The organism is Lacrimispora sp. (assembly GCF_031982545.1).
Taxonomy (GTDB): Bacteria; Bacillota; Clostridia; order Lachnospirales; family Lachnospiraceae; genus Lacrimispora.
In genome coordinates, this window is record NZ_DALYXB010000012.1 from 115,344 (window position 1) to 159,380 (window position 44,037).

A 44,037-nucleotide genomic window follows, 5' to 3' on the forward strand; every position below is an offset into this window, starting at 1 on the left:
CATCAGGCAGAGACTCTGCTTCTTGAAGATTCTCCGATTGTACCTATTACCTACAAGAATGAATTCTATTTACAGGATCCAAAACTGAAAGGCACATGGTATTCCCCATATAGCTACTGGTTCTTCCAGTATGCTACCATGGATTAAGAACTATCTCTTATAAACCAGACACCCAGGAATGTTCCCGGGTGTCTTTTTTGACCAGATTTATGGATTTTCCGAGCCTTACAATCTGGCAGCTGGGAAACTTCCTCTTTCCAACCATCTAAAAGTATGCTATAATCTTTTAAGACAATACAAAAGTACAGGAGAGTTTAAGTTATGAATCCAAGACGTGTATTATTAAAACTCAGTGGTGAAGCTCTCGCCGGTTCCAGTAAGACAGGCTATGAAGAGGCCACTGTTAAAGAGGTTGCACGGCAGGTTAAGATATCCGTTGATGCTGGCGTTCAGTTAGGAATTGTCATAGGCGGAGGAAACTTCTGGAGAGGCAGAACCAGTAATGCAATTGACCGCACGAAAGCGGACCAGATTGGCATGCTTGCTACCATTATGAACTGCATTTATGTTTCGGAAATCTTCAGGAACGCAGGAATGGAAACCCAGATTCTGACCCCATTTGAATGTGGTTCCATGACAGAATTGTTTTCCAAAGACAGGGCAAATCAGTATTTTAAAGAGGGCAAAGTGGTATTTTTTGCTGGTGGCACCGGTCACCCATACTTTTCAACAGATACCGGAATCGCACTTCGCGCTATTGAGATGGATGCCGACTGTATTCTGCTTGCAAAGGCCATTGACGGAGTGTATGACAGCGATCCTAAGGTGAACCCTGACGCAGTGAAATTTGATGAGATTTCCATTGATGAAGTAATAGAAAAGCAGCTTGGGGTAATTGATCTGACGGCTTCCATTATGTGCATGGAAAACAAGATGCCCCTTGCAGTATTCAGTTTGAATGAAAAAGATGGCATTGCCAATGCAATGCAGGGAAAAATAAACGGTACTATAGTTACCGCATAAAACAGGAGGACGATATGCAGGAGAGTTTACAAGTATATGAAGACAAAATGAATAAGACATTAAAAGCGCTGGAGAATGATTTTATGACGATCCGCGCAGGACGTGCCAATCCCCATGTGCTGGATAAGATCAAAGTGGATTATTATGGGACTCCTACACCAATTCAGCAGGTGGGTAATATTACAATTCCGGAAGCACGCATGATCGTGATTCAGCCATGGGAGAAGAGCCTGTTAAAAGCCATTGAAAAGGCAATTCTTACATCTGAACTGGGAATTAATCCTACCAATGATGGTAACATAATTCGTCTGGTATTTCCTGAACTGACAGAAGAGCGCAGAAAAGATCTTGTAAAAGATGTAAAGAAAAAGGGAGAAGCTGCGAAGATCGCAATCCGCAACATTCGCCGTGATGCCAATGACTCCTTTAAAAAGCAGCTGAAAGCAGAAGAGATTTCTGAGGATGAGCTGACTGATGCAGAAGACAAGATTCAGAAATTAACAGATAAAATGGTTGCGCAGATTGAAAAAGCAACTGATGAGAAGTCAAAAGATCTTCTTACTGTATAAAATAAACAGGGGGGCAGGCGTTATGCCTGTCCTGTTTTGTGTTTTAAAAGGAGTGATACTTTATGGATAAAGAATTGGATAATATGGTGATTCCGGAGCACGTCGCCATCATACTTGACGGAAACGGAAGATGGGCGAAAAAACGTGGACTTCCCAGAAGCATGGGACATAAGGAAGGTTGCGTCACTGTGGAAAGAACAGTTGAAGATGCAGCAAGGCTGGGAATTAAATATTTAACAGTATATGGTTTTTCGACAGAGAACTGGAAGCGTTCCACTGAGGAAGTGGGAGCTCTCATGCAGCTGTTTCGTTATTATATGGTAAGACTTTTAAAAGTCTCAAAAGCAAATAATGTCCGGGTAAAGATGATTGGAGACAGGGAGCGCTTTGACTCTGATATTGTACAGGGAATCGGACGCCTGGTGGAAGAGACGAAGAACAATACAGGTCTGACTTTTGTAATTGCTGTGAACTATGGCGGACGGGATGAAATCGTTAGGGCTGTGAGAAAGATCATGGAAGATACCAGAGAGGGTAAGATTTTACCAGATTCCTTAACGGAAGATAAATTTGCAGATTATCTTGATACAAATGAAATTCCCGATCCGGATCTGCTGATACGTACCAGCGGAGAATTAAGACTGTCTAACTATCTCTTATGGCAGCTTGCATACACAGAGTTATATGTATCGGATTGCTATTGGCCTGATTTTAATATGGAAGAAATGAAAAAAGCCATTGCGGCGTATAATAGCAGAGAACGGAGATTTGGAGGAGTGAAGTGATCACGAGGGAGGAAGCGGGATGTTTACAACCAGGCTGATAAGCGGAATTGTTCTTGTTTTGATCGCACTGATAACAGTAGGAAGTGGTGGGCTCCTGCTGTTTGCGACAACGATTTTCATATCCATGATTGGCTTGTATGAGCTGTATCGAGTGCTTAAGATCCATGATCATCCCATGGGATATATGGGATATTTCATTGTAGTTGTTTATTACGGGCTGTTATGGTTTCAGATGCAGCAGTATGCATTGTATATGTCAATCGTTTTCATGATGCTTCTTTTATGCTTTTATGTTTTTGCTTTTCCAAAATATAAAACAGAGGAAGTGACTGGAGCGTTTTTTGGATTTTTTTATGTGGCGGTTATGCTATCCTATTTATACCAGGTTCGTACGATGAATGACGGAAAGTATCTGGTATGGCTGGTGTTCTTAAGTTCATGGGGCTGTGATACCTGCGCATATTGTGTTGGAAATCTCATTGGAAAACATAAACTTGCACCTGTGCTCAGCCCTCATAAATCCATAGAGGGAGCCATTGGTGGAATTTTAGGAGCCTCACTTCTGGGATTTATTTATGCGACAATTTTTGGTGGGTCAATGACTGTACTTGATTATCCGCAGATTACCTGTACTCTTGCATGTGCATTTGCCGCAACTATATCACCAATTGGTGATCTTGCTGCCTCCGCCATAAAACGGGATCATCAGGTTAAAGATTATGGAAAACTCATACCAGGGCACGGGGGAATACTGGATCGTTTTGACAGTATGCTTTTTACTGCCCCTGTTATTTATTTTGTGGTTACATTTATACGATAAGAGCCTGACAAAGTAATACCTTAAATCGGAAATTAGGAAAAGAAAAGGAGTATACAGCATAAGATGAAGAAAATAGCAATCCTTGGGTCAACAGGATCCATTGGGACGCAGACTTTGGAGGTGGTGGAGAACCAAGGCGATATTGAAGTGACTGCTTTGGCTGCAGGAAGCAATATCCGCCTGCTGGAGGAACAAATCAGAAAATTCCGCCCCCAAATAGCCTGTGTCTTCGAAGAAGAAAAAGCGAAGGAACTGAAAGAATCAGTAAGGGATCTTCCTGTTCGCGTTGTTTCCGGTATGGAGGGGTTAATCGAGGCTGCTGTGGAAGAAACTTCAGAGATTGTTGTCACTGCAGTAGTTGGAATGATAGGAATCCGGCCCACAATTGCGGCCATGGAAGCAGGGAAAGATATCGCTCTTGCCAATAAGGAGACTCTGGTAACTGCCGGTCACATCATTATGCCTCTCGCAAAGAAAATGGGTGTCAGGATTCTTCCCGTAGACAGCGAACACAGTGCAATATTTCAGTGTCTGAATGGAGAAAATAAGGGATCTGTCCATAAGATACTTCTGACTGCTTCCGGCGGTCCTTTCCGTGGTAAAACAAGAGAAGATTTAAAGAATGTGAAAGTGGAGGATGCACTTAACCATCCAAACTGGGCGATGGGCCGAAAGATTACCATAGATTCTTCAACCATGGTGAATAAAGGGCTTGAAGTCATGGAGGCCAAATGGTTGTTTGGTGTTCAAATGGATCAGGTGCAGGTAGTGATTCAGCCAAAGAGCATCATTCATTCTATGGTAGAATTTGAAGACGGAGCAGTTATGGCTCAGATGGGAACTCCGGACATGAAGCTTCCTATTCAATACGCACTTTATTATCCGGAGCGGAGATTTTTAAAAGGAGATCGTCTTGATTTCTGGTCCATTGGTCAAATTAATTTTGAAAAACCGGATCTTGTTAATTTTCCGGGGTTGAAATTGGCTTATGAGGCCGGATGTGCCGGTGGAACGCTCCCGACTGTTTTTAATGCTGCTAATGAAAAGGCAGTTGCCAAATTTTTGAACAGAGAAATTACATATCTTACTATCACAGATATGATAGAGGGAGCGATGAACGGGCATACTGTAAAAGAGAATCCTACCGTGGAAGAGATTCTTGAAGCAGAGGCTGCAGCTTATGAATATATAGAAAGCAGGTGGTAAATTGTCCAGTATTATCGTAGCAATTCTGGTATTCGGTTTAATTGTTTTAATTCATGAATTAGGTCATTTTTTATTTGCAAAAATGAACAAAATCGCAGTAGTGGAATTTTCCATTGGAATGGGACCCCGCCTTTTGCATTTTAAGAAGGGAGAAACAACATATTCCATTAAATTGCTTCCTTTAGGCGGATCCTGCATGATGCTGGGAGAGGATGAAGAAAATCCTGATGAGCGGGCTTTTCAAAATAGATCCATTCCTGCAAGAATGTCAGTGATTGCCGCAGGCCCCATTTTTAATTTTATTCTTGCCTTTTTACTTTCTTTGGTTCTGGTAGGTATGAGTGGATATGACATTACCTATATAAAAGAAGTAACAGAAGGTTCACCTGCTTATGAAGCAGGAATGCGCTCCGGAGATAAATTGTTAAAAATTAACGGAGAGAAAGTTTCCATGTATCAGGAGTATATTCTTTATAAGCTGATGAAACCAGATGATAAGATGAACCAGGTGGAATTTTTGAGAACAGATCCTCAGACAGGAAATCAGGAAATCCAGACTGTGTCTGTTACTCCCCAATATTCGGAGGAGAGTAAAAAATATCTGATTGGTATATTAATTGCGCCTGAAAACAAAAAGGCAGCAAATGCCGGTGATCTGGTTAAGCATGGATATATGGAGATGGAATACGATGTAAAACTGACTGTAAAGAGCCTTGGTATGCTATTTACCGGAAAGGCCAGTGTCAATGATTTAAGCGGTCCGGTAGGAATCGTTGTTATGATTGATGATTCTGTGAAAGCAGGCCTTACTGTCAGTGTAGTTGCCGCGCTTATGAATGTCGTCAGTATGTGTATTCTTTTAAGTGCCAACTTAGGTGTGATGAATCTGCTCCCCATACCAGCTCTTGATGGTGGGAGATTGCTGTTTTTAATTATAGAAGCAATACGTGGAAAACGAATGGACCCGGAAAAAGAGGGTCTGGTAAACATGATCAGTATGGCAGCTTTGATGGCGCTGATGATTTTTGTAGTATTTAATGATATCAGCAGATTCACCTGATAAAGTATGAATGGAGGAGCTTATGAACAGGGATCATACGAAAACAATTCAGATCGGAAACAAGGTCATCGGTGGAGGCAATCCGGTTCTGATCCAATCCATGTGCAATACGAAAACTCAGGATGTTGCATCAACAGTCAATCAGATTAAAAAGCTGACCGCGGCCGGATGCGATATTATCAGAGTTGCTGTTCCTGATATGGAAGCGGCGGCAGCGATTAAGGAGATTAAGAAGCAGATCAGTATCCCTCTGGTAGCCGATATTCATTTTGATTATCGGCTGGCTGTGGCTTCTATCGAGTCAGGAGCTGATAAGATCCGGATTAATCCGGGCAATATCGGCTCTCTGGACCGTGTAAGAACTGTTGTGGATAAGGCAAAGGAATATCAGATTCCCATTCGTGTGGGAGTTAACAGCGGTTCCCTTGAAAAAAATCTCATTGAAAAATATGGAGGAGTTACTGCAGAGGGAATTGTGGAAAGCGCATTAAATAAGGTACGTATGATCGAGGAAATGGATTATGGGAATCTGGTAATCAGCATCAAATCATCTGATGTACTGATGTGTGTCAAGGCCCATGAACTGATAGCAGAGCGAACGGATTATCCCCTTCATGTGGGTATTACAGAGGCTGGGACCCTGATATCTGGAACCATTAAATCTTCCGTTGGGCTGGGTATTATTCTTCATAAGGGAATTGGTGATACCATTCGTGTATCTCTTACCGGCGATCCGCTTGAGGAAGTAAAGGCAGCTAAAACCATTTTAAGATCTCTGGGTCTGAAAAGGGGAGGGGTGGAGGTAATATCCTGTCCCACCTGCGGCAGAACCAGAATTGATTTAATCTCCCTGGCCAATCAGGTAGAAGATATGGTTTCTGCTTACGACCATTTGGATATTAAGGTGGCAGTAATGGGCTGTGTGGTAAACGGACCAGGTGAAGCAAGAGAAGCAGACATTGGTATTGCCGGTGGAATCGGAGAGGGACTTCTTATTAAAAAAGGAGAAGTAATCAGAAAGGTTCCGGAAGAAGAACTTCTTAGCGCCCTTCAGGAAGAACTTATGAAAATGCAATAGGTGATAGAATGGCAAAGAAATTTTTGGAAGTTTTTCCAAACTTACATATTACTGACGAATTAAAAGAGCTTTTAAATCTGGTAGATGTGGAAAAGGTCACATCAAACAGGGATAGAAGCTCTATTCGTGTTTACTTAATCAGTCCAAGGCTGATACACAAGCAAAACATATACAGCCTGGAAAAAGGAATCAAAGAACAGCTGTTTCCTTCCAAGCAGATCACGATTAAAATTATTGAACGGTTCCGGCTATCGGGCCAGTATACGCCTCAGAAGCTGCTAAAGATCTATCGGGAAAGTCTTCTGGCGGAACTTAAAAATTACAGCATCATTGAGTATAATATGTTCCGAAAGGCTCAGTGCCAGTTTCCGGAACCGGATCTTTTAAAGATGACAGTGGAGGATACCATTGTAACCCATGAAAAAGCCGGCGAGTTAAAGCGGGTGTTGGAAAAGATTTTTCACGAAAGATGTGGCCTGCCTGTTGAAGTTCAGTATGAATTTATTGAGCCTAAGGAGAATGTCCTGGCGAAGCAAAAAGAGCTTCAGATGCAGAGGGAAGTAGAGGAAATCGTTAGCAGAACTTCTTTTGCCGGGCAGCAAAAAAGCCAGACAGACGAATATGGCGGACCTTCCATGGCAGATGGTCCCCTTGACGCATTGGCAGCCACTCATTCTGATGAAGTGCCTTTCACGCAGGAAGCCCAGCCTTCTGCAGCCACACTACGCATGGGGGGTAAAAAAGAAGGAGATAAAAAAGAATCCGGTAAAGCAGCAGAGTCCGACTCCGGAAAGAAGGAATGGAAAGATTACCGGAAGAATTCCTATAATGGGCGCCGTTCTGATAACCCGGATGTTTTGTATGGCAGAGATTTTGAAGAAGAAACCATGGAAATTGAAAAGATTGACGGGGAAATCGGAGAAGTCGTAGTTCGCGGTAAGATTATTATGACGGACAGCAGGGAGTTAAGAAGCGGTAAGACCATTATTATTTTTGATGTAACAGATTTTACGGATACGATTACAGTGAAGATGTTTGCCAGGGAAGAACAGCTGGATGATCTGAAAAATGCAGTGGTACAAGGTACCTTCATCAAAATAAAGGGAGTCACAACCATTGATAAGTTTGATGGGGAGCTGACTCTGGGATCTGTTGTGGGTATTAAAAAATCAGAAGATTTTACTGGGAAAAGATCGGACAACAGTTTGGAGAAACGGGTGGAGCTTCACTGTCATACAAAGATGAGTGACATGGATGGCGTCTCTGAAGTAAAAGATCTTGTGAAACGTGCTAAAAAATGGGGGATGCCAGCGCTGGCTATTACGGATCATGGTTGTGTACAGTCCTTTCCGGATGCAAACCATGCGCTTGATAAAGGTGATACATTTAAAGTTATTTATGGAGTGGAAGGATATCTGGTTGATGATTTAAAGCAGCTGGTTGAAAATTCCAGGAATCAGACCTTTTCTGATTCCTATGTGGTCTTTGATATTGAGACAACGGGTTTCAGTTCGTCCAGAAACCGGATTATTGAAATTGGTGCAGTGAAGGTAATAGATGGAAAAATTAAAGATAAATTCAGCGCTTTTGTAAATCCGGATGTACCAATTCCTTTTGAAATCGAACAGTTGACTGGAATCAATGACAGTATGGTGCTTCCTCATCCCAAAATCGATGTAATTCTCCCTCAGTTTCTGGAGTTTTGCAAAGATTCTGTTTTAGTCGCCCACAATGCTTCATTTGACGTAAGCTTTATCTCTTATAATGCTAAGCAGCTTCAGCTGGAATTTAACCCTACGGTAATTGATACCGTGGCTCTTTCCAGGCTCCTTCTTCCCAGATTAAACAGGTATAAACTGGACACTGTGGCCAAAGCCTTAAATATTTCCCTGGCGAACCATCACAGAGCGGTTGACGATGCAGGATGTACGGCAGAAATATTTGCCGCATTTGTAAAAATGCTCAGAGAGCGGGGGGTAGAATCGTTAGATGAGTTAAACAAACTCAGTGCCATGTCAGCGGATATGATTAAAAAGCTACCCACCTATCATGTGATCATCCTTGCAGCCAATGATGTGGGCAGGGTTAATTTATACCGCCTGATTTCCCGCTCTCATATCGATTTTTATGCCAGAAGACCGAGAATTCCCAAAAGCGTTTTAAATGAGTACAGAGAGGGATTGATAATTGGTTCTGCCTGTGAGGCGGGAGAGTTATATCAGGCTCTTTTGCGGGGGGTTCCGGATGCGGAAATAGCCAAACTTGTAAACTATTACGATTATCTGGAAATACAGCCTCTTGGTAACAATGCATTTATGTTAAGAGATGAAAAGAGTACGGTAAAGACCCAGCAGGATTTAATTGATATTAATAAGCGGATTGTGACCCTTGGGGAACAGTTTGGAAAGCCAGTCTGCGCTACCTGCGACGTTCATTTCCTTGATCCGGAGGATGAGGTTTACCGGCGGATCATTATGGCTGGACAAGGCTTTAAAGACTCCGATGACCAGGCCCCCCTATATCTTAGAACTACAGAGGAGATGCTTCAGGAGTTTGAATATTTAGGCCCTAACAAGGCGGAAGAAGTAGTGATTAAGAATACCAGAAAAATAGCGGATATGTGTGAACGGATCTCACCTGTACGGCCGGATAAATGTGCACCTGTCATTGAGAACTCAGATGAGGATTTAAGAAAAATCTGTTATGACAGAGCTCATGCCATCTATGGACAGGATCTCCCTGTGATAGTTACAGAACGTTTGGAGAGAGAGTTGAATTCCATTATATCCAATGGTTTTGCGGTTATGTATATCATTGCGCAGAAGCTGGTATGGAAATCCAACGAAGATGGTTATCTGGTTGGATCCAGAGGATCGGTTGGATCTTCTTTCGTTGCCTATATGTCGGGAATTACAGAAGTTAATTCTCTCAGTCCTCATTATTACTGCGAGAACTGTCACTACTATGATTTTGATTCAGAAGAAGTAAAGGTATTTACAGGAATGGCTGGCTGCGATATGCCAGATAAGATATGTCCGGTTTGCGGGCATCCATTATCAAAAGATGGTTTTGATATTCCATTTGAAACATTCCTTGGTTTTAAGGGAGACAAGGAGCCTGATATCGATCTGAATTTCTCTGGAGAATACCAGAGTAAGGCCCATGATTATACAGAAGTTATTTTTGGAAAGGGACAGACATTCCGTGCAGGAACCATCGGTACTCTTGCAGACAAGACGGCATTCGGCTATGTGAAAAATTATTACGAAGAACATGGAGTAAGAAAAAGAAACTGTGAAATTAACCGGATTGTTCAGGGCTGTGTGGGTGTGAGACGAACCACTGGCCAGCATCCGGGGGGAATTATCGTTCTTCCCCATGGAGAGGAGATTTACTCCTTTACACCGGTACAAAGGCCGGCTAATGATATGACCACAATGACGGTAACCACCCATTTCGATTATCACTCCATCGATCACAACCTTTTAAAGCTTGATATTCTGGGACACGACGATCCTACCATGATCCGTATGCTTCAGGACTTAATCGGCTTTGATCCGGTAAAGGACATTCCTCTGGACAGCAGAGAAGTCATGTCACTTTTTCAGGACACATCAGCCCTTGGAATTATGCCGGAAGATATCGGAGGCTGTAAGCTGGGAGCGCTGGGAGTACCAGAGTTTGGAACTGATTTTGCCATGCAGATGTTAATAGACACCCAGCCCAAATATTTCTCTGATCTTGTCCGCATTGCAGGGCTTGCTCATGGTACGGATGTGTGGCTGGGTAATGCCCAGGCCCTTATTCAGGAAGGGAAGGCTACCATTCAGACTGCCATATGTACCAGAGATGATATTATGATATATTTAATTTCCATGGGTATGGAAGAAGGCTTATCTTTTTCTATTATGGAGAGCGTACGTAAAGGAAAAGGGTTGAAACCCGAATGGGAAGAGGAGATGACATCCCATGGGGTTCCAGACTGGTATATCTGGTCCTGTAAAAAGATTAAATACATGTTTCCAAAAGCCCATGCGGCGGCTTATGTTATGATGGCATGGAGAATCGCGTACTGTAAAGTGTTTTATCCTCTGGCTTATTACGCATCGTTTTTCAGTATCCGTGCCAATGGCTTCAGTTATGAACTGATGTGCCAGGGAAGAGAAAAGCTGGAGCATTATCTGGCTGATTACAGGAAACGGATCGATATTCTTTCTAAAAAAGAGCAGGATACTCTTCGGGATATGCGAATTGTACAGGAAATGTACGCCAGGGGTTATGATTTTACTCCTATTAATATTTACCAGGCAAAAGCCAGACATTTTCAGATCATTGATGGAAAATTAATGCCGTCTTTAAGCAGTATCGATGGACTGGGAGAGAAAGCAGCAGATGCGGTTGTAGATGCCAGTAAAGATGGAAAATTCTTATCCAGAGAGGATTTCAGAAACCGGACGAAGGTCAGTAAGACTGTTTGTGATCTTATGGGGGATCTGGGACTTCTGGGGGATCTTCCCGAGTCAAATCAGCTGTCTCTGTTTGATCTGGCATAATACAGTTTCCGCTGCGGAATAACATTCTTTATTCTGCAGCGGAAGATTAAAAGAGTAACTGAAATCTGATGTTATTTTTCCAGTATTTTAAAAAAATAAAAAAATTTTGAAAATACGGTTGACATTGTCTCAAATTTATATTATACTACGTAACGTAATCGAGGCGTGGCTCAGTTTGGTAGAGCGCTGCGTTCGGGACGCAGAGGTCGCAAGTTCGAATCTTGTCGCCTCGATTTGTATGAATCATATTCGTACTGGCCTATTGGTCAAGCGGTCAAGACGCCGCCCTCTCACGGCGGAAACCCGAGTTCGATTCTCGGATAGGTCATAATAAAAACCTTCAGGAATAATCCTGAAGGTTTTTTGTGTTAAAGCGGGATCAGCAGGGTTTATCTTTATAACACCAGAACCAGTCCATGCAATTTAAGTTTTGAGCCTGTGGATTATTAATCCGCTCTATCATCTGGTCATAAGTGCGGGGGGGAGGTACCATAGCAGGACTGCCTGGCTCCCAGTTTGCCGGAGTTACAACATTACAGCGGTCTGTTGTTTCAAGTGCAGTTAAGAGCCGTATGATCTCACAAATATTTCTGCCATTTGTAAGTGGATAAACAAGTATAGCCCGGATAATCTGATCAGGATCAATGAAAAAGACATTACGGACAGTTTCCTGTTTGGAGGCATCGGGTGCTATCATGCCATACATACCCGCCACTTCGGCCATACGATCTGCAATAATAGGAAACGGAATCTGAATGCCTGTCAATAGATAGATCTGGTTTACCCAGGCAAGATGGGACGGATTGCTGTCTATGCTTAAACCGATCAATTTGGCATTTAAGGCTTCAAATTGGTCATTGGCCTGAGCAAAAGCAACAAATTCGGTAGTGCAGACCGGAGTAAAATCGCCAGGATGGGAGAAAAGTATTACCCAGTGGCCTATGTAGTCAGATAATTTTATGGGTCCAAATGTTGTCATTGCGGAAAAGTCTGGAGCTTTCATTCCGATGCTTACGTTCATAAGTATTCCTTAATAGCTTTTTGTAATAATATATGGTGGTGATGGAAGAAATAGTTCTATAAAATGATTACTTTTGATAAAGTGGAGATATCTTAAAAAATATATGTTGGTATTATATAAAATTCATGGTATAATGTAATTCGATGAAATAACCGTCTCTAACATTCTGTTTTTCTAGTTTTTATTTAGATTATTCAAACTTAATTCCCTAATTATTTTATTCACTTAAATGTTCTATGGATTTAACATTTTTATTTATTTAATCTATTCATTATTAATCTTTTATATATCTCATATTTAATTTCTTGTATCTCATTTTCTTTATTATATTCCAAATATATATATATCTATTTTTTGATTTAATGAATTAAATACAAGTCAAATTTTTTTGCAATACTATTTAATCCTGATACGGTATGAACTGAACTTAGTTCTGCTAAATAAATAATAGAAAGGAGAAATTTTAACATATTTGTACAGAAAGGAGAAGATTAGGTGGTCTGCTGAATAAAACTGGCAGATATGACTTAGATATAATAACTAAATAATATTAAATAAAAGAAGATTGGTGGTATGAATGAAAAAGAGAAAATCGCTGGCTTTATTAAGTCTGCTTTTATCATTTTTATATAATCCAATTTTAAGCTACGGAGAATGTATACAAAATGATATTAATGGGATTTATAACGAAAGCATGACAACTGGTAAGAATGGATGGCAGCTGGCAGCTGATAATTGGTATTACTTTAGTGAAAACGGATATATTGCCTCAGGTTGGAAACATATTTCTGATAAATGGTATTTTTTCAGTCCGATTTCTGATGGAACAAAAGGAAAGATGCTGACTGGATGGCAGTGGATTGATGGAAAGTGCTATTTCCTTTCTCCTTTGAATGAGGGAAGCTGGCCTCAGGGTTCTATGTATGAGAATGGTATGACTCCCGACGGATACATCGTCAATGAATCCGGTGCATGGGTTAACAAAGGAGGTGTTGTTGAAATTCCGGGGAAAGGGATACAGACGGTTGTAGAAATAACATCATCAACAGGCAGAACCATTTCTAGAGGTTCCGGTGGCGGAGGATCTGGCGGAAGTGGCGGAAGCCAAGGTCACAGCAGCTCAAACAATTCCAGGAATGAAAATAAAGGTGAAAAGCCTGATAGTAAGCCACAACCTGCAAAGCCAACTGATCCAAATGAAAACGGTGGGAAGGAAGTCCCTGAGGTACCGGTTAAACAATACAAATATACCATAAGGTATATGGATATTGCTGATAAAACAATTCTTCAGATTATGACTGGAACAGAGAATGAAGGAGAAACAATAGAACTGATCCAGCCGGACATTGAAGGATATACGATATCTAAAGGCCAGAAAGAAACCCTTTTATTAACCTGTGATCAGATTACATTAAATATTTATTACGAGAAAGATACCGCAGCTTCTCCATCTGAGGCCAGAAAAATTGACTGGGATTTAAAGTTTATTGAAGAGGGGAAGCCAGACAGGGAGATTTTTAAAGGGCAAAAGGGTAAGACGGAGGAAGGTAGGGAACTATTTATTGATTTTCCAGAAACAATTATGGGAAGTGATCAATATTACTACCATTCCCTGGTTCCAAGCCCATGGAGTGTTATAGTGAAGGGAAATGGTACCCAGAAATATTATATCGAATACCGGAAAGGTGATTGTTTGCCGGAAATACCAGATTCAGATGGAGATATGAAAGAAAGATTAAATTACTGGCTTGATGTTTCCAGTGAAGCAGATCAATGCATTACAGGAGAAAGGCCATCGGTCGGACAGCTTATTAGTGAAAGCCAAGCGAAAGCAAATGAGAGACTTCTTAACCTGGTATCCATGGCAGATGGGGCAGATCGAATAGAGGTTTATGTAATAGCAAAGGGATATACTCCAAATGCTGCAATTATCAGTCAGAAGTTCCCAGCAGTTAAAAACGTATCTGAGTTTTTATTGGAAAAATTAACAATTGCTGATGAGGCATATACCATTTTACGGTGTGGGTTTGAGAAAACATATGACGAAAACACCTGCAATCACAGCTACAAAGTGATTGACCGGGTGGAACCATCCTGTATGGATAACGGTTATGAAACCGTCCAATGCTTAAAATGCAAAAAGGAGGATACTGTGATATTACCTGCTATGGGACATATAGATACGGATCAAAATGGAATCTGTGACGTTTGTTATCAACCAGTACTGGAAATACCAGAAGCCGTCCATTACAGAGTTGGGAATGTCCAGTACCGTACCATTGGAAATAAGACCTATTCATTCCGATGCATTGATGAGGAATATGAGGATGCCATAAACAACAGCCAGAAAACAGCTTTATTTCTATGTGACAGCGTGATCCGATCCGGCATTATGGGGACATCTAAAAAGCTTAATTTTGGAAATAACAATAACTATAAATATTCAAAGCTGAGAGCGTGGCTGCATAACAATGCTTCAGATTCGCGATTTCTACATAATGCCTATACAGGAATTACCAGATCATACATAGGCTCAACCGAAAGAGGAACATATGAGCAGCTAAAAGAGAGCAGCTTAATGGGTTATGATCGTCTATTTCAGTCTATGGAGGATAAAGTCTTTATTCTGTCCGTGGAAGAGGCATTAAAGTATCGGGATTATCTATGGAGATTCAATGGCAGTGAAACAAATAATCCGGATTCCCAGATCTCTGCTTACTCAAAGGGCTATTATCTACGGACTCCTCAAGGTGGCGGATTGGAAGATTTTTTGTATGGAGAAGGCATTTACGCCGTTAGCCTGATAGATGGCAATATACAGCCGGTAAATGCTTGGGAGACAAATATCGGGATCAGACCGGTTATGACGATACCTCAGGGATAGGAGAGATTTATGAACATGCTGCCTTTTATATTGTTTGGTTTTATCTGTGCATCCATTGTGGTTTTTATTTTCATTACAGTGTCCTGTGTGGTAGTTGCATGCTTCAGTAACAAAGAACAGGAGGATGAGGAACAAATCCAATGGATTAAAGAATACAAAGATGAGAAATTAAAGGAGAAAGAGATATGAAAGGAAATGCAAAAAGAGTTATTTGCCTCTTCCTTGCTACCATCATTGTAGTAACCACGGTTGAATATACACCACCATCTTTTGCGCTTACTGCAATGTCAAATTCAAAAATGGAAGAAGCATTGCAGGTACTTGCGTCACCATCTGAAGCAGAGGAAATGGTGGAAGAGGTGGCTACCCCATCAGAGGCGAAAAAACCGGGAGATAAGGCAACGCCATCGGAGGCAAAGAAACCAGGAGATAAGGCAACCCCTTCGGAGGCCGTGAGAAAGTTTGTCCAGGTGAAGCCGGAGGAGATTCCGGAATATTATTTCCAGGTAAAAAAAGCCGGGAAATGGTTCTGGGAATTCGAGGATCGCAATGGATTGATTCAGTACCGGGATTATGGATATGTAGATGGTGAGGCGGAATTTCCACTTTGGTATGAAGCAGATCAGGCGGGAAGCGTTGAATATATATCCTCCTCCGTCAATTTGGAAGAGGAATATTACAGTTTAGCTCCATACATATTTAAAAGTGCCGACCCGGACAAAAAGGCTTGGATAGATATGTCATGGAGACTATTTTTCGACAGCTTTAGTATTGAGGAATATATCAAAAAAAACATAACCGGATTTAAAAACTGGGATGCATCTTCTTATGATATCTGGAAACTGACTGGTGCAGAAGATTACCTGGGTTATCACTTTTATGGAGCCCTGATCAATGAGTCAAAAGAGGAGAGAGAGCCGAACTGGTATTATGCGGATGAAAAGGGTAATATTTTCAATTTATCAAATACCTTAAGAACGACATTAAAAGCAGTTTCAACTAGTCAAGGTAGAATTCAAAAAATATACGGGTGGCCGGCATTAACTGTAGATCAATCACTTTATCGTGATTATGTAGTAGACATAGTTGGAGAATTTATAGAAAACGAATATTTGGGGCAGAGAGAAAATATAGACCCTGTTACATGGAATTATCCATCAAATTTGGAGACATATATGCTAGAGACTCCAACATATCCTGGGTATAAATTCTTGGGCTGGACTTCGGGAAGTATGTTTAATTCAAATGTACCAAAGTGGAGAGAACTGGTATCAAATCCTGAAAATTATCCATATGTCTATGGGTATTATCCTGATTATCTTTCTAAGGGAATAATTCCAAAGAGGCATCTGTCTTCAAGTAATATAAATACAACTGGTTCAGTTCTATTACCTCCAGGATTAACTTCAGAAGTTAGGGGATTTATAGCATTAGAAGGTGGACAAGTTGTTTTATGGGGTGTTTGGGTACCTGAAGATAAGCCTTATTTAATGTTGATAGATGATATAACTGATTTCAAAACTTACTTTGTTAAAATGGAATCTTCATATAAACCTCTTTACTATGAACAATACTCAACACTTCTTCAAGAGGATGCAATCTTATTAAGGAGTATATCGGTAAAGCCCTACGGCACTGAGATTGATACAGGTTATCTAACGACTAATGATCCACAAAAAAAAGGATACATATTCGGAGGCTATTTCACCGGATTAAATGGGACTGGAGATAAGTTAGGAAAATCATATACATATACGAAGCCAGATGATAGATATTATGCTTATTGGATACCTGAAGAGGCGAAGTTTACAGTTACGTATAAGGATTGGGATGGAAATATTTTACATTCAGAAGTAATAAAACCAGGTGAGAATTGTGTTCAAGCACCTGCTCCTAATAGATATGGTTATGAATTTGTGGGCTGGGATTATCCAACAACAAATGTCATACATGATTTAGTCTTGACAGCTCAATACAAAATGAACACGTTTACAGTACCTGTTGACGCTGATGGAGGTAGTGTAGCAGGAATAGAAAATTTTGTATTTAAGGGACCGTACAGCATAACGCCTAGCGAAATAGACACACTTATGAGGCAATTCCTAGCAGACAATGCAACAAAAGCGGGATTTAAAATTGGAGGCTTTGAATATTCTGATTCAACAACTGGGGGAATCAGAAAGGCAGGGTTTCCTACTAAAATTCCACTCACAAATGACCTGAAAATATATTTGATTTGGGCAAAAGAAACTTACCAGGTTACTTATAAAGACTGGAATGAAATTACGATTGACAATCAGGAAGTAGCCATAGGAGAAGATGCATTGCCTCCCAAAGCCCCAGATAGACCAGGCTATACATTTACTGGCTGGAACAAGTCTTCTAATAATATTCAGTCAAATACAATTATAACTGCTCAGTATACCATCAAAAACTATAAGCTGATATTAAATGGAAATGGTGGAACTCTGACAGGTGAGGAGACTAAAAGCCAGAGTATTAATTTTGGTGAATCCTTAGATCAGATCTTTTCAAATGAAAAGAATGGTGCGACTCGAAACTATTATACATTTACAGGGTGGTATACAGCTCTTTCAGGGGGAAGTAAATATCCTGAAAGTGGAAATCTTATGCCGGATGCAGATGTAACAGCATATGCTCACTGGGAAAGAAGTTCCAGTGAAGTTATCTTTAAAGATTGGAACGGAATAACTTTATTGAAACAGGAGGTTGCTATCGGAGCTGATGCAACACCGCCCGAAGTACTGGAACGGCAGGGCTATACGTTTAAGGGCTGGGATAAATCGTACTTAAACATTCAGGATCACACCAAAATAACTGCCCAGTACATCATTAACGGATATTTATTAACCATGGATGGCAATGGCGGGACTCTGGCGGGAAATGCCAGGAGAGAGCAGGTACTTTCCTTTAACCAATCCTTTGATCAGGCACTTAAGGACGGAAGAGATTTAGTGAGTCGGCCAGGATATAGCTTTGATGGCTGGTATAACAGCGCCTCAGGAGGAAGCAGCTATTCCTACAGCGGAAATCAGATGCCAGCAGCCAATGTTAAATTGTTCGCTCACTGGTCACCAAATACATACAGGGTTACTTTTGATCCGGATCATGTAAGGTGGCACGGGAAAACATCAATAGAAGAACACACCTTTGATACCAGACTTGGAATCCTCCCTATGCCAGAAATTTACGGTTGGAAATTCACCGGATGGTGGACGGGAAAGAATGGAACGGGAACGGAAGTTGCAAATGACTCCATGGCAGAGCCAAAGGATGTGGTTTATTACGGCATATGGCAGCCAGAGACATACCAGATCCATTTTATTTCAAAGGCAGAACAGCCGGAAGGAGAATCGATACAGACGTTTACCGTTGGGCTTAGATATGACCAGGAATTTGGGAATCTTCCGGTACCAGATGAAAACGGATATACCTTTATGGGCTGGTACGATGAGGATAATAAGAAAGTAGATTCTCAGACTATATTTAATCCTGATTCTGATGCTGAAGAGAAGACCTATCATGCAGGCTGGAAAGGAAAGACCTATCAGATTCGCTTTATTTATAACGATTCTGACGGTAAGCCAGTGGTGAAAATTATTGATGGAACTTATGGAATGCAAATCGGAACGCTTCCAAGTCCGGAAAAACCGGGATATACCTTTGCAGGTTGGTTTAGGGACAATGGAGAAGAGGTAACAGCCGAAAGCTGTGTGGAGCCTGGTGATACCGAGTATAAAGCTAAATGGATACCAAACAAGTATACCATTCACTTTAAGAGCAACCTGGATTCCATAAGTGATTCACAAGATAAGACTGTAACGTATGCGCTTCCTATTGGAGATCTGCCATTATTACACGCAACAGGATATGTATTTCTGGGCTGGTATACGGAAAACTCAGGAGGAAGCCGAATCAAAGAAACCGCGCTGGCAGCACTGGGAGATCAGACCTATTATGGCCACTGGTCTATGGGCCTAATTGATAATGGGAATGGTACATATAGAAAACCCGGATCAGATGGTAAATGGAATACAGCGGATGATGAACTCTGGTGGTATGGATTGGATGGAATTATAGGGACTGATGATGACAGGCAAATTTATATTATGCCTGAAGGGAATGGTTATTACGTAGACTATGGAAATGGTTCTTACTTAAGACCGGGAGCCGGAGGAAGCTGGACAAATGGAACTGAAACATGGGTGTATGGCCCCGGTGGGAAGCCGGGAGCGGATGATCGCCAGATCCATGTAATGCCGGGAGGAAGCGGCTACTACATCGACAATGGAAATAGAACATACACAAAGCCAGGATCGGATGGAAACTGGACAAATGGAACTGAAACATGGGTGTATGGCCCCGGTGGGAAGCCGGGAGGGGATGACCGCCAGATCCATGTAATGCCAGGAGGAAACGGCTACTATATCGACAATGGAGATGGAACATACACCAAGCCGGGTCCAGATGGAAGTTGGACAAATGGTACGGAAAATTGGTCGAGTGGTCCAGATGGGAAAATCGGTACTTATGATGATAAAAAGATCGGTAGTTGGAATGTTGATCCGGAACCTATAAATCCGGAACCTACAAATCCAGAACCCACAAATCCAGAACCCACAAACCCGGATCCGATAAAGCCAGAGCCAGAGAAACGGGAAGAAGAGGAAATCGTAACTGCTCCAGTAATTCCGGTTATTGACAGTACTGTAAAACCAGTAGTACCTGATACCGGAGGAACATTCAGCATCAACCCAAACAATCCCCTTGAAGTCACCTATACCAAACCAGATGGTACTGTAGCCAAAAATGAGTGGGTTGGTGATGGGAAAGACTGGTACCACGTCAATGAATCTGGAAATCTTAATTATGACTGGTATCTGGATGGAGAAAGAACCTGGTATAAGCTTAACAAAGAGACTGGAGACAGATTTGGTGCTGCGCTAATTGGCTGGAATTACGAACCAATGGACGATAAAAGGTATTTCTTTGATCCCAGTACAACAAAGATGCTTACCGGCTGGCAATACATTGACAATAAGTGGTATTACTTTACAAAACAAAACGAGTCACAGACTTATTATGGAAGTAATCCAGAGGGATGGAAGTATGATCCAACAAAACCAGGTAAGCCTTATGGATCAATGTTTCAAAATGAGATTACTCCAGATGGATATATGGTAGACGAAAATGGAGTTTGTAAAAATAAATAGGAGGAACAATGCGAAAAAAATTTGTGAGAGGGCTGGCATACGTTATGTGTGCCACCCTGACAATTACCGCAGTACCGCCTTGGGCAGTATATGCGGAATCAGGGACAGAAGTTTCCTGTTCAAAAGTGGCCACGCCTTCTGAGGCGAGCCGTGACATAGAATCAGAGGTAGAAGAACCCGTTAATGAAGAGGACGTAGAAGAAGATCTGCCAGAAGTAGAACCCGAAGAGATTCCATCTGTAGACCCAGATCCGATTAAAGTTCCGGCAACGGAACCGGTTAATATTGCCACACCATCTGAAGTAGTAGAACCTACTTTTACGGATGTAAAAAAAGCTTTAGCAGCTTCCCTACTTTCTACTGTTCCCTCTTCCAGTTCTTTGGGAGATATCTGGGATTCCTGGTCAGGAAAGACCAGCTTTGAATTCCTTAGTGGAAGCCAGGGAGAGGGAACGGAAGAAAAGCCATACCTGATCAAAAACCGGGAGCAGCTTATGGGAATATCCGAGCTTACGGCCATGGGTATGATGGTGCCGGATGCGGAGGGAGCCAAATATGCTGGAGATTATTCCGGATGTTACTTTGCTCTGGGTGCGAATATTGATCTTCAGGGAGTGGACTGGATTCCTATCGGCTTTTATCAGGACTCTTCTGAAAAGGCTGGGGACGTTTCTCACACATTTAATGGTTTCTTTGATGGAAACGGAAAGACCATTAAGAACTTAAAACTGGCTTCCTTTGCCGGTTATAACAACGTAGGACTCTTTGGATCGGTATCCAATGCAAACATCCATGACCTGACCATAATTCCGGACAGCAGCTCCATAAAAGGAAATGACCGGACTGGTGTGGTGGCAGGATATGCAGAAAACAGTGAGATCCGAAACGTGACTGTAAAAAATGCTGACATCAGCTCCACCGGTATTTCTGGAGGAATTGCAGGAGAGATCAGTGGTACTGTCATTGAAAATTCCACCTGTGAAAAAGTCATGATTGATGCAAAAGGAGGAAGTGAAATCATTTATGCCGGTGGAATCGCCGGGGTTGCTTCCAATTCCTCTATCGTTGACTGCGAGGTATCCACCGGCACAGGAACTACTGCAAGAATTCAGGGAACCGGATACATTGGAGGTATTGTTGGTTATCAGAACGCTTCAAATGTATTTAACACCTATGTAAGCGGAACCATTGGAGGTTATCACTCTGATGCCATTGGAGGAATTACAGGAAAGTATGCAGCCGGGAAAATAAAAGTGGCACGTTTTGCGGGAACCATTGGAAACTCCCAGCTTGGCTCCATGGCAAGGGAAGGAACCTTTATCGGAACCAGACAGGGAGCTGCAACTAATTTCAACTACATAGAGGATGTGGCGTATCTGTTTGCTGATACGGAAAGTAAAATAAGCGCCAATGTCTGCGGTTCAGAAATCATAGATGATAACGATTATACCTACGCTGCCCATATCGGTTACTGGCACACGGGAGATCTATACTATACTCTGGTTCAGGGTGGAGTACAAAAGACTATATCGGATCAGTACTTTTATGAAGAACTGGAAAAAGGTATTCTGACCGTTCTTGATGAGGAGTCTGGAGATTATATCCTGGATCACTTTGCTCCGGATTCTTTGGGTAGACCCGTAAGAGGGTATCTATTAAATGTCAATCAGATTGATACCATAGCAAACGGCCAGAACTATTATGACATTGCCACCTTAGAAGCTCGTGGAAGTTCCCAGTATTCCAAACCCATGGATAAAGAGAACCGGGGAGCCATTGCAGCTGGTGCCGTAGTCACCGTAACAACAGCACCAAACAATACCGATACAGAAAAGTTTCAGATTGAAGGCTCTCCTTTCTATGTAAATAGCAAGGGTATAAAAAAGAATAGTACCTATTCTGACAGCAGCCATGCCTATACCTTTACCATGCCAGAAGATAACATCACCCTTTCCGTCCTTTATAAGAAAGTGGCAGTATCCGTAAAGGTAGATCCGGAAAGCTATACTTTTGCCGTCATTCAGACAAGGACCGGAAACCGGAAGAATCCGGTAATAACTACAGAGATTAAGAACAAAGAAGGAAAGCTGATCGCCCGGTATATCAACGGTGTATTAGAAAAAGGAACTGAAGTTCAGTCGGTAAACATCAAGGCTGTAATTGATGCCAACAATGACGTAGCAGACAACCGGGTAAAGTGGAGCATTGATGATCCTCAGCTCATCACTCTGGCAAAGAACGATGATGAGGAAGCTGACGGATACACTTCACAGTCAGCAAGCTTGGCAGTCAATCTTTCCTCCTCCTTCTTTCAAACCATTATAGCGGATGCAGAAAAGAAACAGGCAGATGAGAACTACCAGTATAAGATTCCAAATACAATTTACGGAGCTGGACACCAAAATGGTGGAGTTGCAGTTTTAACAGCACAGACCAGACCCTCCACTTCCTTTGAAGGAAAGCCTTGTACCGCCAACAGCCGGATCAATGTCACCTTCCAGATCATTGACAATACCTTAGTAGCCACGGAAGGCGCAGCTCTTGATAAACAGGCGCTTACCTATACGGTCAAAAGGACTCTGACTGGGGATCGGATCAATCCACAGGAAATAATTACAGTAACAGCTCCTCAGTCCTTAACGGCAACGTTCACCCCAGACTTTTTTTCTAAGGATGAGGTGGTATGGACCAGTTCCGATCCGGCAGTCGTGCAAGTGTCGCAGGATAATGAGGCATACCGGGAAGCATCGGTCAGCGCTTTTAAGGATGCCGCTTGGATACGTAACATCATAGCTACCGACATTGGAATCAAAAGCAATGATCCATATGCCAAAGTATCAGGAAGCGGAAGCCGGGATGTAGTTATTACCGTTGATGGGAAAGACAAGTTGGGGAATAAAGCTTCCGCTGTCTGCCAGGTAACTATCAACTTTGTAACGGATGACCAGACCAGAGTAGTCCCAGAAGGAATTATCATGAATCAAACAGAACTATCCTATGATCTTGGCTATCAGATGGCTGGAAATATCCATTCACAGATTACAGATAAGAAAGGATTTATTGCAAAGAAACTGTCTGCAACGGTTTTTCCAAATCTTGATGAGTCAATGGAACATAAGCCCTATGACCGGACTGTAATCTGGACTTCCTCTGATCCGAAAGCATTATCTGTTGATGAGCAGGGAAATGTAATGCCAGTTGATGGTGCTGCCTGGATCAATGAGGCACTTTACAAAGCTCCATACCAGGGTGAAAAGAATGTGGAGATTACAGCCACTACAAGAGACGGAAAGAAAGCAGCGACTTGTCAGGTAAAGATTACGTTCCAGGCAGAATGTCTGGTAGCAGACCGGGACAGTGAAACCTTTGATATTGTCCTTACCAAAACAGGAAGAAGGAACAGCCCAGCTTATTCCTGGAGTGGATTGGAGGGAAAGAAATTTTCTGCTTCTGTTTATCCAGAAAATAGAGGGAATAAGAAAATCCAGTGGCGATCTTCTGATGCAGGAATCCTTTCTGTAGATGCAGATGGAAATGTAAAGGCTGTGGCAATCAATGAAAAGCAGGAAATAATCGCTGGCTGGATGAACCAGATCATTGGAAAATCACAGTATTCCGGAAGTACAAACGCTTTTATCTATGCAGAAAGTAGCGATGGAACACTCTCTGATCCAGTACAGGTAAGACTGAACTTAAAAGTCATTGATAACACCACTTCCGGAGGCAGCTCTGGTGGTGGCGGTGGCGGCGGTGGAAGCCGATCCGTAGGAGTAATGGCTGCAGGAAATATCAAAGGACCGGCAGCTCCCTCTGGTGCAATCGCCGGCACATGGACTCAGACTGGAAATGGGAAATGGATTTTTGCTTCCGACCGAACTTATACCGATGAATGGGCATACATAAGTAACCCATTTGCTACGGAAAAACAGGAAAAGGCTTCATGGTTCCGGTTCGATAAGGCTGGATTCATGGTGACCGGCTGGCAGACAGATGAAGATGGGAATATTTTTTACCTAAAGATGGCTTCGGATGGAACCCAGGGACAGATGCTTACTGGCTGGCAAAATGTGGACGGAATATGGTATTACTTTAACCCAGTCTCTGATGGGACAAAGGGAAAGTTAATTACCAATACCACGACACCGGATGGATATGTAGTTAATGAGAAAGGTCAGTGGATACAATCATGATGAAAAAGTGCGTAAGAGTAATAGCGGTTATTCCAATCACGATATTTATCTGCCTCATTTCTATATTACTAATTTTCTGTTTTTGTAATGAGAATATTAGATGGCAGTTCATGACATTCAGTGAAGGGATCGCACTTGGCATAATTACCATAATTATTTTTTATTTTATGAAGATAACGGAAAAATGAAACTCCTTAATGGTGTCGAAGACAAAGGGCTTCCATTTAATTCTTAGGAGCGCGTATGAAATTAACTACTAAAGAAAAAACAAAAATACTCCGGGATCGGTGACGTTAGAAAATAAAATTAAATACGGAATCGTGATAGGGACAAATGATAAATTTATAGGAGTTTTACTAAATATAGGAGAGTATGTTGACATGCCAGGCCATTTAGTGAAAACAATAATAAAAAAGCCTAAAAATGTCGTCACTTAAAAACTGAAAGATACTTGTACATTGACAACCGAGTATGTTTAACCGATAGAAAAGAATTTAGGCCACTTGTGGCATGAGCGAAACTCAATTACGCTCATAATAGGAGGCTATAACTTACTTTTAGAAGAAGAGATCAATACATGGAAAGGTGATATACTATCTCATTAAAAGTAAATCCTAACCGGGCATGATTAACTCCGATTATATTTAAATCCACAACGTATTACAAAAGGATGTAATACCTTGTATTGCAATTGAAATACAAAAGTGGTATAATGGATGCATATAAAGGAGGGCGAGATATGGCCAGTATTAATGTTAGAGTAGATGATGAGCTTAAAAAGCAGAGTGAAATGATTTTTGAAGAGCTTGGTATAAATACCAGCACAGCAATTAATATTTTTTTGAAACAGGTGATTCGTTCCAATGGCATACCATTTACGGTACAGGCAGATCCATTTTATTCAGTAGAGAATCAGACTCATTTGTTGGCAGCAAAAGAAAGAATGGAAAAAGGCGAAGGGAAAATTCATGATGTCATTGAGGTGGACGAATGATAAAAATATGGGATGAGGAGGCTTGGGAAGATTATCTATATTGGCAAACCCAGAATAGAAAAACCCTTAAGCGTATCAATTTATTAATACAGGATATCGATAGAAATGGGTATTCTGGTATTGGTAAGCCGGAGCCCTTAAAAGGAAATATGCAGGGATATTGGAGTCGCAGAATTGATGAAGCAAATCGTCTGGTATATCAAATTAATGGTGGCAAGATTGAAATCATTCAATGCCGAACCCATTATCAAAATCTGTCCTAATAGTTCCGTAGTATTGTGAACAGAACTCAGTTCCGTTCACGATTTATAGAAAGAGGAACCCTTTTACTATGAAAAAAACAGAACGCTATTTTTATCCTGCTATTTTTACTTATGAACCAGGAATGGAAATTGCAGTTGTATTTCCTGATCTGGATTGCGCTACTAGTGGAAACGATGATGATGATGCTTTTCTTTCAGCAAGGGATTTACTTGGTTGTGTCCTTTATGGATTAGAGGAGGATGAGGAGGATATTCCAGATCCAACGCCACTATCACAAGTAGAAGTTCATGAAAATGAAAGAGTAGTATTGATTGATGTTTATATGCCTTCCATTCGTATGGCACGGATCAATCGATCTGTTAATCGTACTGTAACACTTCCGGCTTGGCTAAATGCTGTTGCTTTGGAGCATGATATTAATTTCTCTCAAGTTTTATAAGAAGCTATAAAATCCCAATTGCACATTAATAGATAAGGCCTTGGTATATTATAAATCCTCTTGTGGGCGATTAACTGATATGAACGGAACTGAGTTCCGTTCGTTAACATCTAACTTTTTAATTTGATAATTTTAGTAACAAATTAATCAAAATTTTGAAAATTTCCCCATAATATGTTATAGTTATTACGGTAGTAAATATGCTGAGTGGTTACCATCTCCGAAAGGAGGTGGTAATTGTGAACACTTACGAGGAATTTATGGTAATCATAAATATTGCAGCGTTGATCGTTGCAATATTTACATATGTGAAGCACAATAACAAAGGTACAAAAAAATAACCACCCCGCCGACCAAAGTGGTATGGTTATTTTTAAAAGATAATTAAACATTTTAAAAGCCACTCTGTGGAGTTGGCTCCTTTTGTATCTTTAGAATAGCACGAATTTGCAGAGATGTCAAATTTGAGATTTAAGGGGAAAGAGTATGATTAAATTTTTAAATAAAAAGACTGGTGAAATAGGAGAGGCTTATAAGATAGAAAAGAAGATTCATATTCAGTTTACCGAAAATGGTAAAGAATATCAATATGATGAAAAAAATATTGAAATTTTAAAAGATGAGAAAGTAGAACCTAAAATCCAGTGTAATGATAAAAAGAATCTAATACCTGTGTATTCGTTTAAAAGAAAATGTTATTCTTCAAAATGTGGAAAGATCACAGAGATTCTAACCTATATAAAGTTTGATGATGGAACTGATGAAGATATGGTTTATCCATGGGATAAAAACAGACTGAACAAAAATAAATTGCCAGAAGCCGAAATGTATCATATGGAAAATCCAAGTATTGAATATTATCCAATAAAAGTTATTGGGTCTGATAAGGAAATTGATGAATTGATGCTTAAAAAGTTTCCTGAAAAAATTCAGACAAAATACAGCGGTACTCAAAAGAGAAGATATCCAATGAATATCTGTCAGTATTGTGGTGCTAAACAGGGAGAGTATTTTATATATGAGTGGGTAAATAAAGCCATTCAGAAGATGGAAGCGTTGCCTGTTTTCCAAATGATTGAGAGTGAATCAGGAATAAACCAACAAGCATATGGGGAACAGAATGCTAAGGCTTTTAAAAAAGAATATTTGAAGCCTAAAAGATCTGAGGTTAAAGGAAAGAATCAAATTTATATATATTCAATGATACGAACATGCCATACTTGTAGAGAAAAAACGGAAATTTTAACATATGCAAAGTATGATGATGGAACTGGAGAAAATTTGATTTATCCATGGGATAAAAAAAGGTTAGATGAAAACAAGTCGTTGGAGAGTGAAATGCGCCACATTCGTTATCCCACAATTGAATATTATCCAATCAAAGTGTTTGGTTCAGATGAGGGGTTGGATAATATGATGTTTAAATTGTTTCCTGAGAGAATCAGCAAGTATCTTGTAAATGTTTGTCAACATTGTGGAGCAAAACAGAAATCAAGTTATATCTATAGAAAGATGAATAGGATCATTAAGGATATGGAAGAATTACCCGTTTTCAAAGTTGTATATAATAAATAATAAAATATTTATTAATATTTAAGGGGAAATAGTAAATATCTTTATCCTTTAGCTAAATCTTATCTTACAGAAGTAATCGAATGTGGGAGGACAGATATAATGAAGGAAGCGTTAAATCTTTATGAGTAACAATTACATCGTTGGAGAATGGAAAATAAAATGAATGAGGTTTTGAAGAAACAACAAAACAATAATAACCTATTATGGGCTAACCTTATAGTTAATAGTTTTAGATAAAAAGGGAGGAATTGAGATGAAAAAGAGATTATTAGGGGCAATATTATCAGCAGCGTTTTCAATAATTATGGCAACACCGGCATTTGCGGAAATTATCTGGACTCAGGATAAACTTTCAGCTGGGTATACAACGAATGAGTGGGAGAATAAAGATTTTAGCTTTTATTCTGGCACGGCTATAAAGAAAGATTCCTATACGTATTATGTTAAAGATTTACATGGAAATATAATGAAAAATGCAGAATTTGCTGGCGGAACAAGAACAGATGAGAATGGAATAGTTATAAATGCAAAAGGTCATATATATTCTTATGGGTCAGAATTAGGATTGATTGAATACAACAATGCTCAAACTTATGAACAAAACACATGGCACCAAGATACAGCAAAGATGTTGAGTGAAAATGGAATTAGTAATTATTGGTATGGAACCAGGTCCGGGACTAATGGTACATGTGTGTGGAGATGGTTAATGACGGCTCCAGACGGAACTCAGGAAGGGTTAAAGTATGCTTACTGTTTCAATGAGTATGGCTATCTGTATACCAATACTATTACCCCAGATGGATATCAGGTTAATGGACTTGGTCAGTTAATGCTTGATGGAAAGGTAAAAACAAAAGATCCTGACGCAATAACACCTTGGCATGGGTATGTTGATTTTTCGATAGGATACCTGGTTTATGATCAGGAAACAAGTGAGCAACATAAAAATGACAGATCTAATCCATTTTTTTAGACTAATTTAATAGAAAATTATATTTTAAGACTATCGGTTGATACATAATCGGTGGTCTTTTTTATTGCAAATAGAGGAGAAAAAATGAAAAAAGGGATACAAAGGTTTGATATAAAAAGAAAAACAGCCGGTCTTATGGCGATAATTCTTGCGGTGATGACCTTCTTAACTTACTTTCCTGAAAATATGATATCCTTTGCAGACTACGCACAAACTATAGAACCATCAGCGTGGGCATCATGGAATCCTAGTATATATAGTGCTGATAACACTAGGGAATACACACCGACAGGATTAATGTACGAGACAAAGGACTTTCACTTAGGAGCAGCTGTAGTAGAAGGTAATTTTCCGGCAGGAGCGAAGCAGTATCTGGTAAAGAGCAATCAGTCAAGTGAAAGTGATTATGATGAGTTTGATAAGTCATTTATTTACTGCGTAGCTGGTCATACTGTAAGTTCTAAAATAGGTCTTGGAAGCCAGGCATTCTTACAAAAATATTGGAGTATAAAAAATAATAACATGCCAGAAGAGTTTCCAGCTGGTGATAATTCAAAGATACCAGAATTAAAGAAATTTAATTTTCTTATGAATGTCTACGCAAGCTATATGGGGCGCAACGATAGTATTGCTGCCTGTAACGATACCAATACCGGAACAGCCAAATATATTGTCGCCGCCACTATTAACTGGATTGCGGCTAACAAGTGTGAATTTACCGGCGATTGGAAAACGGACTTGGAATTGTTCCGTGAAAGTGCGGATTATAAGTCTGTACTAAAGCAAATGAATCCAAATACCGTGGGAGATTCTTCCGTTTATAATCAGTTAACCAATACCCAGATACCAGATAATTTTAAGGCAAGAGGCTGTAACAACAATGCAGAGTGGATGTTCAGTAATGTCTGGGGAGCTGCGACGATTACAAAACAGTTTGACGTGGATGCAGAAGAAACCGTTTACTATGCCAAGATGGATCATTCTTCGGATACTTATATGATCACAATTCCATATTCCAATGATGCAGTAAAAGATTATTATCAGCATCTGGCTGCAAAGGATCTTTATGGAGACTGGACGTTTAACGGTCCCGCCGATGCAGGACTTGTATTTACCTCACAGACAGGCGAAGTACCAGATGATGAGAAGGGAATCGCGACATTATACTGGCCAAATCCAGGCCAGGTGGGAACAGAACTGGCCAAGGATTTGGGTTCAGCGCAGCTTGCTACATTTAAATTCTATACGCAAGATTCCACTGATTTAAATGGTTCAACATATGCCTTTGACAAATCACAAACCTACTTTGCTGCCAAGATGGATAAAGACTTAGAAGTCCATGTCCGTGTTGGTTCTGCCAGAAAAGCAGAGGTTCAGCGGTACAAACATACAGAAGGTTTCGGTGCCAGCTATAACGTAGGTCTTAACACCTTTGACTCCGAAACCGGAAAGCCCCTTGCAAATACCCACTGGGATATCTTGGAGAAGTTTAATGACTCCCAGCTTGAAAATACAGATTTAGATTTAAGAAGAGCAGGAGATTATTCCTCTAACTTAGGTTCTTTAACCGATGCCTCTTGGGAAGAAGATCAGGGGAGTGATGATGCAAGGATTTCTTTAAATTACAGCGGGGATACTGGTCTTAATGATTCCGAAGCAAACCGTTATAATCAGGGGAATTCTTCTGGTTCCCAGTTTGAAACCTGGGATGATCCGGAAAAAGATCCGTGCAATGCAGATGAGCATATTACAGATTCGGATGGTGTTCTTCACTACGTAGATTCCAGAGGAAACATTCATAGTAAGACCGCCCATTCGGATTCCAGAAACTATATTTACTTAAAGGGGTATTGCAGTGGGCATCCAGCCCCCGTTATTGAGTATGAGGAAGTTCCTGAACTGGAAGTAGATGAAGAAACTGGGGATTCCAATGAAGATGAAATTGAAGCAGTAGAAGAAGCCAATCAGGAGCTGCATGACAGTGCCTGGGCAAACTGGCTGGAAGGAGTAAAGGAATGCGAGGATCTGGTAGAGGAAGGAGGCTTCTTTCATGCGATTGACCCCACTGGGCAAACTCAGAAAAAGGCATTGGAAGAGGACCAGGATGAGTTTTATAAAGAGTTTATTTCTTTAAAATATCAATATTCCGCAAAAGAACTTCTCCCGGCTCCCGGTTACTCTCTTCATGGAAACCACCCGGATGATATTCCTCTGGAATGGAGAACAGTTACGTCAAGTGAATATAAGGACTATCAATCTTCCGGACTTGATCACGAGGGCAGTAGCAGTGATTCTGATTTTGAAAGTGACAGTTTAACAGCCAGTACATTTAGTTTAAAACCATTACAGTCCCAGGAAATCCAGTTTGTCAGTTTAGGATCACTGGATCATTTAGACGGTACGGATCAGAAATTTATCCTGTCTGAGTCTGAAACACATTACAAGGATGCAGAAGTCTCCAATCATGAGGAATTAAGTGAACCGGAAACCGAAGTGACAGCGACTGTGACAGAGGAACCGGAAGAAACACATTCGGAAGTTATAATAGAAATAGAAATTGTGACAGAAGCTGAAAAAGAAGCCGAAACAGAGGCTGAAGCACAAACAGATACTAGGGAAGAAACAACAGATCCCATAGAGGCTGAAAGCCCAGAGGAGTTGGAAGAGGTTACAGAAATAAGTGTGGAAGCGTCTGAAACTATAGCAGGACCCACCGAAGAGGTAGTAACCAAGGTAGAGATAGAGACCGAAACAACAGCTCCCACTTTAGAAACGATAAAGAAAAAGATAGCGACCGATTCCCATGCAAAGGCTGTTTACGGGGAAGTAACTTTAACTGGACTTTTGAAAAAAGTTGTCACAGGTATGAAATTTGCGGCATCAAAAGTAGTTTCACTTTTCTCCCCAGCTGCTTCCTCTGATGAGGATTCCGGAAGCAATAGTTCTCTTTATTCCCTGCCAGAATCTACAGACACTGACCGTCTTTCACCTCTCTCTTCCTCTATTAAAGACTGGACTTTTACCGTTTATGACCACCGGACGGAAGGAGATGTTCACTTTAATAAAAAGGACATGGATTTAAAGTCAGGGGAAAATGGTTCATATGATGCCTACGGAGATGCACAGGGGGATGGAACCTTAGAAGGAGCTGTATACGGGCTGTTTGCTGCAGCCGATATTCCCCATCCAGACGGACATTCCGGTGTGGTATTTCAAAAGGACGATTTAATATCAATAGCCACAACGGACCGAAACGGGGATGCCAGCTTCCTTTCCATTACCCAGGCACCGGGTTATACCTTTAATTACCAGACCGGAACTATTGAAAAAACATCCAATAGCTGGGCAGATAATGCACCAAGAAACCTATATATCGGAATGGCAGCTGCAATAGGAAAAGAATCCGATGCAGAACGCTTTATCGGCCATACCTCACATGGCAGTAGTATTTCCTTAACTGACAGCCGGAATGAAACGGCTTCCGGTTATGAAAAGCTATCCTCCAATCAGGGACGGGACGGTACCGGAGAGAGCAGCCATTCCTATCCAATTGAGAACAATGAAAGTTTAAACGGAAACTGCTGGATCGGGCGCCCCTTAATCGTCAATGCAGACGGAACCCAGTACTACATAAAAGAACTGACCAGATCAGAGGGCTACGAACTTTCCGTGTATGGTAAAGATGCATCTGTTTCTAACCGGGAAGCGTTCCAAAACGGAGGAAGTCCGTCAGCAGAAGGAACGGTTTCTGCCAATATCTTGGATATTAACCGGGAGAAGAAAGCAAACACTTTTACGGTAAATAGCAGTGGTGCCACAAATGGTTATCAGATTTATGCAAATAACATTCCAGAAGGAGCTTCATTTTACCGTACAGAAAGCAAGGTAGTGGAAGATCCGAATGGAACCCATACAGAGTATGTTTATACCAGTGAAAATGCCATAACAGAAGAAGAGGGAGCTAGGGTTGTTATAAATGGTTCCTATGTGGAAGCAAACGTTGGGGATACCATTTCTTTGCCAAACGGAGAAATAGCCGTTGTCACCAAGGTGTCCGATCCGGAGTATGACTATACCGCAGTCCGTCCTTCCAATGCTCTGCGTTATACTATTCCTACCTTTGAAAATAAGAAGAATACAGAGGACTTGATGGAGGAGGCCAATGAAGCTCTAAAGAAAGCCTCCTTTAAGGAACCAGATGAGGGAGTACCTTGGATGTTAGTTCCCGTGGAGGGAGATACCTTTGAGGAACAGGCGAAAAGTTTGTATGAAGGCATGGAGGAAGCCGGGCTTTCTGTTTTTAACTGCTTACGAATTGAGGAAATCACGGATGGAGATGCAGTGATCCGCTATTCCTACCGGGTGGGAAGTACCATTGCCTCCAGTTTATACGATGAGGCATTAAAGTTAGTTTATATTAAAATGGATATCCAGTATGAAATAAATGGGACAACGGTATCTGGCTATCTCTATGTACCCTACAAACTGGATCAGCTGGAGGACTATACCGAAAACGCCAATGGATTTATCACCTACGCAAAAGTAAAAAGCAGAACACTGTCACAAACAAAGTCAGATTATCCGGATGATTTAACTACTCTTACGGTAAATGAAAATCCAGCTCATACCTATTGGGTCTATGCAAAAGGAGAACCAATCCGGAATAGCGATGGAAGTATTAAGACCATCTTGATAGAAAAGGAAGTCCAGGTAAGCCCCGGATATGATTTAAAGGACATAGATACACCAGTAGATGCCGTATATGACGGAAAGGGCTATTCCATTAAAGTACAGGGTAGTGAGGGGACGGAGACAACAGACTACAAGATCACTTATAGTTATGATCTGATTTCCGGAACCTATACCACACCCCAAGAATATGCTCTCTATTATGGAAACATTTCTGTATCTCCAAACCTTTCAGGTACCGGAACCTATATCGAAGCAGTTACGCTCCGCTATGATAAGAATCAGCTGTATGCAGATGGAGGAACCCGTAACAACAGCATTTCCGCTGTAGAACGGCCCATCGTGCAAAAGGTAAAAATTGCAAAGGACATAGAGGTAAATACAGACGGGACATACGACAATAACACCTATGCAGCAACCGGCCATAAGGATCATTTCACTGAAAGTGGTGGTGGAACTAGAACGAATGCAGCATATATAAAAAACTTCCGCTTTAAGACTTACTTAAAGACAAACTTAGAACGGCTTTACCGGGCAGAGGATGGAACCGTGATTTGGCAAGATCGGAATGGAAACACCGTGGATATTAATGCCTATCGGGACAAGTTCCCGGAAAAGGTACAGAAGCTTTATACCAGAGTTGATTATCAGACAAGCCCGTTATCAAAGGATTCCAACAATGCAGCCATAGTCAACACGGAACTTTACAGTTATGCCAATAATCTTATCAATGCAGACCAAAACCCAGGTTATACGGCTGTTCTTGAAAGTGGAAAAGGCGGTTATCGCTATGATAAGTTCTTTGATGCGATAAAAGTGGCCAATGAAGACCAATGGGATCGGACAGAGAATAATAGTAGTTCTTTCAAACTATTTGCTTTTATTAAAAAGCTCCTTTTTGGAATAACCGGAGGGGAAAAAGTATATCCAGCCTTACATAACAATCCGGATATTGAAAATAGGATCAATACCTTGGATACCGCAAAAGATAATGCACTCCGTTCCGATCACGTCCGGCAATTTGCCATTACGTGGTATTTAGAGACGGAAGTGGCAAAACTGGTAAAAGAAAACCAGGCAGAAGAAACCGAGAGCGCTACAGGAAATGAAAGCTACCCAGATCAGATTTACGATCAGGCTCTAGCCAGTGCCATAAAAAAAGCTGAGAACTACTTAAAACCATTTTTCACTTATGACTTTGATGAGATTTATTCCATTGCTTGGGACAGTGAGGCAGACGGAGGAAAGGACAAAGACAATACAACGTTGAGTGTAGATTTAGAAGATGATGGAGCTGGTTACTGCTACGGAATATCGGAATACCTCCCTTACGGCACTTATGTGACCGTGGAACAGCAGCCCTTTAACAAAGACTTAGGGGATCTTTTTAATAAACATTATAAAACCGATGCACCAAAAGAAATTGAACTTCCAGCGGTCTACGAGGGAGGTAAGTCCGGATCAGACCAGACACCAGAGATATTAAGCCGCTATTACAATTACAAATTGTCAGATACGGCCTCACAGCTTTCTGCAAAATACCATATTCGTTTTAATGAAGAATGGCTGGGGGAAGCAGAGGATTTAAGAAAGTATGTAATTCGTGGACATAATTACCTGGGGAATTATGAAATCTATCCCTATGGTTTGGATCTTAAAAAGCTTTCAGGATCGGCTTCTGGTGATCCTTCCGGAAAAGCACACTTTACCATCACCCAGGGTGAAACTGACCCGGTCAAGGATTACTACAACACGTTGGTTGATCCGGCAGAAACCGGAGGAAATGAATCCAGTCATTATCTGACCGACAATGGAAATTACGGTAAACGTACAGCAAACGGTGCCATTTATGAGACGGACGGAATCGAAAAGATCTATCATTATGGATCAGTTTCGGAAAATAAGGAATCCAATGAATCAGGAACAACCATGAAGGGTATGCAGACCGCCTATGACGGAAAATACGCTTCTATGCTGGTACCGTGGAGTGTAACAGAACCGGCCGATGAAACAACCGACACAGCACCCAATGGAGATGGCAGCTCTAGTTATCAAGGCTATGGTTACCGGAAGTTTAAAAACACCTTCTATACAAGCCGGTTACGAATTGAAAAATTGGATTCCGAAACAGGCGAAAATATCCTCCATGATGGAGCACTCTTTGCCCTCTATGCGGCTTCCAGAGAAGAGGGTGAAAATACAGACGGAAAGGTGAAATTTTATGAAACAGATACCCGGATCGGAGGCTCTAAGGAATTTTTAGAGGCAATGGGAGCCAGCAATATTATTCCGCCAGGCCAGTCCTACAGCGGGTTGGTTCCGGCCGGAAGCCCGGTCTGTGAAGAAAGAGAACAGGTAATCCTTTCAGATGAACAGGGAAGAAGGACCGGACAGTTTGAGGCTTTTACGACTACCAGGGACGGGTTACAGGCAAGGAAAGGAGATTTAACAAGTACCTCTTATCAGGATCAGAATACAGGCTATCTGGTTACACCCCAGACCCTTGGAGCTGGAACTTATGTCCTGTGTGAGATCAAACCACCCGCCGGATACGTAAGATCCAAGCCGGTAGCCATTGAAATCTACTCGGATCAGACAACCTATTATCTTGACGGAGACCGGGACAGCCGGGTAGCTGCAGCCATCTATGAGGACAAAAATCAGGCTGGAACTAAGGGAGAAGATACCGCCAGAATCTATATAGGAAATACTCCGGTACGCCTTGAAGTATCCAAGATTAAGGATTCTAATCATACCGTGACTTATAAAACGGATACCAGGCTTGAGGGGACGGAACTGGAATTGAAGCAGAAGTACGGAACTGAAAATTTAGAGTTCGCTTATAAAAACGGAACCTACTTAGGCTATGCCTGGTACAAAGGAACAATTGAAACCCTTCAGTCCAGAAAGGACGCCGGGGAGGATGTGAATCTGGTTTATGTAGATGGTGTTTTTGCCGGTTACGGTCTGATAGAGAGAACGTTGGATACCGATGATGATCAGAACCGCTTTGTATCTGGGGCAAAGATGACTCTTTATGATGCCATAACCATATCAGAGAGTGGGGATAGCGGAGATTACGGATACAACGGCGTGGAAGTGGCCAGAGACCGAAATAATAATGTTCAATCCATAAAGGTATTAAAAGGCTATGCCGGGACAACTGTGGAGTTTTTAAGAAAAGAAGATCTGGCTGGAAGTCTTGCAGGAGAAACCGGAAACGGTACATGGACTTATGAAACCATAGACCGGAATGATACCGATATTCTTTATTACTCTCTTGGAAACTTGACAGCAACCGAAACTGGAACTAATGGGAAGCTCTATGGCTATGACCGGAATGGAAATAAGATATTAGTAAAAAACCGGGAATCCATTTTTATCCTCAAAGCTGGACAGCCAACCTTTGAACTAACCGGAGGAGATTTACTGGCGGCAAAATATAGTTCTATTGATAAAATCTTTACCTTAAGTTCCGGTACGCTTATGTACCATCTTGATAGTGATGGAAACAGGGATGCATATGTTAATCCGACCACCGGAATGGCATACACAAAGGAAGGGAACAAGATTCTGGTATGGCCGGTGAAGATCTCCCGGACACAGGGAGGGGCGGTTATTGCCAGAGAAAAGATAAAAACGTTCCGGATTGCATCTATCCACGCTGATACGGATCAGGAATATATCACAGGAACCTATAACGGAAGCAGTCTGGCGAAAAACGTGAATCCAGTTCTGAATGGCCATGGACTTCCGGAGTATTACCAGAAATCCGGGCAGACCTATAAAAAAGGAGATCCGGTCTATGACATTGACGGTGATTATGTCCGCTATCGGTATGATGATCTTCTAAATGCCTATAACGATGCTTCCTATAACATAGACAACCAGAAAGGTATGGAGGATATCGGAGAGGAAGAAAACACCACGGACGATAAGAAACTCTATCACCGGCAGGGTGAGTCACGGATAATGGAAAACACCTGGATAAGCGGAGAGAAGTATCCAAATGATCCTTTCCAGTCAGAAGGAACCGTGGGACAGGCAGATATGTTAAAAAGAGTGATTCCAGGAACTTACATTATGGAGGAGGTATCAGCTCCCTCCGGTTATGTCAAAGGGATTCCGGAGGGAATCACCGTGACAGAGACCAAAGATGTCCAGAAAACCGGAATGGAAGATGAAAAGATTAAGGTAGAAATTGCCAAAACCGATGCAGCTGACAAACAGATATTGAACGTGATCAGTGACTACCAGTCTGGATTAACAGTCATTGAGCCAAAGGGAGCCTACAGCTACAACCAGGTATCCAGGGTGCACTTGGTACTCTATAAAGCGAAAAGGATCTATACCACAGACAGTAACAACTACCCGAAAGGATATTATCTGGTGAAAGCAGAAACTACACCAGCAAAATGGACCGTGGAACGTACCTCGGATAATGAACCGGTTACAGTGTCGGCCGATTGGATCACGGATAGCAACCCAAAATATTTTGAAGGAATCCCAGCCGGTGATTATATCTTAGAAGAGATGGAGGCCGCAGACGGATATGTTCGTTCCTCCATGGAATTAACCATCAAAGCAACAGGAGAAGTCCAGACGGTTAATCTAAAAAATGACCATACAAAGCTGGAAATTTATAAGTACTACACGGACAGCAAAGGAGATAAGGTTTCTCTACCCAATAATCACGCAGCCGGGCTTGCTCTTTATGAAGCAAAAACAGACAGCAATGGGACTATATTAATGGAAAATGGAAAGCCGGTGTATGACCAGACAAAACGGGTAGATCAGTGGATCACCAATGACTTAACAGAGTACACGGAGGAAACAGAAATCAGCTCCAACGTCATGGAACGATTAAAAGCGCTTCTGGGACTATCAGATAACCAGTCTAGCTTTGTTACGGATTTCGAAGCTGCCTACAAAGAAAAAGGACAGGAATTAACCTTCTTTACCTGGTACACCAAGGGCGGAGAGCGGACCGCTACCCTTACCGGAATCATACAGGCAGGAAAAGGGGAGGGAATCGTGGAAACATGGACAACTGATACAGGGAAAACCATTCGGATCACCATTTACCGGAACGTGAAAAATGGTTCCCTTGATACAGACGGTCAGCTGCCTCTGATCTTTGAATATCAGTTTAACTATAAAGAAAACGGGGGGATTAAAAGCTATGACACCTTAGAGGGAATGCACAGGATTGATTATCTGCCCTTCAATGCAGAAACAGGAGATAAAAAAAACGGGAATTACGTTTTGGTGGAAGAAACGGTCCCAGATGGGTTTGAAGCAGCCGATCCGAAAGCAATAGTCCTGACAGAGACCGGAGATGTGCAAAGGTTTAGCCTTGAAAACGAGGAAAAGTATATAAACGTTTTAAAGGTAGTGACAGATGGAACGGCAGAATATGCAGTCACCGGGGCCGTACTTGCCTTATATCGAGCAGATGCAGACGGGAACCTTTTAGAGGATGCAGATCACTTAATAGAGACTTGGACTTCCGGATCGGACGGAACTTACACAGAAGAGGATCGGTTTAATGGGGATATTCCGGCAGGACTTTCTGTAGGAGATTTAATACCGCATCGAATTGATAAAACCGCTTATGGAGCCTATTACATCGTGGAAACAGAGGCACCGGCTTATATGCAGAAAGCAGATCCCGAAAAGATCATCATAGGTCCGGAAAAGATACCATTTTATAAAGTGGTCAATATTCCCGCTACTGGAAAACTGGAGATAAAAAAGAAAGCCTCCGATACCGAGAAAGGATTGGAACATGCAAGATTTGAAGTGACAAATAATGAGACCGGAAAAACCTGGTACATGGTCACTGAACCAGATGGAGTGGCAGATCTTACCGGACTTCCGGTAGGTGAAGTCCAGACCAATGGAATTATAAAAGCCTATACCTATACGCTAGAAGAAATCTCCCCACCGGATTTTTACCAGATTTCCGGAGGAATCAAGAAATTCCAATTTGATGGGAAAGGTAACGGAAATGAAATACTTTATACCTGTGAAATTGAGAATGATCCAACAATTATTTACTTCAAGAAAACAAACTTTGACACCGGCATGGCGGTGGAGGGAGCGGAGCTTGCCGTCTACAAGGCAGTAGCGGTGAACGGCGAATATGAAAAGGACGGAGAATCCATAGCAACAGCCGTTTCGGGACCCAACGGTTTTACCCTGACAAAGAAGCTGTCAGCAGGACAGGTTTATATTATGGAGGAGTTAAAGGCTCCAGCCGGATACGTTCTTTCAGCGCCGCTGATCCTTACCGTAAATAAGTCAGGAACAGGAATCCTAAATGTATCCAATGATTTCAGTGTTTTAAAACTGGCAAGTGAGAACGGCACCATAGAAGCCCTTACCATAACCGGAAGAGTTCCGGTAAAAACCTACCTCACCTTAAAGGATTTAGACACCGGGACAGAGTTACCAGCCTTCATGGGAACGGGAAGCAGCCTTATCTTGACTGCTAATAATGGAATCTCGGATGGGCATTTATATCAGATTACCGAGTATACCAGGTATTCAGACGGCCAGACAGAAAAATCCGAAAAAGAAACCAGACGGATCTATCTTGATGAACAGGGAACCTACTCGCTGCCTTCCAGAACTTATTTAGAGACCAGGCAGGAACTGACCGACTCTGAGGGAAATGTGCTGGCAGACTGGATCGTCAGTGATGATACCCACGATTACACCATAACCAATCCGGTCATGAAAGAAAGTCCGATTGCCAAGGTGACAAGCAGCGTTGGAGCGGATCACAGTGCAGTAAAGACAGGAAGCATCATGAAATACACAATTTTCTATACCAATCCATACAATTACCCGGCAGATATAAAGGTAAAAGCGGTGCTTTCACAAGGACTTGATTATCTACGATCTACCTCATATGGAGTGGAATTAAACGGAGCCGTAACCTGGAATTTTTCTGATGTAGCCCCCCACGAAAGCGGAAATGTGGATGTGGTGGTCGTGGTTAGTGGCGAAACAGGGACGGAAGCGAAAGCAAACTTTATTACGACAGTCGGAGCGGTCACAAAGACCACCAGTCTGTGGAACCCAATTGTTCCGGACGGTTCAGTTAGTATTATCAATAAGCTGACGGGAACCGGAAAGAGTCAGACAGATCCATTTACCTATCATGTGAAATTCACAGATCAAGCAGGAGTGGACCTAATTGGCTACCAGGCATTCACCGGTTCTGAAACAGGGAGAATCAAGGGCGAGGGAGATATTACCCTTACCGGAGATGAATTTATTACCTTTTCCGGTCTGCCCTTTGGAACCAGATATGAAATCACCAAAGTGGGAGCAGATGGATATGAACCGGGAGAGAAAATTGTGACCGGAGAAATCCGGAAAAACTTCCAAAGTAACGTGTTTGAAAGCAATCGAAATGATGATTCGATCCGAGAAATTCTGACAGCAGGAGGAAGCTATAAGCTTATGGAGACAACCTCTTACAGCGATGGGAATAGCCTTTTAAGTGGTGCGTACCGATTTGAAGTAAATCCTTCAGGAATGGTTGATAACGTTGATATGGAAGACCGGACGGTGCAGCTGTATTTTTCCAAGATTGATCGTGATACTGGTAAGGAGCTTTCCGGAGGCTGCTATCAGATGATTGATGCAGAGACAAATGAGATGATTTATGAATTTACGAAGGAAGGAGAGAGGGTTCAGATCCCAGCAAAACTTGTAATACCTGGAAAAGAATATATTTTTAAAGAGATTAGTTCCCCGGATGGATACGCTTACGAAAAAGATATCAGATTTATTGCAGAAGAGAGCGGAATTTCTGAGACCATTGTCATGGAGGATCAGAAGACAGATGTGAATATTTTAAAAACGGATGCAGAATCAGGAGCACTTTTAAGCGGTGGGCGGTTTACTATCAGGGAAAAGGATACTGGCACATTGATCAAAGAATTTACACCAACCGGAGAACCAGTCGTTTTTACAGGGCTTTTAATCGCCGGCAGAACTTATGAACTTTCTGAGGAAGAACCCCCTGCCGGGTATTCTTGCAGTGAGAGCGTGATATTTACTGTACCAGAAGAAGCGGAAACAATAACCGTCACTATAAAAGATCAAAAAACGGAAGTAGAAATTCAAAAACTAGCCAGGTCTCAGATTAAGAGCACTCCTTCCGAAGCAGCACGTCCATTATCCGGAAGTACGCTTCAGATCTTAAATGAGGACAAAACAGCTGCAAAGGCTATTCGTGATGGAAATGGTATAACAGCCGGTGAGGATTTAATCTTTACAACAGGAAGCCAATTTGAAGTGATAAAAGGGCAGCTAACTGCCGGAAAAAACTACTGGCTTCATGAATTAAGACCAACAGACGGCTATGCCTATGCAAAAGATGTGGCATTTACAATGAGTTTAAATGGGCCAAGGAATACTGTGGTTATGATTGATGAACCGACTCATGTAATTCTTTCCAAAAAGACAATTACGGGCAGCGAAGAACTTCCTGGAAATCATCTGAGTGTAATAGATTATGAAGGAAGCCAGATAGATGAGTGGATGTCTGGGGAGCAGCCCCATGAAATTATTGGCAAACTAATAGCCGGAGAAACTTACCGTTTTATTGAAAAAAAGCCGGCAGACGGATATGCCTGTGCAGAAGATATTACCTTTACTGTAAGCAAGACTGGAGGTGTAGATCAGGTTGAAATAAAAAATAATAAAACTAAAATACGTATCAGAAAAGTGAATTCATCAGGTCAGATTTTAAAGGGGGCAACGTTACAGATATTGGATCAGCAAAAAAATATAATCATACCAGACTTTATATCAACAGAGGACCCGATAGATATCACAGGTAAATTACTGGCAGAAAGAACTTATTATCTCCATGAGGTAAGTGCACCAGATGGATATCTTCTGGCCTCAGATGTATCGTTTACCGTACCAAAAGGCGCAAAAACCCTGGAGGTTACAATGCTGGATATAGAAAAACCGCTTACTGGCCCGCATAAAATGAATATCAGGAAGTTTGATGCAAAAACAGGAAATGGCATTGAAAACGTGGAATTTTCCATTTATCAGTCAAATGGTAAGCTGCAACTGTTAGTAAAAACTGATAAGAATGGGTATGCAGACTTTGCCATACCGGAAAATGGTACCTATAGCTATAAAGAGACGAAAACAGCTCCCGGTTATCTTGCAACAGACCATACATATACCTTTACGATCCAGAATGGTGAAATATCAGAAAACAGCACTTTATCAGTTGTTAATTACCTTTCACCGGAAGTAATAATTAAAAAGGCTGATGCTGAAACAATGAAAAGATTAGCTGGAGCAGAACTGGAGATTAGAAATGAAGCTGGAGAATCTGTATTTAATGGGATAACAGATGGTAACGGTATAATGCCATACCATCCCACTTGTTCTGGAAAATATACGGTACATGAGGTAAAAGCCCCAGCAGGGTATCATAAGACTGATTCTTATCTGACTTTTTACGTGACTGAAGACGGAGTGGTAACAGGAGATTTTATTATGTTTAACAATTTGGAAAAGGGTAAGAAGAAAGGTATCATAACTGCAAAATATCAATCTGACTTAAAAGGTTTTGGGATTACCAGCCAGAAAGGAAAAGGGTTTTGGAACTGGCTGAGTAGCATGCCTAAAACTGGTGATGCAGGTATGCGTGGAGGGGGATTCTTTTATATCTGCTTCGTAGGAGTCGGGTTTGGAATTTTTATAATAAGTAAAAGATACAATAAAAAGGATAAAAGAAGAAAATAAAAGCATAAGCGGATCTTATTTAAATTCCGCATATAAATTGTATCAAATAAAATTTTGTGGTAAAATAGATTAAAATCCATAAGAAGGAGGAACATCGTAATGAATAAAGAAGTATTAAATTATGCAATTGAAAAATCACATGAATTAATCAACGCACCGTCCTGCAGCAAGGAGGCAAAAGCTGCTGCGCAGACATGGCTGGATGCAATTGGGACGGAAGAAGAAGCTGCTGAAACAAAAAGATACATAAAAGAACTGGAGGCGGATATTATACCGATTGATGCTTTAATTGGTTTTGCAGAATCTGATCATGGAATTCAGATTTTTGGAGAGGATACCGCAAAGAATATTGCAGGTCATGCAAAAAAAATCAAGTCAGAAGGAGCGATCTATTGTGATTGCCCGGCGTGCTCAGCGGCTACAGCAATAGTTGAAAAGAAAGAACTTATTGTTGAATAAGAAAGATTAAGGATATAAATTACTCAGAGTGTTAGGAAAAAACCTCGCGGATTGAATGTCACCAGCAAGCTATACTATTTTGTTTTGCTTATTGGAAATCACATTAAATACGGGAGGTTTTTTATTATCCTGGCATAGACACATTTTACAATTTCTATGAAAGCAGGAGGAATATGTGGTATGTTATTTTTTAGTATTATTAATTTGATTTTATTATTAATTGGATTATTTGTAATGGGAATGTGCTTCTATGCTTTATGCCTCGCTATAAAAGCACTAAAGATTTATATTAGTAAAAATTCATGATATTTTCATGCCGACAGAATTAATCAAAATAAAAAAACCCCGTAAACACGAGGTTTTCCAACAGCTTTCGGGGGGACTCGAACCCCCGACCCACGCATTACGAATGCGTTGCGCTACCAACTG

Annotated in this window: 22 protein-coding genes and 2 tRNA genes (1 of these 24 cut by a window edge); 23 read left to right on the forward strand and 1 reads right to left on the reverse strand. The window is 41.3% G+C overall.

All coding sequences use genetic code 11. The features are described 5' to 3' along the window. From ABS301_RS19700 to ABS301_RS19750, 11 genes are all read left to right on the forward strand, one after another. Window positions 1–147 carry the 3' end of a peptide ABC transporter substrate-binding protein gene (locus ABS301_RS19700; protein ID WP_349673833.1) on the forward strand. The gene continues 1,545 nt to the left of window position 1, outside the view, so 147 of the gene's 1,692 nt are visible here — the last part of the coding sequence; its start codon lies beyond the left edge, outside the window; the stop codon is at window positions 145–147. 174 nt (window positions 148–321) lie between these two features. Beyond that, a complete protein-coding gene (gene pyrH / locus ABS301_RS19705; protein ID WP_349673834.1) occupies window positions 322–1,023 on the forward strand; it encodes a UMP kinase in 702 nt (233 codons plus the stop codon). A gap of 14 nt (window positions 1,024–1,037) precedes the next feature. Next, window positions 1,038–1,592 carry a ribosome recycling factor gene (frr, locus tag ABS301_RS19710; protein ID WP_349673835.1) on the forward strand — a complete coding sequence of 185 codons (555 nt, stop codon included), beginning with the start codon at window positions 1,038–1,040 and terminating at the stop codon, window positions 1,590–1,592. 62 nt (window positions 1,593–1,654) lie between these two features. Further along, on the forward strand, window positions 1,655–2,377 hold the full coding sequence (gene uppS, locus ABS301_RS19715; protein ID WP_349673836.1) for an undecaprenyl pyrophosphate synthase: 723 nt from the start codon (window positions 1,655–1,657) through the stop codon (window positions 2,375–2,377). A gap of 19 nt (window positions 2,378–2,396) precedes the next feature. Beyond that, window positions 2,397–3,197, forward strand: coding sequence for a phosphatidate cytidylyltransferase (locus ABS301_RS19720; protein WP_349673837.1), 801 nt, complete (start codon window positions 2,397–2,399; stop codon window positions 3,195–3,197). Between the two features lie 63 nt (window positions 3,198–3,260). Further along, on the forward strand, window positions 3,261–4,403 hold the full coding sequence (locus ABS301_RS19725) for a 1-deoxy-D-xylulose-5-phosphate reductoisomerase (protein ID WP_349673838.1): 1,143 nt from the start codon (window positions 3,261–3,263) through the stop codon (window positions 4,401–4,403). Window position 4,404: 1 nt separating this feature from the next. Further along, entirely contained in the window at window positions 4,405–5,463 is a 1,059-nt protein-coding gene (locus ABS301_RS19730; protein ID WP_349673839.1) for a M50 family metallopeptidase, read from the forward strand. A 22-nt stretch (window positions 5,464–5,485) separates the two neighbouring features. Beyond that, window positions 5,486–6,541, forward strand: coding sequence for a flavodoxin-dependent (E)-4-hydroxy-3-methylbut-2-enyl-diphosphate synthase (ispG, locus tag ABS301_RS19735; RefSeq protein WP_349668459.1), 1,056 nt, complete (start codon window positions 5,486–5,488; stop codon window positions 6,539–6,541). Between the two features lie 8 nt (window positions 6,542–6,549). Then, the gene (locus ABS301_RS19740; protein WP_349673840.1) at window positions 6,550–11,094 is read left to right on the forward strand and encodes a PolC-type DNA polymerase III; all 4,545 of its coding nucleotides are present in this window, start codon (window positions 6,550–6,552) and stop codon (window positions 11,092–11,094) included. A gap of 159 nt (window positions 11,095–11,253) precedes the next feature. Next, window positions 11,254–11,327: transfer RNA gene (locus ABS301_RS19745), tRNA-Pro, on the forward strand. A gap of 23 nt (window positions 11,328–11,350) precedes the next feature. Further along, window positions 11,351–11,422, forward strand: a tRNA-Glu gene (locus tag ABS301_RS19750). Window positions 11,423–11,473: 51 nt separating this feature from the next. On the opposite strand, the gene ABS301_RS19755 is transcribed toward ABS301_RS19750, so the two are convergent. Next, window positions 11,474–12,115 carry a peroxiredoxin gene (locus ABS301_RS19755; RefSeq protein WP_349673841.1) on the reverse strand — a complete coding sequence of 214 codons (642 nt, stop codon included), beginning with the start codon at window positions 12,113–12,115 and terminating at the stop codon, window positions 11,474–11,476. Between the two features lie 577 nt (window positions 12,116–12,692). Between ABS301_RS19755 and ABS301_RS19760 the strand changes: the two genes are divergently transcribed. The 12 genes from ABS301_RS19760 to ABS301_RS19815 all read left to right on the forward strand — a co-directional run bounded on the left by ABS301_RS19760 (window position 12,693) and on the right by ABS301_RS19815 (window position 43,608). Further along, window positions 12,693–14,999 (forward strand): DUF6273 domain-containing protein, encoded by a 2,307-nt coding sequence (locus ABS301_RS19760; RefSeq protein WP_349673842.1) that lies wholly within the window; start codon window positions 12,693–12,695, stop codon window positions 14,997–14,999. Between the two features lie 9 nt (window positions 15,000–15,008). Then, entirely contained in the window at window positions 15,009–15,188 is a 180-nt protein-coding gene (locus ABS301_RS19765; RefSeq protein ID WP_349673843.1) for a hypothetical protein, read from the forward strand. Then, window positions 15,185–20,233 carry an InlB B-repeat-containing protein gene (locus ABS301_RS19770; protein ID WP_349673844.1) on the forward strand — a complete coding sequence of 1,683 codons (5,049 nt, stop codon included), beginning with the start codon at window positions 15,185–15,187 and terminating at the stop codon, window positions 20,231–20,233. The genes ABS301_RS19765 and ABS301_RS19770 overlap by 4 nt, the downstream gene beginning before the upstream one ends. Window positions 20,234–20,241: 8 nt before the next feature. Further along, window positions 20,242–24,423 (forward strand): Ig-like domain-containing protein, encoded by a 4,182-nt coding sequence (locus ABS301_RS19775; protein ID WP_349673845.1) that lies wholly within the window; start codon window positions 20,242–20,244, stop codon window positions 24,421–24,423. 739 nt (window positions 24,424–25,162) lie between these two features. Continuing rightward, window positions 25,163–25,417: a type II toxin-antitoxin system RelB/DinJ family antitoxin gene (locus ABS301_RS19780; protein ID WP_349673846.1), complete on the forward strand. Its 255-nt coding sequence runs from the start codon at window positions 25,163–25,165 to the stop codon at window positions 25,415–25,417. Next, on the forward strand, window positions 25,414–25,680 hold the full coding sequence (locus ABS301_RS19785; protein WP_349673847.1) for a Txe/YoeB family addiction module toxin: 267 nt from the start codon (window positions 25,414–25,416) through the stop codon (window positions 25,678–25,680). The genes ABS301_RS19780 and ABS301_RS19785 overlap by 4 nt, the downstream gene beginning before the upstream one ends. A 68-nt stretch (window positions 25,681–25,748) precedes the next feature. Next, window positions 25,749–26,120, forward strand: coding sequence for a type II toxin-antitoxin system HicB family antitoxin (locus tag ABS301_RS19790; protein WP_349673848.1), 372 nt, complete (start codon window positions 25,749–25,751; stop codon window positions 26,118–26,120). Between the two features lie 239 nt (window positions 26,121–26,359). Next, window positions 26,360–26,461, forward strand: a complete 102-nt coding sequence (locus ABS301_RS19795; protein ID WP_349673849.1) for a putative holin-like toxin — start codon at window positions 26,360–26,362, stop codon at window positions 26,459–26,461. Between the two features lie 145 nt (window positions 26,462–26,606). Then, on the forward strand, window positions 26,607–27,695 hold the full coding sequence (locus ABS301_RS19800; protein ID WP_349673850.1) for a hypothetical protein: 1,089 nt from the start codon (window positions 26,607–26,609) through the stop codon (window positions 27,693–27,695). Window positions 27,696–27,948: 253 nt separating this feature from the next. Next, window positions 27,949–28,671, forward strand: coding sequence for a hypothetical protein (locus tag ABS301_RS19805; RefSeq protein WP_349673851.1), 723 nt, complete (start codon window positions 27,949–27,951; stop codon window positions 28,669–28,671). An 84-nt stretch (window positions 28,672–28,755) separates the two neighbouring features. Then, window positions 28,756–43,149, forward strand: a complete 14,394-nt coding sequence (locus tag ABS301_RS19810) for a SpaA isopeptide-forming pilin-related protein (RefSeq protein WP_349673852.1) — start codon at window positions 28,756–28,758, stop codon at window positions 43,147–43,149. A 99-nt stretch (window positions 43,150–43,248) separates the two neighbouring features. Further along, entirely contained in the window at window positions 43,249–43,608 is a 360-nt protein-coding gene (locus ABS301_RS19815) for a molecular chaperone Hsp90 (protein ID WP_349673853.1), read from the forward strand. Window positions 43,609–44,037 lie beyond the last annotated feature (429 nt).

Excerpts from the sequence above, each read along its gene's own strand:
- uppS (WP_349673836.1), top strand. The coding sequence starts at position 1,655 with ATGGATAAAGAATTGGATAATATGGTGATTCCGGAGCACGTCGCCATC.
- pyrH (WP_349673834.1), top strand. The coding sequence starts at position 322 with ATGAATCCAAGACGTGTATTATTAAAACTCAGTGGTGAAGCTCTCGCC.
- ABS301_RS19790 (WP_349673848.1), top strand. The coding sequence starts at position 25,749 with ATGAAAAAAACAGAACGCTATTTTTATCCTGCTATTTTTACTTATGAA.
- ABS301_RS19810 (WP_349673852.1), top strand. The coding sequence starts at position 28,756 with ATGAAAAAAGGGATACAAAGGTTTGATATAAAAAGAAAAACAGCCGGT.
- ABS301_RS19785 (WP_349673847.1), top strand. The coding sequence starts at position 25,414 with ATGATAAAAATATGGGATGAGGAGGCTTGGGAAGATTATCTATATTGG.
- ABS301_RS19775 (WP_349673845.1), top strand. The coding sequence starts at position 20,242 with ATGCGAAAAAAATTTGTGAGAGGGCTGGCATACGTTATGTGTGCCACC.
- ABS301_RS19720 (WP_349673837.1), top strand. The coding sequence starts at position 2,397 with ATGTTTACAACCAGGCTGATAAGCGGAATTGTTCTTGTTTTGATCGCA.
- ABS301_RS19740 (WP_349673840.1), top strand. The coding sequence starts at position 6,550 with ATGGCAAAGAAATTTTTGGAAGTTTTTCCAAACTTACATATTACTGAC.
- frr (WP_349673835.1), top strand. The coding sequence starts at position 1,038 with ATGCAGGAGAGTTTACAAGTATATGAAGACAAAATGAATAAGACATTA.
- ABS301_RS19725 (WP_349673838.1), top strand. The coding sequence starts at position 3,261 with ATGAAGAAAATAGCAATCCTTGGGTCAACAGGATCCATTGGGACGCAG.
- ABS301_RS19800 (WP_349673850.1), top strand. The coding sequence starts at position 26,607 with ATGATTAAATTTTTAAATAAAAAGACTGGTGAAATAGGAGAGGCTTAT.
- ABS301_RS19755 (WP_349673841.1), bottom strand. The coding sequence starts at position 12,115 with ATGAACGTAAGCATCGGAATGAAAGCTCCAGACTTTTCCGCAATGACA.
- ABS301_RS19765 (WP_349673843.1), top strand. The coding sequence starts at position 15,009 with ATGAACATGCTGCCTTTTATATTGTTTGGTTTTATCTGTGCATCCATT.
- ispG (WP_349668459.1), top strand. The coding sequence starts at position 5,486 with ATGAACAGGGATCATACGAAAACAATTCAGATCGGAAACAAGGTCATC.
- ABS301_RS19760 (WP_349673842.1), top strand. The coding sequence starts at position 12,693 with ATGAAAAAGAGAAAATCGCTGGCTTTATTAAGTCTGCTTTTATCATTT.
- ABS301_RS19815 (WP_349673853.1), top strand. The coding sequence starts at position 43,249 with ATGAATAAAGAAGTATTAAATTATGCAATTGAAAAATCACATGAATTA.
- ABS301_RS19770 (WP_349673844.1), top strand. The coding sequence starts at position 15,185 with ATGAAAGGAAATGCAAAAAGAGTTATTTGCCTCTTCCTTGCTACCATC.
- ABS301_RS19805 (WP_349673851.1), top strand. The coding sequence starts at position 27,949 with ATGAAAAAGAGATTATTAGGGGCAATATTATCAGCAGCGTTTTCAATA.
- ABS301_RS19780 (WP_349673846.1), top strand. The coding sequence starts at position 25,163 with ATGGCCAGTATTAATGTTAGAGTAGATGATGAGCTTAAAAAGCAGAGT.